Raw genomic sequence first — 56471 nt, 5'->3', positions numbered from 1 at the left:
CGTTTGGTTGAGACGCTAGTGTCGCCTAGAGTGTGGTTAGCCTGCCCTTAATTAGTCGACGCTAAGGATCATCTGATGACCGGTCTCGCCACCTCCTCGGCGACTGCACCGCAGACCATCGGTCACACCTCCGCGCGGACGCTGCGCCTCAAACGCGGCATCGGCCTCGTCGTCTCGCTCATCGTCCTCGTCGGCGTGGTCCTGGCGTCGCTGGCGATCGGTGCGCGCGATATGCCCCTGTCGGAGGTCCTCGGAGCGTTCTTCGACCCCAGCGGCAGCGACGACCAGCTCGTCGTCCTCGAACTCCGCCTGCCCCGCACCATCCTCGGCGTCCTCGTCGGGATGGGGCTGGGGCTGGCCGGCGGACTCATCCAGGCACTGACACGCAACCCCCTTGCCGATCCCGGCATCCTCGGCGTCAACGCGGGTGCCTCATTCGCCGTGACCGTCGGAATCGGCTTCTTCGGAGTCTCGTCGATCAACGGCTACATCTGGTTCGCCTTCGCCGGCGCATTGCTGGCGACCACAGGCGTCTACATCATCGGCTCCTCGGGCCGCACCCGCAGCGTCGACCCGATTCGCCTGACCCTGGCCGGCGTCGCCGTGGCAGCAGTGCTGACCGGCCTGACCAAGGGAATCCTGCTCTCGAACGAGCGGGCCTTCGACGCCTTCCGCGCCTGGGACGTCGGCGCGATCGCCGGGCGCGGATTCGACACGATCACTGCAGTTGTTCCGTTCATCGTCATCGGCATCATCATGGCGCTGCTGCTCTCGCACTCGCTCAACGCGGTCGCGCTCGGCGACGATCTGGCGGCCAGCCTCGGCACCTCTGTCAACCGGACTCGGATCCTGTCCATCCTCGCGGTCACACTGCTGGCCGGCGGAGCCACGGCGGCGGCCGGTCCGATCGGATTCGTCGGCCTGATGATCCCGCATATCGCGCGTTGGATGGTCGGCCCCGACCAGCGCTGGATCCTCGCGTATTCGGTGCTGCTCTCACCGATCCTGCTGCTGGCCTCAGACGTACTCGGCCGTGTCGTGATGAAACCGGGTGAGCTGCAGGTCGGAGTCGTCACCGCCTTCGTCGGTGCGCCCGTTCTCATCGCCCTCGTTCGTCGGAAGAAGGCCAGCGGCCTATGAGATCAGTCAACAGCGCACTGCCGACCTCCGAACCGGTTCCGGACCGACGTGTCCTGCCGGGGGAGAAGGTCGACTTCGGTCGCCCCATGCTGCGTCTCCTGGGCTTCCGCGTCGACGTCCGCGTCGTCGTCACGGCCGGCATCGTCGCTCTGCTCGCCCTGGCGTGCGGGTTCGTGGCACTGCTCCTCGGCGAGTTCTCCCTGACTCCCGTCGAGGTTTTCCAAGGTCTGTTCGGCCAAGCGGAGAAGCGCATCGTCAACACCGTCGTCGGAGAGTGGCGGGCACCGCGCGTCATCGGTGGCATCGTCCTCGGCGCCGGGCTCGGCATCTCGGGAGCTGTGTTCCAATCCCTGACACGCAATCCTCTCGGCAGCCCTGACATCATCGGGTTCTCCACCGGTGCCTACACCGGCGGCATCATCACGATCATCTTCTTCGGCACGAGCTTCGTGTCCACGGCCTTCGGTGCGATCATCGGCGGCATCCTCACCGCTGCCATCGTGTACCTGCTGACGTGGAAGGGCGGCGTCCAGGGGTTCCGCCTCATCATCGTCGGCATTGCGCTGACGGCGATGCTCAATGCCTTCAACACCTGGCTGATCATGCGCGCGGACCTCGATTTGGCCATGGCCGCGGCCACCTGGGGCGCCGGTTCCCTCAACGGCATGAGCTGGTCGACGATCCTCCCCGCCGCCATCGGCACGATCTTGCTGGGACTGGGATGCGGCCTCTTCTCCCGCGACCTCGGCACCCTTGAGCTCGGAGACGACACTGCCAAGGCGCTCGGTGTGCGCAACGAGTCGGTGCGCGCTGCGCTGATCCTCGTTGCCGTTGCCCTCGTCGCGGTCGTCACTGCGGCCGCCGGCCCGATCGCGTTCGTCGCCCTGGCCGCCCCGCAGATCGGGCGCCGAATCGCGAAAGCGCAGGGCACCAGCCTCCTGACATCCGCCGCAGTCGGTGCGCTGCTGCTCGTCGGGGCCGACCTCATCGCCCAGCACGCCTTCGGCGACATTCAGCTGCCCGTCGGCGTCGTCACCGTGTGCATCGGCGGAATCTACTTGATCTGGCTCCTCATCCAAGAAGCTCGGAAGGCACAATGAGCACTTCATCTCCACTGGCAGCCCGCGGCCTCGATCTCGCCTACGATCAGCGGCAGATCGTCGCCGACCTCGACGTCGACATCGCCGAGGGCAAGTTCACGGTCATCGTCGGGCCCAACGCATGCGGCAAGTCGACTTTGCTGCGGGCTCTGGCGCGGCTGATGGCACCGGCCAAGGGCACGGTCCTCCTCGACGGGGGCAATATTGCGAAGCTCAAGACGAAGCAGATCGCCCGGCGACTGGGTCTGCTGCCGCAGAGCTCGATCGCACCCGAGGGCATCACCGTCGGTGAACTCGTGGCCCGTGGCCGGCACCCGCACCAGTCGTTCCTCAAGCAGTGGACCGATACGGATGAGGCTGCTGTGCTTTCGGCATTGCGGGCGACCAACACCGAGGAGCTCTCCTCCCGGCTGGTCGACGAGCTCTCAGGCGGTCAGCGCCAGCGGGTGTGGGTGGCCATGGTGCTGGCCCAGGAGACGCCGCTGCTCTTGCTCGACGAGCCGACGACGTTTCTCGACGTGGCGTTCCAGATCGAGTTGCTGGACTTGTTCTCGCAGCTCAACAACGAGCATGGACACACCCTCGTCGCAGTCCTCCACGACCTCAACCAGGCCTGTCGCTATGCCGATGAGATCATCGCCATGAAGAACGGTGCGATCGTCGCTCAGGGAGCTCCCTCCGACATTGTGACCTCCGAACTGGTCCGTGAGGTGTTCGGAATCGACTGCACGATCATCGATGATCCGGTCACCGGTGCGCCGATGATCGTGGCAGGAATGCCGAAGAAGACGTTCGCCGCTCGCTGAGGCTTAAGCAGCAGCGGTGTCGACGCTGTCATCCTTGACTGTGCGGCCCGGCTTCATCAGCGCCGTGATGCCGATGGCGATGCCAGCCACGATGCTTCCCCAGATCGCTCCGAGGATGAGTGAGAAGAAAGTGTTGACCAGCCAGCCGAGGAAACCGCCCACGCCGGGGATGGCAGCCACAGGCACTTCGAGGTGGTGGATGAATCCGTAGAGAGCGTGGAGACCGAGTTCATCGGTGCCGACGAGAATGATGTGACCACCCACCCACAGCATTGCGAAGGTGCCGATGACCGACAGCGCACCAAGGAGTTTGGGCATCGCCTGGACGAGGAAGCGGCCGAACTTCTGCGTGCTCGGTTTGTCCTTCTGTGCCATGTGGAGGCCGATGTCGTCCATCTTGACGATGAGGGCGACGACACCGTAGACGCCGACAGTGATGGCCAAGGCGACGATGGCGAGGATGATCGCACGGGAGAGCAGTGCCTCACTGGCCACCTCGTTGAGGGCGATGACCATGATCTCGCAGCTGAGCACGAAGTCGGTCGTAATCGCCGAGCGGACGATCTTCTTCTCAGCATCGCCGTCGTTCTTCTTGCCGTGCTTGGATTCCTTCTTCGGTTCCTCGTGGTGTTCGATCCACCCGAACTTCTCGAAGATCTTCTCGGCACCTTCGAAGCACAGATAGGTGCCGCCGACCATGAGCAGGGGAGTCAGCAGCCAGGGGAGGAACTGGCTGAGCAGAAGGATGATCGGCAGGATGATGACAAGCTTGTTGACCAGCGATCCCAGCGCGATCCGTTTGATGATGGGCAGCTCTCGCTTGGGGTTGACGCCCTCGACGAACTTCGGGGTCACTGCCGCATCGTCGACGACGACTCCGACGGCCTTGGCCCCGGCCTTCGAAGCGCCGGCGGCTACGTCGTCGAGGCTGGCCGCGGAGAGCTTGACGAGTGCTGCGACGTCGTCGAGCAGGGCGAAGAGGCCGCCGGCCATCTACTGTCCTTCTTCGCCGGTGTCACGGGCCAGGGCGCCGAGGCTGTTCCCGCCGTGATCGAAGACGTTGAGTCGGTCGCCGTCCACCTCGACACGGTGGGCGCGCCCTACCCAGGCCTCCATGCCCATCACCGCACGCTGCGTGGTGGCGAAAGGTTTGATGACCGTTCCCGATTCGTCGGTGCCCCACGTGGTGGAGATGCGATTGCCCCCGTCGCTGCCGGTCAGGGTGCCATCCTCACCGAACTGGAGGAACGCTGAGGATCCTTCTTTGGTGCTGATCCATTTGCCGTTGAGCTGCTGTGTCATTTGTCCTCTTTCTCCAAACCGCCGATGACTTTGCCTTGGCCGTCCATGACCTTCATGACGTTGCCGTCGATCGTTGCTGAACTGGCCTTCGACAGCCACTGGTTGCCTGGGCAGGCTTTCTGAGTCGTGGTGAATGAGTCGATGGTGACTTTGTCCTTGCCAGCCGTCCACGTGGTCTCGATCCGGTTGCAGCCGTCGGAGCCTGTGACATTTCCATCGTCGGTGAACTCGAGGAACGGGTCGCCGGTCTCCGGCGATGTCCATTTGCCCGTCGGATCCAGAGTCGCGCCCGCGTCGTCGGTCGGCGAGGCTGTGTCGCTTGATTCGGAGGGGGCGGAGCTTGAGGGCTCGCTGGGCTGCGGTGCGGTTTCGCAGGCGGCTAAGGGCAGTGCCAGAGCGAGCGCGGCGATGCCGAGGGCCCGAGTCAGCGGAGCTGGTGGTCTGAGCTGAGTGTGGATTGCCATGCCCTGATCATAACGGGCAGGTTTGGAAGCTTCCCGAAGAATACTGGCAACCCCCGGATATTCAGCTTTTGTAAGTTGTGTTCACCGGCAACACGCATTGTGGTTGCAAGTCATCGTTGCCAAACCGTAACCTTTCAAGGGTTGAAAGACTGGTTCGAGCGAGGCAGATGTGTCCTACGACATGTTGGTCGGCGTCGAGGCAGGCAATCACGACAGTGAATCCGATCAAGGGAATCTAACAGTATGCAGAAGAAACTCGTGCAGAGTTCGCTGGCCCTGAGCGCCGTTGCGGCTCTCAGCCTGGGCAGCGCTTTCGTTGCATCCCCTGCGATGGCCGACAACGGCCCGCAGAAGCTGGATGTGCAGAACGAAAAGCAGGTCCAGAAGGCGCTCTCCGATGTCGACGGCGTCAATGCCTACGGATCCGAAGGTGGAAAGCTCCACCTCGGCGTGGCTAAGAAGACCTCTGAGGTCAAGAATCTTGAGAAGAAGTACGACAACATCAAGGTCACCGAAGGCGTCAAGGAACTTGACCCCTATGCGAAGAATGACCTCGTCGGCGGTGCCGGCTACCTCGTCGGTGCCGGTGAGGGTGCCGGAGCCTGCTCGACCGGGTTCTCAGGCTGGGACGGCGACGGCAACCCGATCGTTCTGACCGCAGGTCACTGCTCGAAGATCATCAACGAAGACACGAACAAGTTCGAAGGCGACTCCACGGTCAATGAGACCGAACAGCCGTCGACTGCTCCTGCCAATGGCGGAGAAGGCTTCAAGAAGTCGGGCAACGGCGTCATCGGCAAGTGGGGCTTCCACAACTTCGGTGGAGATCTGCTCGAGGGAAATGACCAGGACAAGTGGGCTGAGCCGAAGGCCAGCGACATCGACTTCGCTGTCATCAACGTCGACAAGGACAAGTACCAGTCCAAGAACGGCGTGACCGATTGGAAGAGCGCGGACTCCGAGGATCTCTCGACGTCCACCTCTGACATCAAGGAAGTCGGAGCGCACAAGTCCGGTTCCATCGAGAAGTCCGGTCGCACGACCGGTCTGACCGAGGGTGAGGTTCTGCCTCGCTCGGAGTACGACTTCGACTACCAGAACGTCGGCGGACGCTGGGTCCACGGCTTCGGTGTCACTGCTCCTATCGACAAGCCCTTCTCGCAGCCCGGTGACTCGGGCGGCGGCGTCTTCCAGGGCTCGACCGCAGTCGGTGTCATCTCCGGTGGTGGAGATCTGGACGCGAACACTTCGTTCACCTGGGTCGCTGACCTGGATCACTCGCTCGAAGAGTCGGGCACGGACTTCCATGTAACCGACCCGGCCGACGAGACCCCGGAGGCTCCTGCCGCTCCGAAGGTCGAAGACCAGACCGTCGAGCCCAAGGGTGACATCACCGGTAAGGCCGAGGCTGGCGCCAAGGTCGAGGTCAAGTGGGAAGCCGCTAAGGGCGCGCAGGCCGCGAAAGACGGATCTGAGACTGTAGATGCCGACAAGAACGGCAAGTTCACGGTTGAGGGCCCGAAGGCTGAAGGCGACTACACCTTCTCGGCTACAGCCACGGTCGACGGTCAGAAGTCGAAGACGGCCAAGTTCGACGTGACCGTCGAGAAGGACGAGTCCGAGACTCCTGCTCCTGTCAAGCGTTCGATCAACGTCGACCCCAAGGAGATCGCCTCCTCTGACTTCGTCAAGAAGGACAAGGGCGTGACGATCACGGTCAAGGGCTTCGACGAGGGCGAGAAGGTTTCGCTCAAGGTTGCTTCGGGTCCAAAGAACGTCAAGGGCATCACCCTGGACGAGACCGCCAACAAAGACGGTGTCGCAGCGTTCTCGATCTACGGCACGAGCGATTCAGATCCTTCGGTCTACCTCGGAAACTACGACGTGAATGTCACCGGAGACAACGACACCGATGATGAGAAGGCTCTGACCGGCTCGTTCAAGGTTGTTGCTGACGAAGACGGCAACGGCGGCGGAAGCGATGATGGCGACAACGGCAAGGATGACGGCGACAATGGTGACGGTGGATCTGATCTGCCTCGTACCGGTGCTGAGCTGACCGGCCTTGCTGCCGGTGGCGGTCTGCTGCTTGTCGGTGGAGCTGCAGTCGTTCTGACGCTGCGTCGCAACAAGAACAACTGAACTTAGCTCACGCGCTCATGATGTGATCGTCTGAGAGGTTTCAACGAGTGCCCCTGGCCTGATGGCCAGGGGCACTCGTGTGTTCTGGCGCGTTCGACTGCAGGAAGGGCCCTTGTCTGATTAGGCAAGGGCTCGTGTAGTTTCGTTCATTCAGTTCACAGTTTTGGCGATACTTTCTTGGTAGTCGCTGAGTGCAGCCCGTAACCTTATCGTGACCAACGACACCAACTTGTGATTTTGCAAGTTCTCGAAGAGAGACATTGACGTATGAAGAGGAAACTCCTCCAGAGCTCGCTGGCTCTGACCGCAGCTGCGGCACTGGGCCTCGGCGGCGCATTCGCTGCCTCGCCGGCCATGGCGGCCGACCAGGCGCCCGCTGAAACCAAGCAGGCTGCCGAAACTGAGCAGGCTCCCAAGGCTCTGAACGTGCAGAGCGACGCGCAGGTTCAGAAAGCACTGTCCGACGTCGGCGGCGTGAATGCCTACGGCGAAGAGGGCGGAAAGCTTTACCTCGGTGTCGAGAAGAAGACCTCGGAAATCAAGGACCTTGAGAAGAAGTACGACAACGTCGTTGTCGAAACAGGCGTTGACGAAGTCAAGGCGCAGGCGAGCAACGACCTCGTCGGGGGCGCCGGCTATTTGGTGGGCGCAGGCAAGAGCGGCGGAGCATGCTCGACCGGTTTCTCCGGTTGGGATGGCGATGGCAACCCAATCGTCCTCACCGCGGGTCACTGCGCCAAGATCATCAACATGAAGACCAATAAGTTCGAAGGCAGCACGAAGGTTTCTCAGACTGAGCAGCCGTCGACCGCTCCGGCAGTGGGTGGCGAGGGCTTCAAGCCTTCTGGCGATGGCGTGATCGGCAAATGGGGCTTCAATAACTTCGGTGGAACACTTGTTCCTAAGGGTGACAAGACCTCTCAGCCGAAGTCAACCGACATTGATTTCGCTGTCATCAAGGTCAACGCCGATAACTACACGAATAAGAAGGGTGTGACCGACTGGAAGACTGCTAAAGGCAACGATCTTGCAGCTTCCACTTCGAAGATCACATCAGTCGGCAAAGAGAAGGTCGGCAGCACAATCCACAAGTCGGGACGCACGACAGGTGTGACGAGTGGAACGGTGTCGAAGAAATACGCGAAATACAAGTGGCAGGTTGTCAGCGGTCGCTGGGTACACGGCTTCGCTGTTACCGCACCGATCGCCAAGCCGTTCTCCGCTCCGGGTGACTCCGGCGGTGGCGTGTACCAGGGTACAACCGCAGTCGGCGTGATTTCCGGTGGTGGAGATCTGGATAAGAAGACGTCGTTCACCTGGGTCGCCGACCTCGACTACTCTCTCCAGAAGTCGGGTATCGATTTCAATATCAATGAGCCGAGTGACGAGACCCCTAAGGCTCCTAAGGCGCCCGGTGTTGATGACCAGACCATCAAACCGAATGGTGATGTGAAGGGCACGGCCGCACCAGGTTCTGACGTCAAGGTCAAGTGGGAGCCCGCCTCGGGTGCTCAGGCAGCCAAGGCCGATTCCAAGACAGTCAAGGCCGACAAAAACGGCGATTTCAAGCTCGAAGGCCCCAAAGCTGAGGGTAAGTACGATTACTCCGCAGTGGCAGTTGTCGATGGTCAGGAATCTAGGGACACCGACTTCACGGTGACGGTCAAGAAGGAGAAGACCGAGACTCCTGCCCCGGTCAAGCGCGAAATCTCGATTGATCCCAAGGAGATCGTTGCCTCTGACTTCGTCAAGAAGGACAAGGCTGTGACGATCACGGTCAAGGGCTTCGACGAGGGCGAGAAAGTCACCCTCAAGATTGCTTCGGGACCGAAGAACGTTGAGGGCATCACCCTTAAGCAGACCGCGAAGAAGGACGGCGTTGCCGCGTTCGCGATCTACGGCACCAGTGCGTCGAACCCCGAGGCCTACCTCGGAAACTACGACGTGAGCGTCACCGGCGCCAACGATACCGATGACGAGAAGGCTCTGACCGGCTCGTTCAAGGTTGTTGCTGACGAAGACGGTAACGGTGGCGGCGACAACGGCGACGGTGGTGACGGCGGATCTGATCTGCCTCGCACCGGTACCGAACTGACCGGCCTCGCAGCCGGAGCAGGTCTGCTCGTCATCGGCGGAGCAGCAGTTGTTCTGACCATGCGTCGCAAGAAGAACTGAATATAGCTCGCACGATCACTTACTGATCGTCTGAGAGTTCGCAAGAGCACCCCCGGTCTTCTGACCGGGGGTGCTCTTGTCAGTTCTGCATGAACGCTCGCACATCGGATTGCAGTGACCCGGAAACCTCATGGAATCCCAACGACACATAGAACGCCGTCAGCGCAGGATCGGCATCCGTGAGCAGAACAGTCTGGCGAACCTCGGAGAACGGGCAAAGGACACGTTCCACGAGGAGCCGGCCGATACCTCGGCGCTGGTGGTCAGGGTGGACGAGGACATCTTGGAGATAGACGATCGAACCGAAATCGCTGATCACGCGCGCCAAGCCGACCACTTCGCCATCGTGAAGAGCGGTGACGACATGCGCTGAGGCCATCACGCTGACGTGCAGGGATGCCGGGTCTCGCGTGTAGGCGGACCACCCCACCGATTGATACAGCGCTGTGAGTTCGTCGACTGTCGGCACTGCGTTCGACTCGAACGCCACGTCGCTGGAGTTTTCAGGCGCGAACTGCGGTCGGTCGTGCCACTGCAGGCCTCGAACCTTTCCCGACTCCCACTCTTCGCGCAATATCGCGTAGACGACTGTGTCCTGAGGTTCCCTGCCCTCCACTGGCCAGGCTCTGCGATAGTGGGCTTCCTTGGTCCAGCCTGTGCGGACGAAGATCGACCGCATGGCCAGATTGTCGGCACGGGTCTGACCCTCGAACCGATCCGCCTCGAGAGTTGTGAACAGGTGGTCAGTGGCAGCACGCAGGCATTCGGCACCCAATCCGCGACCACGAGACGACTCCGCCAGGCGCAGGTCGAACATCGGAGTGTCGTCACAGAGATCCTCGAGGCGGATGAGGCCGATTCGCCCCAGTCCGTCATGGTCAAGCCAATAGGAGCGGCGGTCCTCACCGTCGAAGGCGCCCGAGTCGATGAGCTCGGAGACCTCCGCCGCCGTTCTCCGTCGCGCATAGGCGTGGAAGGGGAACTCGTTGTGAGTGAAGAACTCGATGAGTGCACGGCGATCGTTCGCCTCGGGATCGACTCGGATCAGAGATATGCTCATGTGGTCAACAGTAATGGCGTACCTACAGGGGAGTGGCGACGTTGAGCATCGACGAGGATCCGTTCGACTACCGCATCACCAAGTCCGGAATGCTCATCATCGGCCGCGGCGGCCGCACAGTGATGGAGCTCGGCGGGAAGAAGGCTGCAGCGCTGATACCGAAGCTCGGTCGCAGCGATGAAGCCGATCAGCAGCTGCTCGCGCGAGCGACGGGGAACTATCGTCGGGGCAATGAGCGGCAGACGAATCACCAGCACTGATCGTACGACCGTTCAGTAGTTGGTAATGTGAGCCACATGAGCCCATCGAACCTGAGCGAATTCGACATCGCTACCGCCGTCAAGCGCCAATCAGACACGTCTTTCACCGCCGAACTCGGCGCCGAGTGGAAAGTGGCAGGTGCCATCAACGGCGGCTATCTGCTCGGCGTCGCGGCGCAGGCTCTGCGGGCTAACAGCCCGAAGGCCCCAGACCCGCTGGTGGTCTCGACGTACTATCTCGGACCCGGCGAAGCAGGTCCTGCAGATATCACCACGAGGCTGATCCGTGCAGGCAAATCCAGCGCGACCTTCGCCCTTGACTTGACCCAGAACGGCTCGCCCAAGACCACATCGCTGGCAACGATGGGCAACCTCGGCGCGCTTCCCGACGATGTCGCTACCTCAGCAACACCACCTGAGCTTCCGGATCCCGAACACTGCGTGGACGTCGCCGAGGCGCCCGGAGGCTTTGTGGAGTCCGCGCCGATCGTGAAGCGCTACGACATGCGCATCGACCCCGACACTGCGGGTTTCGCCATGGGCAAACCCAGCGGCCGCGGACTCCTGCAGGGATGGATCCGTCTGGCCGACGGTGCTGAGCCGGATCCGATCTCGCTGCTCGCGTTTCTCGACGCCTTGCCGCCGGTGATGTTCGATGTGGGCCGGTTCGGCTGGGCACCGACGATGGAGCTCACGACTCACCTCCGGGCGATTCCCGCACCGGGCTGGATCGCGGTGAAGCTGTACACCCGCAACATCGCCGGCGGCATGTTCGAAGAGGACTGCGAACTGTGGGACTCGAGCGGTCGCCTCGTCGCGCAGTCCCGACAGCTGGCACGTCAGCCGCGAGGCTGAGCCGTCATCGTGTGACGTCGTGCGCGGGGTCGTGTCCGCGGCAGCGGCTAGGGTGTGAAGTCACGACAGTCCCTCCGACTTCACGGTCACGGCGAAAGGATCAGCGCCCATGGTGTCCCTCTCCTCTCTGAGCATCACATTCGACTGCAAAGACGTCGCAGTGCAGTCGATCTTCTGGGCCGATCTGCTCGGTGCCGAACTCGATGAGGGTGCGAACGAATTCGTCGCCAGTATCGGGGGAGTGCACAATGCTGACTCACCGACCCCGGGGATGCTCTTTCTCAAAGTAGATGACCGCGCCGACAGCAAGAATCCGCTGCACATCGACCTCGACGATCCCGGCTATCCCGGGGATGTCGAGCGGGCTGTGTCGTTGGGAGCGGAGAAAGTCGCGTCGTTCGACGAATTCGGCGTCGAATGGACGACGCTGAAAGATCCTGAGGGAAATGTCTTCGACATCGGCCGCCGAAAGCTAGGCGATGAGGCAGAATCATCGTCATGAGGCTTCCATTGACGGATCCACGCGACGAACCCACCGAGCGCCAAGGGCTCGAGGACTTCCTCGAGTACTACCGGCAGGTCATGCGCCGAAAGGTCCACGGGCTGACGAACGCCGAACTTAACCGCACAGTCGCCGCATCGACGCTGACGCTGGGCGGGATCATCAAGCACCTGAGCTTGGTCGAGGACACATGGTTCGTCGAGGACCTCCTGGGCCGCGAACTGCCGACGCCGTGGTCGTCCGTGGACTGGAAGGCCGAACCGGATTGGGACTTCGACAGCGCGGCCGAAGACACACCCGAATACCTCCTCGAGCTCCACGAGGAGGCGTGTGATCGATCGCGGCGCATCCTCGCCGGCGTCGACGACCTTGACCAGAAGACTGTTCGTGAGCACAGAGACGGCGAGCATTTCAATGTTCGCTGGATCCTCATCCATATGATCGAAGAATATGCCCGGCATGTGGGCCACGCCGACCTCATCCGTGAGAGCATCGACGGTTCGATCGGCGACTGACCAGTCGCCGGGTTCCGGCCGGGGTCGAAATAGTGACAACAGAGTTTGTGAAAGTTTTGCCCAGGATTTGCTCAGACTTCGGGGTTTTCGCATTAGAGTGATTGTTCTACGTCCGCATCACACTGGAGTCTCATGCGTTTACGAACCGTCGCTTCGTCCACTTTGGCACTGACCCTCATCGTCGCCGGCCCGGTTTCGGCTTCGGCCGCACCGACCGCAGAATCGGGGGAGCTCACCCTTCTCGCCACCACCGACGTGCACGGGCACGTCCTCAACTGGGACTACTTCGCCAATGCGCCGTACCCGAAGGGCGAGGAGCTCGGGATGTCTCGCGCCTCCACGCTGATCAAAGGCGTGCGCAAGGAGAAAGCGGCGGATTCGGTGCTCCTCGTCGACAACGGCGACACGATTCAAGGCAATCCGCTGACGTACTACTACGCGAAGCAGGAGCCCATCACCGACACCGGCGAAACGCACCCGCTGGCCAAGACGTACAACGCATTGGGCTATGACGCGCAGGTTGTGGGGAACCACGAATTCAACTACGGGCTTGATCTGCTCGCCGAGTACAAGGATCAGGTCGATTTTCCTCTCCTCGGCGCCAACGTCATCGATGACGATGGAGGTCAGAGCCATCTCGATCCCTACACCATGGTCAAGAAGACAGTCTCCGGTCAGCAGATCACCATCGGCGTGCTGGCCGTGACCACACCGGGCAGCCGTATCTGGGATAAGAACAACCTCTCCGGCAAGGTCCACTTCGATGACCCCGTCGAAACTGCGAAGAAATATGTGCCCAAGATGAAGGCAGAAGGCGCCGACGTCGTCGTCGTGCTCTCCCACTCCGGCAAGGACCCCGCCGGTCAGACCTGGGATCCGTCGAAGCTGCAGGAGAACGTGAGCACGTCCGTGGCGAAGGTGCCCGGTGTCGACGTCCTCGTCGCCGGTCACACGCACCAGAACGAACCGAGCCAGGTCGTGACCCGCGACGACGGGACGAAGGCACTCATCACCCAGCCCAACTACTGGGCGCGTTCGGTCTCCGAGGTCGACCTGCCGATCAACCTCGACACGATGAACATCGACTGGGGCAGCGCCGACCCGACTGCGACGCCGTTGGCCACTCAGGGCGATGTCGCTGAGGACCCGGAGATCACCGACCTCGTCGATTCTCAGCATAAGAAGACCATCGACTATGTGAATACGAAGATCGGGTCGGTGACCGAGACGCTGAGCGCATCGACCTCGTACTACGAGGACACTCCGATCCTCGACTTCATCTCGAAGGTCCAGACTCAGACGGTCGAATCCGCATTGGACGACACCGAATACAAGGATCTTCCCGTCCTGTCGCAGGCCTCTCCTTTCAGCCGCACGGCCGAATTCCCGGCTGGCGACATCACGATCCGCGACGTCGCCGGACTCTACGTCTTCGATAACACCTTGGGCGGTGTCGCAATCAACGGCTCTCAGCTGCGTGACTACCTTGAGTACTCGGCACGCTACTTCAAGCAGACCGAGGAAGGAGCGGACTTCGACCCCGCGACGGGCACCAACGCCATCGATGAGGCCCTCGACCGTCCGATCCCTGACTACAACTTCGACGCTCTGTCCGGGGTCGACTACGACATCAACGTCTCCAAGCCCGTGGGCGAGCGGATCGAGAATCTCAAGGGCGCCGATGGGAAGAAGGTCGCTGACGACGACAAGTTCGTCCTCGCGATCAACAACTATCGTCAGTCCGGCGGAGGCGACTATCCGGTCGGAGATCTCAAAGAGGTCTACAACGAGCAGGTCGAGGTCCGTCAGGCACTCATCGATTGGGTTCAGGACAACAAAGTCGTCGACCCGAAGGACTTCTCCGACGAGAACTGGCAGGTCGTGACGAGTACGCAGGACTCGGGCGACGACGATGCGGAAGGAACCGCCGACTCAGATGGCGCCGAGGCGAACGCTGACGGTGGAGACGACACCGCCAACGCCGAGGCGAACGCCACGTCCGGCGCAGACGACGGAACCACCTCGGCGAACGGTTCGGACAGTGCGAGCGGTTCCAACGGTGGAGACCAAGCCAACGGTGGAGACCAGGCCAACGGCAGTTCAGCCTCGGCAGATGGCGCAGGCGACGACGACAACGCCTCAGGCGGTGGCGATCTCCCGCGCACAGGAGTGGAACTGGCGACGACGATCGTTGCGGCTGCAGCGATCATCGCTCTCGGAGCAGGCCTCGTGTATTTCGCGCGACGCCGTCGCAGCTGAACAGACGAACCCGTGTCAGATGTCTCACGTAGAGTGGGAGACGACAGCAGCATTGACTGACGAAGGAGAAGGCTAAACATGGCGACAACAGCATTTCAGGGCACCCCGGTCAAGACTGTCGGAGACCTCCCCGCCAAGGGCGAGCAGGCACCGGCATTCACCCTCGTCGGCACCGACCTGGGCGAGGTGACCTCGCAGGACGCGTCCGGCAAGCGGGTCGTCCTCAACATCTTCCCAAGCGTCGACACGGGAATCTGCGCCGCCTCGGTGCGCAAGTTCAACGAGCTCGCTGCGAGCCTCGACAACACCACGGTCCTGTGCGTGTCCAACGACCTGCCGTTCGCGCAGGGACGTTTCTGCGGTGCCGAGGGCATCGAGAACGTCGTCGCCGCATCCGGGTTCCGCAGTGCCTTCGGCAAGGAATTCGGAGTCACCATGATCGACGGACCTTTGGCCGGCCTGCTGGCCCGCTCGGTCGTCGTCCTCGATGAGAAGGGCAGCGTCATCCACTCGCAGCTCGTCGACGAGATCGGCACCGAACCGAACTATGACGCAGCGGTGGCAGCGCTCAGCAGCTGATTCTGCGCTACATGTCGAACACCTGCACGGGCAGCGCGTAATCTACGCCTGCCCGTGTTCCGGCTTCCGAGGTGATTCCGGGGATCATGTCCGAGGGCGCCGGATGGTCAGACAGCGCCTCGAGGTACACGGTGTGTGCTTCGAGTGAGGCCACAGCCCGGTCCACATGAGCTCTCTCCAGCTCCACAGCATGTGTGGCGTCTGCGCCGGTGATCAGAAGTCGGTCAGCCTTCCACGCCTCCAAACCGTCGTCTGCAAGGTCGGTGAAGAGCCACGGGTTGTCAGCATCTCTGATGGCATCGACCGTGGCGATTCCGGCGGCGCGGTGATCGATGTGGTTGAGTCCCCACGGCGACTTGAGCTCCCAGTTCGAGACCATCACCGCATCCGGCTTGAACTCACGGATTTTCTTCGCGATCGCATGTCGCAGCTCGATGCCCGGTTCGAGGAGCCCGTCGGGAAATCCGAGGATCTCCAAGTCGTCGACACCGACGATCGTGCATGCCTTTCGCTGTTCGCCCTCGCGCAGGGGAGCGACCTCGTCGGGGTGCATGTCCCGGATCCCCGCTTCACCGCGGGTGAGCAGAAGATACGACACCTCCTTTCCCTGATCGGTCCATTTGGCTACGGCCGCAGAGGCGCCGTATTCCATGTCGTCGGGGTGGGCGACGATGCACAGGAGGCGGGTGACGTCAGCGTCATCGAAGAGCGGGAGCTCAGTCATGACCCCAGGCTATGCTCCTCTCGACGCTGGGGCCAGAGCAGAAATGGGTACGATGTGAATGATCCGCCGCACAGGCACGGTACTTCCACTGAAAGCAGACCCATGGACCGCAGAGCATTGTCGGCTGGTGTGCTGATGCTCAGTCTTGCGCTGGGCGGATGCTCGGCTCTGAAGCTGAGCACCTCAGACGGCGACGCCGCACCGGTCAAGATTGGAGTCGGCGAAGGTTCGAGTGCCGCGCCGACCTCCACGGGCTCGAGCATTCCCGAGGGGATATCGACGGTGTCCGTGAACCTCGGTGCGGAGTGTCCGGTCGCAGTGGAACTGGCGATGGACCCTGAATGGAACGACGAGACTGCCTTCGACGGATACCAGCTCTTCACCCGCGATGACGACGCCATCATAACCGTCAACTGCAATGAGAGCCGGGACGACACTGCGCAGGAGATCGTGGACAAGTCGCGAAAGTACACCTTCGCCGAGCCAGGTTCGACGAATCAGGCTGAGCACATGGGCACCCTGTCCGGTGGAACCTACTGGACGTTCCACGGCACCCTGGCGCCGACCGAGATGCGCGCGATCGAGCACAGCGAGACCGTGATCTACGGCGCCGTCGTGGGAATCAAGGACAACGGGCGACTGTACAAGGCGACTGTCGAGATGAGCACGAAGTCCGGCGACGAAGCGACTGCAGACAGATACGAACAGATGCTGCCGACCGTGCATATCGCAGATCAGGAGCTCGAGCCACCCGCCTTCTCGTAGGTCGACTAGCGTTGCCCCCGGCCGTCGATGCGTTTGAGCAGCTCCCGGGCTGCGATCCGACCTGCGCGAGTGGCACCGACCGTCGAGCTCGCTGAACCGTATCCGACCAGGAAGACTCGGTGATCGTCCTTGACCGAGACCTCGGTCTCCATCGCGATACCGCCGTCTGGGGTGCGCAGATGCAGGGGAGCGAGATGGTTGAGTGCTGCACGGAAGCCGGTGTTCCAGAAGATCACGTCGACCTCTTCAACGCGTTCTGCTGCGAAGGGTTGCCACGATTCCGGTACGGCCAGGTGGTCGCTCGCCGACGGGCCGAGACCTTCTGACGTGGCAACCGCCTCGGCGTCATGGCCGGGGAAGTGGACACCATTGGGCACGATCTCATCGAACATGCCACGCGAGACCAGGACCCCGTCATCGACGCCGTCACGGAATTCCCTGCGGATCGGCAGCCCCGTCGTGCGCACGACGCTGGCCGGCGCGAGTCCGGCTAGGGTGCGGGAGCGCACGGCCCGTTCGACTTCGAGGCCCCACTTGCCGTCGAACTCTCGGGACGTGAAGTTCGGAGGACGGCGAGTGGCCCACACAGTGTCGGTCACCTCGGCGAGCTGGAGGAGAAACTGCGTTGCCGAGATGCCGCCGCCGACGACCACCGTGCGCAGGTCGCGGAAGTCCTCGACATCACGGAAGTTCGCCGTGTGCAGCTGTCGTCCCTCGAACTCGGCGATTCCCGGCACGAACGGCACGTACGGGTGGGTCCACGTCCCGGTGGCGTTGATGAGGTATCCGGCCGTGAAGTGAACACGCTCGTCGTCGACATCGGCGATGAACTGCAGGGCACCGGTACCCGGCGTTTCAGATCTCACCCGGACAACCTCGGCGGGGCGGACGACGCAGAGTTCGAGTTCGCGTTCGAAGCGGGAATAGTAGTCGGAGACCACCGCCGAGGCGGGGGTGGTGGGATCCGGTGTGCCCAGTGGGAAACCGGGCAGGTCGGCGACATGGTTCGTCGTCCCCAGCGTCAGGGAGTCCCAGCGTTCGCGCCATGCCCCTCCGGGACCACGCCCAGCGTCGAGGACGATGAAGTCCTTGCCCGCCACCAGGCCATCACGCCACAGATAATGTGCCGCCGACAGACCGGCCTGACCTGCGCCGATAATGACGATCGGCCAATGAGAGCCGGCTAGCAGCTCGGGAATTCGGCACACCATGAGGCCATTGTTCCAGGTTCTTTGTGGAGGCGCGCGATCGTCGGTCTGCGCTGTCGGCGTAGAAGTTGACCATGGTGGGTGATGGGGCAAAGATAGGTCGGTGACTTCTCAAACCCAACTTCCGGCCAATCCCTGGCGCGCGCTCTGGGCGCTGTGCATCGGCTTCTTCATGATCCTCGTCGACTCGACCATCGTCACGGTGGCGATGCCCGACATCATGACCTCGCTGAATGCCGATATCAACGCGGTCGTCTGGGTCACCTCGGCGTATCTGCTCGCCTATGTCGTGCCGCTGCTCATCACGGGTCGGCTCGGCGATAAATTTGGGCCCAAGCGCGTCTATATGGTCGGGCTCGTCATCTTCACCCTCGCCTCATTGTGGTGCGGTCTGACGATGACAGTGGAAGCGCTCATCATTGCCCGCGTCGTCCAGGGTCTCGGTGCGGCAGCGATGACGCCGCAGACGATGGCTGTGATCACTCGGATCTTCCCGTCGGATCGGCGCGGTGCGGCGATGGGAATGTGGGGAGCCGTGGCGGGTATCGCAACCCTCGTCGGACCCATTGCCGGAGGCCTCCTCGTTGACGGCTTCGGGTGGGAGTGGATCTTCTTCGTCAACGTTCCCGTCGGCATCGTCGCACTGTTCATGGCGTGGTGGCTGGTGCCGAGGTTGGAGACGCACAGCCACAGCTTCGACTGGTTGGGTGTTGTGCTGTCGGCGTGCGGTATGTTCCTCGTCGTCTACGGAATCCAGCAGGCGCATGGGGTCAAATGGGGAGCGCTGATCGGGCCGGTCACGGTGCCGTTCGTCATCGGTGCCGGTGTCCTCTTCCTGATCGCGTTCGTGCTGTGGCAGCGGTTCACCCGCGCCGAGGTGCTGGTTCCGCTCTCGATCTTCCGCGACCGCAATTTCTCGTTGGCGTCCATCGCGATGACGACGGTCGGCTTTGCGATCACCGCGATGATGTTCCCACTGATGTTGTGGGCGCAGAATGTGCTGGGCTATTCGCCCACCCAGTCCGCGCTGCTGCTGGCTCCGATGGCGGTGCTGTCCGGAGTCCTGGCGCCTTTCGTCGGCAAATTGGTGGACAGCGGCAACCCGCGTGTGCTGGCCGGAATCGGCCTGGGCGCGTTCTCAATCGCGCTGTTCTGGCTGGGTTCGCTGCTCGAGGCCGACACCTCGCCGTGGCTGGTGATGCCCCCTGTCCTGCTGCTCGGTGTGGCCAACGGGTTCATGTGGGCGCCGATCAGTTCGACCGCGACCCGCAACCTCCCTCTCCACTACGCCGGAGCCGGCTCCGGGGTCTACAACACGGTTCGCCAGGTCGGTGCGGTGCTCGGCAGTGCGGCGATCGCCGTGGCGATGGAGTCGCGTCTGGCTGCGAACATCGGTGATTCCAGCGGGATGTCCGGCGCCGAGGCGGGAGCTGGTTCCGCTGCGACTGGGCAGATGCCCGAAGCGATCGCGACCGGATTCGCGCATGCCATGGGGCAGTCGTTGTGGGTGCCTGCGGCGCTCGTGCTGATCGGGTTCGTCGCTGTGCTGTTCTTTGAGAGGCCGAAGCCGAAGGTGGCGAGCTGACCTCGAGGTTTGGTCTGATTGACGCTGAGAGAATTCTCGTGTCAGTGCCTGCAGGTACCGTGATTACATGGACACGCAGCCAGCTGCGAACCCAACGGAGGGTTCGGATCTAGGAGCCGAGATCGATCGGCTCGCAGTGATGCTACGCAGTTTCTCCCCAGCTGGCAGCGAGATTGAGAGTCTCGACCGGATCACTGCTTTCGAAGAGCTCAAAGGCGCTCTTGCCGCTGCTCAGGCTCGAGAAGCTGTGAACTTTGCGTCGAAGCGGATGAGCCGTGACCTGCGCAACCGTGTTCCGGTGCGCAAACGTGGTCTTCGCGTCGGTGATGAGATCGGTTTTGCGAAGAAGGTGTCGCCAGCGTCGGGAAGAACGTTCCTGCGGACCGCCAAGGCGCTGACTACGGCGTTGCCGGACACGTTCTCTGCCCTGTCGAGGGGCGTGATCTCTGAGGACAAGGCGCGCGTCGTCGTCGATGAGACCGAAGGCCTTCCTGATCGTGACAGAACTCGTGTCGATACTCGCATCAGTGAGAGCCTGCCTTCTGCCGGGATGAGGAGTCTGCGCTCGGAGGCACGGGCACTGGCCATCGAACTCAGCGGCAACGATGCTGACGAGCGAGTGAAGAAGGCGACAGCCGGCCGTCGTGTGACTTAGACCCCGCTGCGCGATGGCATGGGGCGTCTGACTGCGAAGGTCCCGATCCAACAGGCTGTCGCTGCGTTCGAAGGGCTCAAAGCCTGTGTTGAGGCGACTGTCGCCGGCGGTCAGTCGGAGAGCCGCAGCCCGAATCAGATCATGGCGGATACGTTGGTCGTGCGACTGACGGGACAGAAGTCTGCCGAGGCGGTGCCGACGCAGCTGCACGTGCTCATTGATGCCAACTCTCTGTTCTCGGACGGAAAGGTTCCGGCGTGGATTCCGGGTATGGGGCCCATGCCGTCGAAGACGACCCGCAATTTCGTGGCGGCCAACAATGCGGATGTGTTCATCCGGCGCATGTTCACTGCTGCGAAGAACGGGCAGCTCGTGGCGACGGAGACGCGAGGGCGGAAGTTCACCGGGAATCTGCGTCGCATGGTGGTGTTTCGTGACGATGTCTGTCGGACTCCATGGTGTGATGCGCCGATCAAGCATGTGGATCATGTCAATGCGCATGCCGATGGGGGAGCGACGACGTGGGAGAACGGTTCGGGGCTGTGTGCGTCCTGCAACTTCGCAAAGGAGCATCCCGGGTGGAAGCACGAGGTCAGTGCTCATGGGTTGACGGTGACGACTCCCAGTGGAAAGACCTATACGGATGTCACCCCACCGCTTCTAAAACGGATGCGTCACCGGCGATGGGGTCCGAACCCGCCGGATTGGAAGAAGATCTTCAGCAAGAAGGTATCTGAGCCCATATCTCGATACTCGAACTTCGATTTCGGAGTGCCCAACGATTACGGTCCTTGCGCGCCAGGTCCTGATCCCGATGATGATCCGCTGATCGGGACGGCAAAGGAGTGGCCGCCCGACCGTGATGTGGTGTCGATGGAAGAGAAGCTGGCGAGCTTCGGTCCGCCGCGTCGAATGGCGACGGCCTCGGATGAGGAGGTCGCGGAGATGATGCGAAAGCTGTATCCGCTGAGCGCTGACGATGACGAGAATGTCGATGGGGATTCTGGCCAGGACACAAGCTGAGGCTCAGTTGCAGTCCGGACCGTTCGGGTTCATATAGCAGTCCTCGTCGACGAGATATCGATGGAATCGGTAGACGTCGATCGAGATTTCGTTGCTCGCAACGTGTGCGAATCCATCAATCGGCAGCCAGGGTCCACCATCTACGGAGAATTGCCCGCTGAAGGTTGCGGTCATGCCAACTGTTTTGGCCCCGGTCTTCTGGTAGTCGTGGCCGACCTGGGGTGTGTCGCCGGGGCGTGGTTTGGAGCCCGGCTTCTCAGTGGTCCCGCCGGTGTTGTCGCCGAAGTCCCAATTGAATTTCTCAGGCGTGACTTTCACGGTGACGGCGTAGGTCAGGAGGGTCATGTCGATGTAGCTAACTTCTGCGTCGGTCCAAAAGGCTGCAGGTTTGCCGATGACTGCCCAGTCTTTGGGCCAGGCATGAATGGTTGGTGCCGGTATGTCGAAGGTCTGGAATTGGGATTCGGGAATGTGGGTAGGCGGTTGAGGGCGTGCGGGTGCACCGCCACCGCCTCCTCCGCCACCACCACCGGGGCCAGGCCCGGGTAGGTCGGCACAGATGTGGCCGACTTCTTCCAATACACAATCAGGCTGGCCGCCACCACCGGAGCCTCCGCCGGATCCGCCGCCGGAGCCGCCCCCAGAACCGCCTGTGCCACCGCCGCCTGAGCCACCACCACCACCGCCGCCATCAGAACCGCCACTGCCGCCTCCCGGCGCAGGCGCAGGCGGGCGGGGTGGGGCTGGTGGTTTTACCACACTGCAATTACGTTCTTGCAGCGAGTCGCAGCCAGGACTATTTGTCGCAAGGACCGGCATCGGCCCGAAAATCAGACCAGATATAACGGCCAAGGCGATAGCGAAAAGGCCCTTAGCTATTCGCACTCTTTACTCCACAGCTCCTGATTCGATATCTTCCAGTCGTCACCTTGCTTGGTTGCGGTGTGTTTCATCGTCAAACTTCGCGGTGTTTGAGATGGAAGCGGAGCGCCGAGTTCAACTACTGCTCGGTCTGAATCGTGAGTGCAATATATGACTATGACTGAGTCCCCAACTGTGTTGTCGGAATTCAAATTGATCGCTTGGACTCGGACTTGGTAGTAGTCATATGTGCCAGCCATATACTGACCGCTCTCTTCTAAATCTTCCGCACTCTTTTTGAGCGATTCAAGAGAGCTCTCGCTGGCGTAGGCGGTAACGCCTTCGACGTCCTTACCCCCGGACGAAAGGACTCTATTAATCGTCGCGATATACCCGTCGAACGCTGTCAACGCCCCCTCGACTGCTTTCTTGTCCTCAGCGCTGAGGTCCAAATCAGTCTTGTATTCAGGCACCGAGGGCGTTGACTGGTCGCCAGACGGGTCTGTAGAAGAGTCCTTGGCAGGAAGCGTCGAAGTCGGGGCAGCGACAGGGGAATGATCATCGCATCCAGACAGCAGAAGCGGAAATACTAGCGTCCCAGCAAATATGGCAGCTAAAACAACAGGGTGCCTGCAAGGTCTTCCGGTTCCAGTCTTCATTCCACGCCTCTGTGGTCCAAAAGTCCGGCGCCAACGCTCGTCTGGCGCCCGGAACCTCTACACTATGCGAGAACTACTACTTTGAGAACAGGCGAAGTTGAATCTGTGGATAACCCGTCCGCGAGTGACTGCGGCTATTTTTTAGCTGCCTTCGCAGCCGCCTTCTGCTGCTTCTTGAAGGCCCGGACCTCCAAGAGGGTGTCCGCATCGACCACATCCGCGATCGACCGACGACTGCCGTCTGCGCCGTAGTCACCAGCGGATTCGCGCCATCCATCAGCCTCAAGATCGAACTGCTTGCCCAGCAGCGCCAAGAAGATCTTTGCCTTCTGCTCTCCGAATCCTGGAAGCTTCTTCAAGCGCTTGAGCACCTCTGGGCCAGACGGATTTCCCGAGGTCCAAATTGCGGCAGTATCACCGTCATATTCGTCAACAATCTCTGCCGCCAGCTTCTGCACCCGAGTCGCCATCGACTTCGGGAAACGATGAACAGCTGGCTTGATGGAGAACTTCTCAAGGAAGTCATCCGGGTTCATCTCAGCGATCTCGACAACGTCGAGCTTGCCCAAACGCTCGGCGAGCTTCGCCGGACCCGCAAACGCCACCTCCATCGGGACCTGCTGATCGAGAAGCATTCCCATAAGCAGAGCGAACGGGTCATCGGCGAGGAGGGCGTCGGATTTCGGATCACCAGACAAGAAGACAGAACTCATAATTCCCATACTGGCACGTAATCACCCGCCCAGCACCCCGCGAGATATCATCGCCACATGATCTGCCCCTGCTCCGGTATGCCCGCTGGCACCGACTACGACCGCTGCTGCCGTCCCGCTCTCGACGGCGAAATCTGGCCCACCACCGCCGAGGCCCTCATGCGCTCCCGCTACACCGCCTTCGTCCGCGGCGACGAGAACCACCTCTTCCGCACCTGGCACGCCAAGACCAGACCTGCCGACATCGGCCTCGACCACGACACTGAATGGCTCAGCCTCCAGATCCTCGACACAACCGGCGGCACCGAATCGGACGAGACCGGAACTGTGCATTTCACAGCGAAATTCAGGGACCACCTCGGCGACCAGATTCTCGAAGAGAACTCTTCGTTCGTTCGCCGAGCCGGCCGATGGATGTACCTCGAAGCCCTCGACAGCTGACTGACGCGCCACAACCGCGCGAAATCTGCCTATACTGGTAGCCTCGGCGCGTCCAACGCCCAGCCTCGGTCGTGATCCCAGCTCACTGACCACACGGCGAAGGGGAGAGAATCCTCGGACGGACCTGGCGCGGTGAACTCCTGACCAGGTTTCGCGCTGGGGGAGACTTGGTCGAACAGGAACGAACACCATGACCAAGAACAAAAACTTCAAGAACCTCGTCCGTGCACGCATGGACGCAACCGGAGAGAACTTCACCTCCGCGCGATCCGCGCTGATGGCCAACCGCGATCAACGGCCCGACCAGAAGACACAGGCCTTCAGAGCCAAAACCCTCCGCGCCTTCATGCCGCACGGAACCCTGACTGCGATCCCCACCAAGCGCAAAGCCGTAGTCGTCATCCTCCTTGAGATCCTTCCCTCCTTCGACGCCGAGAAGACCTACAGCGAAAAGGAAGTCAACGTGATTCTCGAAGGCTTCCACCCCGACTTCGCCCGCCTGCGACGCGAACTGATCGACTACCGCTACCTCGACCGCAACTCCCACACCGGGCAGTATTGGGTGAACCCGTCCCTTCCCGAGCGCACAGGGACGGTGGCACAGGAGACGCAAGTCCTCGAAGCGTTTCTGCGCTGACGAGACGACCGCGTATCCTTGAAGCTCGGGCCACTACCGGGCAATCTAAAGGAGTCTTCAATGGGCCAGGCATACCACGCCGATTCGACCGATCTCAGCGACAAAGAGATTCTCACCTGGGACACGTTCGGCCAGTCGGCTCGGGACATGGCACAGACCATCGCGGACTCCGACTACGACCCGGAGATCGTCATCGCCATCGCCCGCGGCGGCCTGCTCCCTGCCGGAGCCCTTGCCTACGCACTCGGCCTCAAGCTCTCCGACGCCATCAACGTCGAGTTCTACACCGACGTCCACGAGACCCTGCCCGACCCGATCCTGCTGGCGCCGATGCTCGACATCGATGCGATCAAGGGCAAGAAACTTCTCGTCGTCGACGACGTCGCTGACTCCGGACGGACGCTGGCCCTCGTCCTCGAACTGCTGCGCGAGCACGGTGCCGAAGCTCGGTCCGCCGTAATCTACGCGAAGTCCGCATCGATCATCGATCCGGACTTCGTGTGGAAGCGCACCGATCAGTGGATCGTCTTCCCCTGGTCGGCCGAACCCCCGGTCGAACCCAGCAAATAAACCCCATCGCATGAACGCCTGGCGGGACATCGACGCCCCGTGCGGACGGATCAGGGCCTACGAGAACGGCCAAGTGATCCGTGCACGGGGCATCCGCTACGCCCGGGCAGAGCGCTTCGCACTACCCGTCGACGAACAAGCGGTCGACTTCATCGACGCCGCCGAGGCGGGTCCTGCGAGTCCGCAGATTCGACGTGACCCGAACGCCGGCATGACCTTCGATCAGCTCGGTGGACTTCCCACCAGCGAAGACTGCCTGCGCGTGAGCGTGACGATGCCGCGTGACTCCACCAAGGCTGACGGCGAGCTTCCGGTCCTCGTCTGGATCCACGGCGGTGCCTACGTCGCCGGTGCCGGCGACGCCGAGATCTACAATCCGCACACCCTCGTTGAGGAACAGGGCATCATCGTCGTCAACGTCACGTACCGCCTCGGCGTGCTGGGCTACCTGGGGACAGGCAAACCCGAACATTCGAACCTCGGGCTCCTCGATCAGATCTCCGCGTTGCGATGGGTCCAACGCAACATCGCATCGTTCGGGGGAGACCCCGACAACGTCACGATCGCCGGCCAGAGTGCCGGTGCCGATGCGTGCGCCCACCTCATGATCGCCGAGGCGACCGATGGCCTCTTTCACCGCGTGATCCTGGCATCACCACCCTTGGGGTTGGCCGGTGGCACCGAAGCGATGAACTGGGCCATGGCGAAGGTCGCCCGGAAGATCGACCCCGACGCATCCATCGACGACATCCTCGAAGCTCAAGAGGAAGTCCACAAGGCGGCACTCGTCGGTGGGCTCCACGCAGGCATGTGCTTCGGCATCCACTATGGCGCCTACCCGCTGCCGGGGAAGTCCGACGCGGATGGAGCGTGGCGAGAGGCCGCACGGAAATACGACGTCCTCATGACCCGCACCGAACGCGAGATCGCCTTCTTCGCCGGCTTCGTCCCTGCCTTCAGACGGCTCCACGACCGGCACCTGACCTCGCCGATGCTCGAATCATTGATCTCCGGAATCACCTCGACGGTCTATACCCGTGCCGCCAAGGAGTTCTACGACCGTCACCGCATGGCAGGAGGACAGGGAACTCGACTCCTCATCGTCTCCCGTGGAGACGGCAGCTTCTTCGACGCCGCACACTCCGGTGACCTGCCTCTGCTGTTTCCCGGCAGCGTCTGGCACGACAGCTTCCTCGACTACGGCGACAAGACCGCGATCGCCGGCCCCGAGCTGCGCAACATCTGGGGACGGTTCACCCGGACCGGTGCCCTGCCACGAGTGCGAGTGCCGGGGCTCATCGACATCCTCGGCTGAGGACGTCGTGTCAGTGCCCTGCACTATCGTTGCATCATGGACTCGCGACAGATCTCCGCAGCTCGCCTGATTGCCCAAGGGCTCGTCGGGCCTGCGCCCGAACCGTCGTCGCTGTCTCCGGCCGCCCGAGTCGTGGAGCATCTGGGCTGCGTACAGGCACAAGCACTCGGTGGTGCCCTGGTCTCGATCGCTCTGCGCCTGCGCCACGACCAACCCGAGGCTGACCTCGATGCTGTCCGATCTGCGATCGACTCCGGAGAGATCGTGCGGACCTGGACCCAGCGGGGGACCATCCACCTGACGACAGCCAAGGACCTCGGCTGGATCCTCGGACTCACCGGACAGCGCACCTTGAAGGCGGTGGCCAAGCGACGCGAATTCTTCGGCATCACCGACGCCATCGTCGACTCCGCTGCGCAGCTGGCAGAGGACGCGATCCGGTCGCGAGGCGCGCTGACCAGACAAGAGCTTCTCGACGCCTTCGCCCCTTTGGACGCCGGCGACGAGTACGGCCACGAACGCTACCTCATCACGACGCTTGCCCTCCACGGCATCATCGTCCAGGCACCGATGATCGAAGACAAGGACGACATGCGCTACGTTCTCACCGCCGACTGGGTCAAGGAGCCGGTCCACCACGACACCGAGGCCGGCCTGCGCGAATGGATGCTCCGGTTCGTGATCAGCCACGGGCCGGTCACCATCGATGACGCCGCACGGTGGACTGCGCTGCCCAAAACTGGGATCCGAAAGGCGATTCTGAGCCTCGTCGACGCTGGCGATGTCGCCGGCGTGACCATCGATGATCGAGAGTTCTTTCAGGCCCCCGACCTCGAAGATCGCCTTGCCGAATGGGAGTCGAGCGCACAGGAGATCCTCCTGCTCCCAGGGTTCGACGAGATCATCCTCGGCTACAAGGATCGCAGCCCCACCCTTGACCCTGCTCACGAGAAAGCGGTCGTTCCCGGCGGCAACGGCATGTTCAAGAACACGGTCATCGATGGCACCCGCGCCCGTGGAACGTGGAAGCGCTCCCCGCGCAAGACCGGCCCCCGACTGATCGTCGAGCCCTTCGCAGGGCAGAGCATCGACTTCGACCTCGCCGAGGCGGCCGCGAGCACCCATCCGGCGTTCACCTGAGGACGTGATCAGGTGAGAGACAGTCAGTTGAGAGTCGGGATCGTCGTCAATCCGAAGCATGCCCGAAGCCGCCGTGCGTATTCATGGCTCGTTCCAACCCTGAGGCGTGAGCACATCAGGTACCGCAGCATCTCGACCACTCGTGCATCGGCCGGCGCTGAGCAGGCCCGTGCACTGGTCGCCTGGGGTGCTGACCTCGTGATCGTCCTCGGCGGGGATGGCACTCTGCGCGCAATCGCTCCGGTGCTCGCCGCCGCCGACATCCCGACGATGGTGATTCCGACCGGCACCGCCAATGTGCTGGCGCGGCATGTCGGCGCCGGATCGGTGCGGCACGCAGTGGAGGCTTGCATCGGTGCTGTCAGCACATTCGACGAACTTCGCACCGTCGACGTGGCCGTCAACGAAGTAGACGTCCTGAACGCCGACGGGCACCGACAGCGCTGCCATTTCCTGTCCATGTCAGGCATCGGAGGAGACGCCCGGGCCGTCGGCGGCCACGGCAGCGGACCCGGACTGCTCGGCTATGTCCGGGGCGGGGCGAGAGCCCTTCTCGCCCCCACCATCACCCTGACCATTGACGGGCAGACCTCGGAGGTGTGGTCGGTGATGGCATCGAAGGTGTCTCATCCCGCCGGGCCGATCTCGGTCTTCCCCTCCGCCGAGGTGGTGCGAGACGACTTCGAATTCCTCACCGTGGACGTGGGCGAACCGGGCAGCCGCCTCGGCGATTGGGCTCGGATTGCGATTGACGGACTCAGCCGTCGTCACGCGGACAATCCGGCTCTGCACTACTGGACGGCGCCCGAAGCCACGATCAGGCTCGAGGTCCCGGCACCCGCACACCTCGACGGTGACCTCATCGGCGACTGTCGGGAGATGCGGATCCGAGCGGGAACTCTGCGGCTGACGATACTGCTGGCTACCTCCGGCGCCGCGAGGTGCCGAAGAGCCCGCGGGTGATCTCGCGGACAGCGGTACGGGTGAACTGCTTGAACGCCGAGGACTTCACGACCTGCGAGATCATGCTCTCATCCTCAGGCTCCTTCTTCGACGATTCCGAGCGCGGTGCTGGAGCGTCCTGCTCCTCCTCGTGTGCGGCTGCACCGGACTCGAGGCGCTTCGTAAGGATCTCTCGGGCCGACTCATTGTCGATCGCCGTGCCGTACTTCGCCTGCTGCGGGGACGCGGCCACTGCGGCCTTGATCTCGTCCTCGGCCATCGGTCCCATCTTCGACTCCGGCGCACGCATCCGCGTCGGCGCCACCGGGGTGGGCGCACCATCAGGATCCATGACGGTCACAACTGCCTCGCCGATTCCCAGCGACGTCAGCAGCTCCTCGAGGTCGTAGCCGGACTTCGGGAACGTCTGCACCGTGGCCTTGAGCGCCTTCGCATCATTGGGTGTATGCGCCCGCAGCTGATGCTGGATCCGCGAGCCCAACTGCGCGAGGACATCCTCGGGGACGTCCTTCGGGGTCTGCGTGACGAAGAAGACGCCCACGCCCTTCGAGCGGATGAGCCTCACGGTCTGCGTCACAGACTGCAGGAATGCCTTCGACGCATCGGCGAAGAGCAGGTGAGCCTCGTCGAAGAAGAACACGAGCGATGGCTTGTCCGCATCGCCGACCTCAGGCAGGTCCTGGAACAGGTCGGCCAGCAGCCACATGAGGAACGTCGAGAACAGTGCAGGGGACTGGCCCAGCTTCTGCAGCTCGAGAACCGAGACGATGCCCGCGCCATTGTCGTCGAGACGCAGAAGATCAGAAGTGTCGAACTCCGGTTCGCCGAAGAAGACGTCCCCGCCCTGGGCGGAGAGCTCGGCGATCTTGCGGAGGATGACTCCGACAGTCGCCTTCGAGGCGCCGCCGATGCCATCGAGGTCTGACTTGCCCTCATCGGAGGTGAGGAAGTTGAGCACGGCCTTGAGATCGGAGAGGTCGAGCAGTGCCAAGCCCGCAGTGTCCGCGTAGTGGAAGACCAAGGAGAGCACGGACTCCTGCGTGTCATTGAGTTCGAGGACCTTCGACAGCAGGATCGGTCCGAACGACGTCACGGTCGCCCGCAGCGGAGTGCCCAGCCCCGACTCGCCGAGCGTGTAGAACTCAGTGGGATTCGCCGACGCCGACCACTCCTGGCCGGCAGCCTCGAGCCTCTTGCCCAGCTTGTCCGATGCAACACCCTCAGCGCCGATTCCCGACAGGTCGCCCTTGATGTCAGAGGCGAAGACCGGCACGCCGGCGCGCGAGAGCTGCTCGGCCAGCACCTGCAGGGTCACGGTCTTGCCCGTGCCGGTGGCGCCGGCGACGAGGCCGTGGCGATTGAGCATGGACAGTGGGATCGAGATCGGAGTGTCCTTGGAGGGTTCGCCCTCGTTGAGGGCCACCCCCAACTCCAAGGTCGGAGCATCGAACGAATAGCCGGACTTGAGTATCTGCAATGCCTCAGTTGTCATGTGCCAATCTTTACACAGCAGATGCGAGGCTGTGCAGGAATTCTTCGTGGATCCGCATGTCCTGACCGAGCTCGGGGTGGAAGCTCGCACCCCAGATGCCGCCCTGTCTCACCAGCACAGGCCGGCCCTGGTCACTGGCGAGGATCTCGATACCATCCCCGACCTCCATGATCTGCGGGGCCCGGATGAACGTCCCGGGGAACGGCTCATCGAAGCCGGAGATCTCAAGCTCTGCGACGAACGACTCGCGCTGCCTGCCGTAGGCATTGCGCTCGACCAGAACATCAAGGCCGCCGAGGCGGTCGAACCCATCCAGCGAATCGTCCGTGAGTCGATCCGCTAAGAGAATGAGGCCCGCGCACGTGCCGAACACGGGAAGTCCTGCACTGATCCGGTTCCGGAGGAGCGGGAAGAGTCCCGTCCCCGCGGCGATGCGCACCATGGCCGGCGATTCCCCGCCCGGCAAAATGATGGCATCCAAGCCGTCGAGATGCTCGGGCGTGGTGACCTTGCGGGTCTCAACCCCCAGGGAGTCGAGAGCACCGAGGTGCTCCCGGAAGGCCCCCTGGAGGCTGAGGACGCCGACTCTCACCATCCGCGTTCGGCCAGACGGTGGGGTGCCGGCACATCGGCGACATTGATGCCGACCATCGCCTCACCGAGGCCGCGGGAGGCCTTGGCCACAACGGCCGAATCATCGAAATGCGTCGTAGCCTCGACGATGGCCTTGGCGCGGGCCTCAGGATTGCCGGACTTGAAGATGCCCGATCCGACGAAGACGCCGTCGGCGCCGAGCTGCATCATCATGGCCGCGTCGGCAGGGGTCGCGATGCCGCCGGCGACGAAGGTCACGACAGGGAGCCGGCCGAGGCTCGCCACCTGCTTGATCAGCTGGTACGGAGCCGCATGTTCCTTGGCCGCGACGTAGAGTTCGTCCTCGCTCTTAACACTCAGCGCCCGGATCTCCGAGTTGATCGTGCGCAGATGGCGCATCGCCTCGGACACATCCCCGGTGCCGGCCTCGCCCTTCGAACGAATCATCGACGCGCCTTCCGTGATGCGGCGCAGCGCCTCGCCGAGGTTCGTCGCCCCACAGACGAACGGAACGGTGAAGACGGACTTGTCGATGTGGTTGACGAAGTCAGCGGGGGAGAGCACCTCGGACTCGTCGATGTAGTCGACGCCGAGGGTCTCGAGGATCTGCGCCTCGACGAAGTGCCCGATGCGGGCCTTGGCCATGACCGGGATCGATACCGATTCGATGATCGAGTCGATGAGATCAGGATCGCTCATCCGTGCCACGCCGCCCTGGGAACGGATGTCGGCCGGGACGCGTTCGAGGGCCATAACCGCGGACGCTCCGGCTTCCTCGGCGATCTTCGCCTGCTCCGCGTTGACGACGTCCATGATGACGCCGCCCTTGAGCATCTGTGCCAGGCCGGTGTTGAGAAGAGTCTGTGTCTGAGTCATTGTCGTGCTTTCCGTAGAGCGTGAGTGCCGTGTCACTTCAGATTAGATCGGCATGTGGCTCATTCGCAGTGCCAGAAAACATGAAAAGTTTTGGGCCAGTATGATCGATTCATGTCATCGTCCCCTCCCACAGAACCGGCACTGCCACGCGCCGACGGGATCGCCCTGCCGATTCACATCGACAGGGACGCCTCGGCTCCGCTGCCTGACCAGCTGGTGGCGGAGATCCGGCGCCTCATCGCGGCCGGGGCAGTGCGGCCCGACGAGCCGGTGCCCTCAAGCAGACGTCTGGCCTCGCACCTCCAAGTGTCCCGCGGAACCGTGGAGACTGCCTACGCCCAACTGGTCGTGGAAGGCTTCCTCGTAAGCGCCGAACGATCGGCCACCCGAGTCAATCCCGACCTGCCGAGCACCCCGCGCACGCGCAATCCGGGGATGCGCACACCGGCTGCACCGAGGCGGCGCCTGCGCAGCTTCATCGACCTGCGTCCCGGCTTCGGCGGTGACGATCCGCTGCGCGAACCGGCCTTCCGCAGAGCCTGGCGCGATTCCCTCGACACGGACACAGGTGCCATCGACCCGCTCGGCCAGCCGGGTGCCAGATGGGCCATCGCCGACCATCTGCGCCTGACCCGCGGAATGACCGTCGACCCCGACGACATCATCCTCACCAGCGGCTCCCGTGACGGACTGAGACTGCTGCTGACGACTGGGATAGCGGGTGCCATCGGCGTGGAGAACCCCGGGTTCCCGGGTCTGCGCCAAGCCATGACCGACCGTGAGCTCGTCCCCCTCGATGCCTCCGCCGACCCTGCTCGAGGCAGCGTCGGAGCCGTCGTCGTGACACCCAACCACCAGTTCCCGCACGGGACGACGATGCCCATCGACCGGCGGGTCAGACTCCTCGAATGGGCGGCGCGCAACGACGTCATCGTCATTGAGGACGACTACGACACCGAAGCCCGCTATACCCGCACGGTCGTTCCGACGCTCTTCGACCTCGCCGTGTCCACGGATTCCGCGGCCCAGGTCGTCCACATCGGCACGTTCTCGACCCTACTGACCTCGGCAGTGTCGACCGGCTACATCATCGCCCACGGCGAGATCGGCCCCCGTCTGGCACAGATGCGCACAGCGTTGGGTCCCGCATTCTCGCCGGTCATGCAGACCGCGATCGCGTCCTACCTGAGTTCCGGGGGACTGCGCCGCAGGATCTCGCGCGGGCGCCGCAGGCTCCGGGCCGCCGAGGCGGTCGTGGCCGATGTCGGTCCGATTCCGGGGCTCGTCCACGAAGGCCGCACGCTCGTCATCGAGCTGGAGGAGGGTCGGGCAGGCAGTCTGCGCCACGAGCTCGCCGAGCAGGGGATCCTCGTCGCTTCGCTGGCCGCCGGGTGGGCGGGGGACGGCGACGTCAGACACGGCCTGGTCATCGCCCACTCGAATGTGGAGACACAGGTGCTGCGGCGGGCGCTGGGAACCCTGCAGCGGCTGCTGGGTAGGATCGAATCATGATGAAGTCCCGATTCGTCGCCGATGGCGTCATCAAAATGCTCATTGCCGTCGCAGTCTGTGCGACGGTGCCCGCTCTGGAGGCATTCTTCCTCGCTCCGAGGTGGCTGGTCATCGGCGTTGCTGTGATGCTCTTCCTCAGCTCCGCCACAGAGATCTCCTATGGGGTCAGCCGTGGGGAGAAGAGATTCCTGAAGTATCCGATGGCCTTCGACGGGCTGTGGGTGCTCGTGACGATCGCCGCGATCATCCTCGCAATCGCGAACAACCCGGCAGCGGGCTATGTGTGGTTCGGCTACGTCGGCCTGGGCTCACTGGCCATCGCCATCGTGTTCACGACGGGCGCGAACGGCCCGGATTTCGGCGACGAGCAGTGAAGTGCCGTCAGCGATTGAACGCGATCGCGGCCCGATAGCCTTCAGGGATTCCTGACTCGACATCATGGATGTCGACATCTGGATGCGGTGAGGCAGGGGAGACCGCTGCGCCGATGTAGTCCATTCCCGGGTCGCGGGCCAGCCCAGTGCTCAGCGCCTTGAGGAAGGCTTCTTTACGGGCCCAGACACGCACGAAGTCCTCGGCCAGTCGGGAGTCGTCGACCTCTGCGAGATCCGACTGCTCCTTCGGGTGCAGCAGTGCCATCGCCTCGGCGGCCACGTCGTGTGAGGGAACGGCCTCGAGATCGACGCCGACGGGATCCTCGGACACCGCCACGAGCACGAGTCGTCGGGCCCGCGTGACGGAGAATTCGCACTCTGCGATGCGCGGCTTGCCTGCCGAATCAAGACGGATCTCGATGCCTGCCGGATCCTGGTCGAGATGCGCGCCGAGCACGTGGCGCAGGATCACTCGACCGGCAACCCAGATGGCGCCGGCATCGGGCTCGAACTCGGCGGCATGGTTCTTCTCCTGCTCGGTGAGTGTGGAGAGATCTGTGCGCGCCCACTCAGCATCAGCCGCAGTGTCGGCGAGGATCAGATCGGCGTCCAGCGACGTGGGCAGAACAGTGAAACTGGGGTGATGCGCCATTGATCAGCGGCCCAGAGCCTTGTTGATCTTCTTGAGTTTGCGGCTGAGGACGAAGATGCGCACCGAGCCGATGATTCCGGCGATGAGGATGCCGCCGATGGCGGCGAAGAGCATGGCTACTCCGAGCGGCAGCTCGAACTGCCAGCCGAAGTACTCGAAGCTCGCGGGGACATTGTTCTGCACGATGAAGATGAGGAGCAGGACGACGATGACGGCGCCGAGGATGAGGGAGGCCCACATCCCGGCCGACATTCCCGAACCGCCCTTGGTTGCAGGCAGATCGGTGCCTCTGCCGGTGGGAGTCGGCTCGACCTCGCGGGTGCTCCCGGTATTCGGGGCGTCGTCGTCGAGCGCGGTCTGGGTTTCGGCCAACAGCTCTTCGGGCGTCTGGGATTCGCCCCGGGGGTCATGAGTGCTCATGCGCCCATCATAGTCGCTGATGGGCGCATGAGTCAGGTGATCAGTCGCGTGTGATGGGGGAGAAGGTCAGACCTTCTCGCTCAGGGTCGCGATGATCTCGTTGAGCGTCGACGACGGACGCATCGCAGCCGAGAGCTTGTCCTCGTCCGGGTAGTAGTAGCCACCCAGATCGACGGGCTGTCCCTGCACCTCGAGGAGTTCTGCCGAGATCTTCTCAGCGTTCTTCTCGAGCAGTTCGGCAACAGGGGAGATGGCGGCGGCCAGACGCTCGTCAGAGGTCTGCTTCGCCAGCTCCTGCGCCCAGTAGAGGGTCAGGTAGAAGTGGCTGCCGCGGTTGTCGATCTCGCCGACCTTGCGCGAAGGCGACTTGTTCTCCTCGAGGAACTTGCCGGTCGCCGCGTCAAGTGTGTCTGCGAGGACTCCGGCACGGTCGTTTCCGTGGACGTTGAACTCGTGGCGGAACGACTCGGCCAGGGCGAGGAACTCACCGAGGGAGTCCCAGCGCAGGTGGTTCTCCTCGACGAGCTGCTGGACGTGCTTCGGTGCGGAGCCGCCGGCACCGGTCTCGAACAGTCCGCCGCCCGCGATGAGCGGAACGACGGAGAGCATCTTCGCCGAGGTGCCCAGTTCGAGGATCGGGAACAGGTCCGTGTTGTAGTCGCGCAGGACGTTACCGGTCACCGAGATGGTGTCCTTGCCTTCGCGGATGCGCTCGATCGAGAACTTCGTCGCGTCGACCGGGTTCATGATGCGGATGTCGAGGCCCTCGGTGTCGTGTTCGACGAGGTACTCCTCGACCTTGGCACGCAGCTGGTTGTCGTGAGCGCGGGTCTCGTCGAGCCAGAACACAGCCGGGGTGTCGGAGAGGCGGGCGCGGGTGACGGCGAGCTTGACCCAGTCGCGGACCGGGATGTCCTTGGTCTGGCAGGCGCGCCAGATGTCACCGGCGGTGACGTCGTGGGACAGCAGAACCTCGCCGGCCGAGTTGACGACCTCGACGACGCCGTCCTGGGCGATCTCGAAGGTCTTGTCGTGGCTGCCGTACTCTTCGGCCTTCTGCGCCATGAGGCCGACGTTGGGAACGGTGCCCATCGTGGTCGGGTCGAAGGCGCCGTTGACGCGGCAGTCCTCGATCACGGCCTGGTAGATACCGGCGTAGGAGGAGTCGGGGATGACCGCCAGGGTGTCCTGGGTCTTGTCGTCCTTGTTCCACATCTTGCCGCCGACGCGGATCATCGCGGGCATCGAGGCATCGACGATGACGTCGGAGGGCACGTGGAGGTTCGTGATGCCCTTGTCGGAGTTGACCATGGCCAGGGATGGCCCCTCGGCCAGACCCTTCTCGATTCCCTTCCGCACGCCCTCGGCGTCGGCGGAGTCAAGGGCGTCGAGGCCGCCGAGGATGGCGGCCAGTCCGTTGTCAGAGGTCAGACCCGCCTCGGCGAGCTTTGCGCCGTACTCGGCGTAGACCTCGGGGAAGAACGCCTCGATGACGTGACCAAAGAGGATGGGGTCGGAGACCTTCATCATCGTGGCCTTGAGGTGGACGGAGAAGAGGATGCCCTCTTCCTTGGCCCGAACGATCTGAGTCTTGAGGAACTTGTGGAGTTCGGCCACATCCATCTTCGTCGCGTCGATGACTTCGCCGGCGAGGACGGGCAGCGATTCCTTGAGGACGACGGTCTCGCCCGAAGCCGGACGCAGACGGATCTGCAGATCGTCATCGGCGGGCAGGACGACGGACTTCTCGTTGTCGCGGAAGTCACCGGAGGCCATGGTCGCGACGTTGGTCTTCGACTCCGAGGACCAATCGCCCATCGAATGGGGGTGAGCCTTCGCGAAGTTCTTCACAGCCAGCGGGGCGCGGCGATCCGAGTTGCCCTCACGCAGGACAGGGTTGACGGCCGAGCCCTTGACGCGGTCGTACCGGGTCTTGACGTCCTTCTCCTCGTCGGTGGCAGGCTCTTCCGGGTAGTCAGGAAGCTCGAAGCCCTGGGCCTGCAGCTCAGCGATCGTGGCCTTGAGCTGCGGCACCGATGCGGAGATGTTGGGGAGCTTGATGATGTTCGCAGCAGGGGTCTGAGCCAGAGCGCCCAGTTCCGACAGGGAGTCGGCGACCTGCTGGTTCTCCGGCAGGCGGTCGTTGAACTGCGCAAGCACGCGCGCGGCCAGCGAGATGTCGCGGGTCTCGACCTCAACGCCTGCCGAGGTCGCAAAGGCCTCGATGATCGGCTTGAGTGAGTACGTCGCCAGAAGCGGCGCTTCGTCCGTGCGCGTGTAAATGATTTTAGCCATAGTGATGGACTGCTCCACATCGTCTTGGGGTTTGTCCCTCTCATCTTAGCGGTGGTCCGCCCCGGCTCAGCTTCCCGGTAGGGTTCTGTTTCGTCACAGTCAACACAGAGAGGACGCAGGTGGCCAAGCTCTACTTCCGCTACGGAGCGATGAATTCCGGAAAGTCGACGGCCCTCCTGCAGGCCGCGTTCAACTATGAGGAGCGCGGACAGCGTGTGCTCCTGGCCAAACCGGACACCGATACGAAGGGCGCGAGCGAGATCGTCTCACGCCTCGGTGTGACGAGGGAGGTCGACTTCCTCATTCCCGCAGGCAGCGACGTCGAGACGGTCTACGCCGAGCACGCCGACTACGTCGACCACGATGCCCTGCTCGAATCCATCGACACCCCGAAGGCACCCGTGGCCTGCCTGCTCATCGACGAGGCGCAGTTCCTCGAGCCGACCCAGGTCGATTCGCTCATGCGCATCGCCACCGCTACCTCGGTGCCGGTGATGTGCTACGGCATCCGCACGGACTTCCGGACGAAGGCATTCCCCGGTTCTGCGCGTCTGCTTGAGATCGCTCACACCCTCGAGGAGCTCAAGACAATCTGCCGGTGCGGCCGGAAGGCGATGTTCAACGGCCGACTCGTCGACGCAGAGTTCATCTTCGACGGCGACCAGGTCGCGATCGACGGCAATGCGGTCACCTACGAGTCCCTGTGCCCGCGCTGTTATCTCGAGTTCTCCGGCGGTAGGCTGGGCGTGGTTGACTCCTGACCGTCCCACCACGTCTTCTGCTAGGAGCTCTCATGTGCATCCGCATCCAACCTCTCAATGACAATCCCGGCTCACCGGTCATCGTCTTCGGCAACGCCCTCGGAACCAGGATGTCCCTGTGGTCGGCCGTGGCCGGACGCCTGGCCGACGACTATCAGATCTACCTCTCAGACCTGCCCGGGCACACGCTCCCGGCAGCCGATGACAGCGGCGCGAACGACTTCACGGTCTCCGATCTCGCCTCCGGCCTCGTCGCATCCCTGGCCGACATCGGGGTCGAGAAGTTCACCTACGCCGGTGTCTCGATCTCCGGTGCGATCGGCCTGACCCTGGCCCTCGAGCATCCCGAGGCTCTGACCGGCCTCGTGGCCTGTGCGACCTCGGCGAAGTTCGGCACTGCCGAGTCCTGGGCCGAGCGCATCAAGGACGTCGAGGAGGACGGCACCCGCGGACTGCTCGACGACACGGCTGACCGCTGGTTCGCGGCCGGATTCCTCACCGAGGACATCGCCGCCGGGCACCTGATCCTCACCGATCTCGCCCTCGTCGACGACGCCGCGTACATCGCCTGCGCCCGCGCCCTGACCAGCTACGACCTCAGCGAGGGACTGCAGGCTATCTCGACGCCGACTCTGTTCCTCGCAGGCGCCCAGGATCCGGGCTGCACGCCCGAGGCCATGGCCGAACTCGCCGACCAGGTGCACGAATCGCGGCTCGCCGTCGTCCCTGACGCCGCCCATCTGCCCATGGCCGAACACCCCGAGATCGTCTTCGATCACATCCACGACTTCCTGGGAGCACTATGACCCGCCTCTTCACCCCGCTGACCCTGCGCGGCACCGAGATCCCTAACCGCATCTGGCTCGCCCCGATGTGCCAGTATTCCTGCGATGCCGAGGACGGCATGCCCGGCACCTGGCATCTCGTCCATCTCGGTGCCCGCGCCCAGGGCGGATTCGGGCTCATCCTCACCGAAGCCTCGGCGGTTGTGCCCGAAGGTCGGATCTCCCCGCAGGACGCGGGCATCTGGAACGACGATCAGGCCGAGTCGTGGTCCGCGGTCACCGAATTCGTCCACTCGCAGGGGTCTAAGATCGGCATGCAGCTGGCCCACGCGGGTCGCAAGGCGAGCACCTATAGTCCCTTCGAGGGAAACCCCCGCGGCAGTGTTCCCGAGTCCGAAGGCGGTTGGCCGACGCTGGGCGCCAGTGCCATCGCCTACCCCGGCTACGCGGAGCCTGCGGAGATGACGAAGGACGATATCGCCGAGGTTGTCGAGGCCTTCGCAGCTGCCGCGAAGAGGGCCATCGGGGCTGGGTTCGATGTCGTCGAACTCCACGCCGCCCACGGCTACCTCCTCCATTCCTTCCTCTCGCCGCTGTCGAACCAGCGCTCCGACGAATACGGCGGTGACCTTGCCGGACGTTCACGCATGCTGGTTGAGACCTACCAGGCCGTGCGCGAGGCCGTGGGGGAGCAGGTGCCCGTCTTCGTCCGGCTCTCGGCCAGCGAATGGCTTGACGGCGGCTTCGACATCGCCGAGGCGGTCGAGGTCTCCCGTGATCTCGACGCCCGTGGGGTCGACCTCATCGACGTGTCCTCGGGTGGAAACTTCCCTGTCAAGGTTCCCGTCGGCCCCGGCTACCAGGTGCCGCTGTCGGCTGCGATCCACGCCGAAGGTGTGAGCACCGGAACCGTCGGGCTCATCACAGACCCGGAACAGGCGGAGACGATCCTCGCTTCGGACCAGGCTGACGCGATCTTCCTCGCCAGAGTCGCTCTGCGCGAACCGTCCTGGCCGCAGCGCGCGGCCCACGATCTCGGCGTCGAGCCGGGACCGTACCCAGCTCAGTACACAAGGGGTGCATGGTGAACACCATCGAGACAGAGCATGTCGTCATCCGCAGCATCGCGGTCTCCGAGATGTCCAACAACGTCTACCTGATCACGGCCAAGGAAACCGGGGCCCAGGTCCTCATCGACGCGGCCGATGATATCGACGCGATCACAGGCCTCGTGTCAGCGGGAGCCGCGGACACCTCGGCCGAGCCCGTGCTCCACGCGATCATCACGACTCACCGCCATTGGGATCATATTCGGGCACTGCCGGGTGCCTCGGCGGCATTTCCCGATGCGATGACCATCGCCGGGGTCGACGACGCCGCAGCGATCACCGAAGCCGAAGGCGTGGAGATCGCGCGTACGGTCGACCACCTCGACGTCGGTGACTTCGGCGGATTCGCGCTGCAGGCGATCAGCCTGCGAGGGCACACTCCGGGATCGGTCGCGCTGCTCCTGCGTGACGGGGGAGGAACGATCCTGTTCTCAGGGGACTCGCTGTTCCCAGGCGGACCCGGCAAGACCGCGAACAGTGCGGACTTCACATCGCTGATGGACGATCTCGAAGAGCGCGTCTTCGGCGAACTGCCCGACGAGACCCAGGTGCTGCCCGGACATGGCGATGGCACAACGCTGGGTGCCGAGCGCCCGAAGCTGGCCGAATGGCGCGAACGCGGCTGGTGACCTCAGCTGGGCACGGCAGCGAAGCCGATGATCGCCCAGATGATCGCCACCACAAGCGCCGTGATGACGCCGACGTTCCAGTTGGCGACGATTGCGCGCTCACCGCGCGGATTGGACAGCTCGGCGTCGCTCAGTGACGCATAGCGGTCGAGGACGCTGTCCACAGCAGGATTCGGATTGTCCATGAGCCTGCGGACGCCGTCCTCGCCCTTCTCCATCTTCTTTCCCCGACTGGCCAGCGGCCACGAGGAATAGGTCTTCTCAAGCGTGCGCACACCCAGGCCGAAATGCGTGTCGAACCCGTCCACGAGGTTCCACGGGATGTGCACCGACTGCAGCGGGTTGATGAGCGCGAGCTCCCCGGCATGGAGCTCGACACGCGGAAACCGGTAGAGCACATAGACGGCAGTGAGGATCGCGAACGGGATGCCCGCCACGGCAAGGCCCCGGAGCGTGAAGTCCCCGACAAGGATCGAACCCAAGCCCAGGACGCAGATCGCCGCGATGACGATGAAGAGCACAGTCGAGCCCGTCGACCGCACGATCGTCGGCTGGGAACTGACTGAATTGGGATCCATCTCACTGTTAGCCACCTGAGTATCCTATCCACTGAGACTGGAGGTTTCGTGCATGTTTCCTTGGTCTCGAAACGGTAACGATTGTGAATAATGCTCAGTATGTGGACTCCGTCACACTCGGGAGTGGATTAACTTTGAGGAATTCCATGTGAAGAACATGAACGCGGTCACACTCTCGATCCGGGAGTGCTCGAGCGCAGCGCGCCACCGAAACGGGGGCGTGTTTGACGGGGCGATACAGCCCTCAGAACAACAAGGAGAGAACGTGAATAAGCGCTTCCTCGCAGCCGGAGCCTCAGTAGCCGCAGCAGCAATGGTACTCACTGCCTGCACACCTCCCGGCGGCGGTGACGATGAAAAGAAGGCCAAGGACACGGCCATCAATATCGGTTGGAACGAATCCTTCCGCTCGATGAACACTTTGACGGCCAATGGCAATGCCACGTCGAACTCCATCATGACCTACATGATGAACGACAACTTCGGCTACTACGACGACAAGCTCGAAGTCCAGGAAGGCGCGCTCGGCAAGGTCGAACAGGTCTCCGAGGATCCGCTCAAGGTCAAGTACACGTTCAACGACGACGCCAAGTGGTCCGACGGTACGCCCGTCGACGCAGCAGACCTGGCACTGACCTGGGCCGGCACCTCGGCCAACTTCAACACGGTCGAGTCGAACAACAACGATGACGGCTCCGTCAAGGAGAACGACGCGAAGACCGTCTACTTCGACTCCTCGACTGCCGGCTCCGCTTTGGTCAAGGACTTCCCGGAGATCTCCGAGGACGGCGAGGAGATCACCCTCTCCTACTCGAAGCCCTACGCTGACTGGCAGACCGAGTTCGGCACCGGTGCCGACGGCGTCGGACTGCCCGCCCACATCGTGGCTAAGAAGGCACTCGGCATCGATGACGCGAAAGAGGGCAAGAAAGCCATCCTCGACGCGATCAAGAACAAGGACGAGAAGAAGCTGTCGAAGATCTCGAACACCTGGAACACCGGGTTCGACTTCACCTCGATGCCCGACGATCCGGATCTGCTCGTCCACAACGGCCCGTACAAGATCACGAAGTTCGAAGAAGGCCAGTACCTGACCCTCGAGCTCGACGATAAGTACACCGGACCGGTCAAGCCCAAGGTCAAGACCGTCACGGTCCGCTACAACGGCGACCCGATGGCCATGGTGCAGGCGATCGAGAACGGCGAAGTCGACATCACCCAGCCGCAGGCTACGGCCGACGTCCTCGAAGCAGCCAAGGGCATCGACGGAGTCAACGTCGACGCGGCCGACGGTGCCACCTACGAGCACGTCGACTTCACCTTCGACAACAAGGGTCCCTTTGATCCGGCTGCCAACGGCGGCGACGACGAGAAGGCCAAGAAGGTCCGTCAGGCGTTCCTCAAGACGCTTCCGCGCGAGGACATCGTCGACAAGATCATCAAACCGCTCAACGACAAAGCCGTCACCCGCGATTCCTACTCGCAGGTCCCCGGCTCGCCGATGTACGACGCGATCACCAAGGAGAACGGTGTCGCGGACGCCACGGACAACGACGTCGAGGCAGCGAAGAAACTCCTCAAGGACGCCGGTGTCGATGCGCCCAAGGTCCGCGTGATGTACGACAACACGAACTCCCGCCGTCAGCAGGAGTTCCAGCTGATCAAGGAATCGGCTGAGAAGGCCGGCTTCAAGATCGAAGACGTCGGCGACGTCAACTGGGGCACCCGCCTCGGCGACGGCACCTACGATGTCTCGCTCTTCGGCTGGCAGTCAGAGGGCACCGGCGTGACTGAGAACGATGCGAACTTCCGCACCGGCGCTCAGAACAACTACGGCGGCTACTCGAACGAGAAGATGAATAAGATCCTCGACAAACTGCTCGTCTCCAAGGAAGACGAGCAGCAGGATCTGCTCATCGACATGGAGAAGCAGCTGAGCGAAGATGCCTTCGGTGCACCGATCTTCCAGTTCCCCGAGCTGACGATCTACCGTGACAAGGTCAAGAACGTCAAGTCGACCGCTGTGTCGCCGACCATGTTCTGGAACTACTGGGAGTGGGAGACCAACTGATCCGCGACTGACGCGGTCGGTTCTCCTCCACCCCCATCTGCTGTGGGGATCACTGTGTGGTCCCCACAGCGGCGTTTTCGGAAGTTTGAAACGGACACACTATGACACGATTCATCCTCAGGCGACTCCTCTCGACAGCACTCGTGCTCCTCGTCGTGACCTTCGTCCTCTACATGCTGCTCAACGTCGCCCTCGACTTCTTCTGGGACCTGCGTTCGAGCACCTCACCGAACATCGCGGCGCTCTACGAATCCCGCCGCAGACTCCTCGACCTCGACACCCCTGCGATCGTGCGCTACTTCAAGTGGCTCGCCGGCGTCGGCGGCTGTGTCGTCGGCCAATGCGACTTCGGCATCGCCTGGAAGTCAGGCCAAGAGGTCACCTCGCAGCTCCAGGGAGCCATTGCCAATACGGTCAAGCTCATCACGGCGTCGACACTCGTCGCCATCGTCCTCGGCATCGCCGTCGGCATGGTCTCGGCGATCCGCCAGTACTCGGGCTTCGACTACTTCATCACCTTCGTCTCGTTCCTGCTGTACTCGCTGCCCGTGTTCTGGGTGGCAGTCCTGCTCAAGCAGTACGGCGCGATCGACATCAACAACTTCATCAATGATCCGACCGTCACCAGCTGGGTGCCGATCATCATCGTCTGCCTGGCGATGGGCCTGTTCTGGATGGGCGCTCTGGGCGGCGGCGGAAAACGCCGGCTCATCACCTTCGTCGCAGCCAGCGTCATCACCTTCGCGACGATCTACTACATCCTCGCGAGCGGTTGGATGCAGCAGCCGAGCATCGGCATCATCGGCGTCATCGTCATCGGTGCAGGCGCCGCCGTCGTCATGACCTTCCTGTCGACCGGGCTGAAGAACAAACGCGTCCTCTACGCCACACTCACGATGGCTGTCATCGGCGCGCTGCTCTACATGCCGCTGCAGTACCTCTTCTACTACCAGGACATGAGCTGGCTGTGGATGCTCGGACTCCTCATCGTCACGGTCCTCGTGGCGATCGGGGTCGGATTCGCATTCCGCGGCCCCGATCCGTGGGACACCGTGCGCACGACGTTCTTCACCGGGCTGATCATCGCCGTCCTCATCTTCGCGGACAGGGTGCTGCAGGGGTGGACCGAGTACTCCGAAGATCCTGCGATCAACAACCGTCCGATCGCGACGATCGGCGCCTCGGCTCCGAACATCGACGGTGACTTCTGGATCACGAACCTCGACACGTTCACCCACCTCCTGCTGCCGTCGATCGCCCTGATCCTCATCTCCTTCGCCTCGTACACCCGCTACACGCGCGGTTCGATGCTCGAGGTCATGGGCCAGGACTACATCCGGACGGCCCGGGCCAAGGGACTCAACGAGCGGACGGTCGTCATGCGCCACGCACTGCGCAATGCGCTGCTGCCTCTGGCCTCGATCATCCCGGTCGACATCATCACGATGATCGGCGGTGCCGTGATCACGGAGACGATCTTCGGCTGGAACGGAATGGGCAAGCTCTTCATCGATTCGATGCGCCAGTCCGAGCTCGATCCGATCATGGCCTACATCCTCATCACAGGACTGCTCGCCATCATCGCCAACCTCGTCGCGGACTTCCTCTACGCAGTCCTCGACCCCAGAATCCGAGTGAACGCATGAGTACCAACAACGACAATCAGAAGCTTCTCGCCCTCGATGAGACCGGGGACAATGCGATCGAAGCCAAAGAGACCGAAGGCCTGTCACAGGGGCGCATCGTCTTCCGCAAATTCCTGCGGCACAAGGGCGCGATGATCTCGATCGTCGTCTTCGCCCTTGTGGCGATCTTCGCCTTCTCAGCGCAGGGAGTCGGACCGATTCCCGGATGGTGGATCTACAGCCATACGGCTTCTGGGCCGGTGACCAACCCCGGGGGCTCCCCGACGTGGTCATTCTCGAACTTCTTCTCGCTGGGGGAGCACCCCTTCGGGCAGGACGAGATCGGCCGCGACAACTTCGCCCGAGTGATGAAGGGCACGCAGATCTCGATCATCGTCATGCTCATCATCGGCGGCGTCTCACTCGTCATCGGCACACTCGTCGGTGCTCTGGCCGGCTACTACCGCGGCTGGTTGGACTCGGCTCTGATGCGCGTGACCGACGGATTCATCATCCTGCCTGTCATCGTCGTCGGTTCGATCCTCGGCAAGCTCGTCGGCGGAAGCAACGGGCCGATGCTCGGCCTTGTCCTCGGCGGCATCCTCTGGACCGGACTCGCCCGTCTGGTCCGCGGTGACTTCATGTCGCTGCGCGAACGCGAATTCGTCGACTCGGCACGTGTGGCCGGTGCCGGTGACTTCCGCATCATGTTCAAACACATGCTGCCCAACGCCATGGGCGTCATCATCGTCAACACGACGCTGCTGATGAGCCAGGCGATCGTGCTCGAGGCCTCACTGAGCTACCTCGGGTTCGGCATCCAGGCCCCGGGAATCTCCCTGGGCCAGCTCATCAGCGAGTACCAGACCTCCTTCGCCACGCGTCCGTGGCTGTTCTGGTGGCCCGGTCTGTTCATCATCATCATCGCTCTGTGCGTGAACTTCATCGGCGACGGTCTGCGCGACGCGTTCGACCCGCGGATGAAGACCATCCCGAGCTGGAGGAAGATGAAGAAGGCCGAGCGTATGACGCAGAAAGAGGCGAAGTGATGACTGATACGACGACCACAGCCAAATCACCGATCCTCGAGGTCACCGACCTGGGCGTGAAGTTCTGGGTCAACGACGAGTGGTGGATGGCCGCCGAAGACCTCAATTACACGGTCAACGCGGGCGAAGTGCTCGCGATCGTCGGCGAGTCCGGTTCGGGCAAATCCCAGTCGAGTATGTCTCTGCTCGGTCTGCTGCCCAGCAACGGCCGTGCCACCGGTTCGGCCAAGATGGCGGGCACCGAGCTCATCGGGATGGCGTCGGAGCGGATGCAGCGCATCCGCGGCAACGAGATCTCCGTGATCTTCCAGGAGCCGATGACCGCCCTGAACCCGGTCTACACCGCGGGATTCCAGATCGTGGAGACGCTGCGCGTCCACCTCGACATCGGTCCGACCGAAGCCAAGGAACGCGCACTCGAGCTCATGCGCCTCGTGGAGATCCCGGATCCGGAGGAGCGCTTCCACTCGTTCCCGCACCAGCTCTCGGGCGGGCAGCGCCAGCGCATCATGATCGCTCAGGCTCTGGCCTGCCAGCCCAAACTGCTCATCGCCGATGAGCCGACCACGGCGCTTGACGTCACCGTCCAGGCTGAGATCCTCAAGCTCATGCGCGAACTCAAGCACAAACTCGATGCGGGCATCATCCTCATCACCCACGACATGGGTGTGGTCGCCGATATGGCGGATCGGATGATTGTGATGAAGGCCGGTCGCGTCGTCGAAGCGGGCACCGCGGACGAGATCTTCTACAACCCACAGCATCCCTACACTAGGCAGCTGCTCGAGGCTGTGCCGCACCTGGGCACAGCGATCGAGGGGGAGGCCTTCGGCGCCGATGTCGCGGACATCGCTGACTCAGCGGCCGTTCACGAAGCGCATGAGGGCGACGCAGCCGCGGACTCGCGAGCACGGGAGGCTGTCGAAGCCGCACAGCCAGCCAGCCTGCCGCAGGCTCCGGGCATCACCATGGATTCGACCGAGACCTACTACCACCCAGGATCTCAGGCCGATTTCTCGCAGCCCGCTGCACTGCAGCTCAGGGACGCGGCGATCGAGTACCCCTCGATCGGTCGGAAGAAGGCCTTCCGGGCGGCCCACCACATCAACCTCATGGTGGCTCCCGGAGAGGTCGTGGGGCTGGTCGGCGAGTCCGGCTCGGGTAAGACGACGATCGGTCGTGCCGCGCTCGGGCTGCTGCCCACTGTCGAAGGCGACATGGTCGTCAACGGCAAGAGCATCAAGGGCCTGAGCAATAAGCAAATGAGGCCGCTGCGCAAGGAGGTCGGGATCGTGTTCCAGGACCCCGGCTCCTCGCTCAATCCGCGTCTGCCCGTCGGTGAGTCCATCGGCGAGCCCCTCTACCTGCACGAGAAGATGAAGGGGCCGGAGCTGAGCAAACGGGTCGAAGACCTGCTCACCGCGGTCGAACTTCCGACCTCGATGCGCAACCGATACCCGCACGAGCTCTCGGGCGGACAGCGGCAGAGGATCGGCATCGCCCGAGCCCTGACGCTGCGGCCTAAGCTGCTCATCGCCGACGAGCCGACATCGGCACTCGACGTGTCGGTCCAGGCGAAGGTCCTCGACCTGTTCGAGGGCCTGCAGCACGAGTACGGTTTCGCGTGCCTGTTCATCAGCCACGACCTCGCGGTCATCGAACGGATCGCCTCCAGGATCGCCGTGATGCGTCATGGCTACCTGGTCGAGATCGGCAAGAGCTCGCAGGTTGTGTCGAACCCTGTCCACCCGTATACGAAGCGTCTGCTCTCAGCAGTTCCGGTCCCGGATCCGCGTGAGCAGCGCAAGCGCCGCGAGGCCAGGGACGCGGTCCTGGAGGCCACGGCCAACGCCTGAGACACCCTGATGCGCACCGCCTGTACACGAACGTGTGCGGGCGGTGCGTATAATGGTCTGTTGGGTCCGCACCGGACCAATCTCTCTATCTCATAAGGTTTTTGATGACTGAAGCCATCACGCGTCGGGAAAACCGCCGCAACGTAGCAATCGTCGCCCACGTCGACCATGGCAAGACCACTCTGGTCGACGCCATGCTCCGGCAGACCGGTGTGTTCAGCGAACACGGTGATTTTGCTGAACGCGTCATGGACTCCGGAGACCTCGAACGCGAGAAGGGCATCACCATTCTCGCGAAGAACACCTCGGTCCTCTACAACGGACCGTCGTCCAATGGCGAACCCATCGTCATCAACGTCATCGACACCCCGGGACACGCTGACTTCGGCGGAGAGGTCGAACGCGGCCTGTCCATGGTCGACGGCGTCGTTCTCCTCGTCGACGCGTCGGAAGGCCCTCTGCCTCAGACCCGCTTCGTGCTGCGCAAGGCGCTGGCTGCGAAGCTGCCGGTCATCCTGCTCATCAACAAGACCGACCGCGCCGATGCCCGCATCGACGGGGTCGTCGAAGAGTCCCAGGACCTGCTCCTGGGGCTGGCCTCCGACCTCGCGGACGAAGTGCCTGACCTCGATGTCGACTCCGTGCTCGACGTGCCGACGGTCTTCGCCGCGGCAAAGGTCGGAGCCGCATCGCTCGAGCAGCCCGCCGACGGTGAAGCACCGTCGAACCCGGACCTCGAGCCGCTGTTCAAGACGATCCTCGAGACCATTCCGGCTCCTGAGATCAACGATGACGACATCCTCCAGGCTCACGTCACGAACCTCGACGCTTCGCCGTTCCTCGGCCGTCTGGCACTGCTGCGCATCTTCGGCGGCACCCTGCGCAAGGGCCAGCAGGTCGCATGGGCCCGCGGTGACGACATCAGCTCGGTCAAGATCACCGAGCTCCTCGAGACGCAGGGCCTCGACCGGGTTCCTGCCACCGAGGCCTCAGCCGGTGACATCGTCGCCGTCGCCGGTATCCCCGACATCATGATCGGTGACACGCTCACCGACTTGAACAACCCGAAGCCGATGCCTGCGATCGTCATCGACGATCCTGCGATCTCGATGACCATCGGCATCAACACCTCGCCGCTGGCAGGTCGCGAAAAGGGCACGAAGGTGACCGCTCGCATGGTCAAGGACCGTCTCGATGCGGAACTCGTCGGCAACGTCTCGCTCAAGGTTCTTCCCACCGAGCGCCCCGACGCTTGGGAAGTTCAGGGACGCGGCGAGCTCGCGCTGGCCATCCTCGTCGAGCAGATGCGTCGTGAGGGCTTCGAGCTCACCGTCGGCAAGCCGCAGGTTGTGACCAAGAAGGTCGACGGCAAGGTCCAGGAGCCCTTCGAAGAGCTCACGATCGACGTCCCGGAGGACTACCTCGGCGCCGTCACGCAGCTCATGGCCGCCCGCAAGGGCGTCATGTCGACCATGACGAACCACGGCACCGGTTGGGTCCGGATGGAGTTCACCGTCCCCGCACGTGGTCTCATCGGCTTCCGCACCCGCTTCCTGACCGAGACCCGCGGCACCGGCATCGCGAACTCGTTCTCTGCCGGATACGGTCCTTGGGCCGGCAACATCGAGTTCCGCGTCAACGGATCGCTCGTGGCCGACCGTCCCGGTGCTGTGACTCCATTCGCGATGATCAACCTGCAGGAACGCGGCACCTTCTTCGTGCAGCCGACCTCGGAGGTCTACACGGGCCAGATCGTCGGCGAGAACTCTCGCGCCGATGACATGGACGTCAACATCACGAAGGAGAAGAAGCTGACGAACATGCGTTCGGCAGCAGCCGACACCTTCGAGCACCTGACGCCGCCACGCAAGCTGACACTCGAGGAAAGCCTCGAATTCGCCCGCGAGGACGAATGCGTCGAGGTCACCCCGGGTGCAGTACGCATCCGCAAGCTCGAACTCGACCCGAAGGAACGCGCGAAGACCTACGCCAAGCTGCGTAAGCAGAACGCGTGATTCTGACCGTCAACGCATGACCTCGAGCACTCAGGACTCCATGACCGTGACTCCCCGCGTCCTCTTCGTGCACGCTCATCCCGACGATGAGACGATCACGACAGGCGGCACCATCGCCGCTCTGGCCGCGGAGGGTGCACAGGTCACGGTCCTGAGTGCGACGAGGGGCGAAGGCGGCGAGGTCATCCCCACCGACCTCAAAGACCTCGAGGGCAACCGCACCGGGCTCGCCCGGGTGCGGGAATCCGAGATCGCCGAGGCGATGGCCGCCCTGGGCGTGCGCGAGCACCTGTTCCTGGGCGGAACGACCCGAACCTTCGAGGATTCGGGGATGGAATGGGGCCCCGACGGCCATGCCGTCGCAGCCTCGACCATGCCGGACAACGCCCTGTGCGCAGCCGAGCTGTCCACGGTGGCCGACCACATCGCCGCTGTCATCGACGCTGTGCGCCCGCACGCGGTGATCACCTATGCCGCGAACGGCGGATACGGCCACCCGGATCATGTCCGCGTCCACGAGGCCACCGTCGCTGCGCTCGATCGGGCCACGTGGCGGACCGGTCGGCTGCTCTTCGTCGACGTCCCCGCCGAGGTGGCGCGCGAGACCTTCGACCCCAACCAGCCGGGATTCGCCGAGACCGGATTCGCCCCGGCCCAGTCGATCCCCACGAAACCCCCTGTCGGCGAGATCGTGGTCGCGCAGGACATCACGTCCGTGCTCAGCGCGAAGCGGGCAGCACTCGCGGCCCATCGGACCCAGGTGGCAGTCTCCGGTGGTTTCTTCGCCCTGTCCAACGGCATCGGCATGAAGATCGTCGACCATGAATTCTTCTCCATCGGCGCCGGTGCGCCCCTTGCAGCTGAGACCCTGCGATCAGGTCTGGCCCCGCACGTGCTCACCGACCTCGACCTATCAGAGTGCGAATCTCAGAACTCCGCTGGTGCTATCTTGGGATCCACCCGGCGCAGCAGACGGCAGCCGAAGAAGCCCGGCGCCCTGGCCTACGCACACGCAGTCCTGCTCGGCCTCCTGATCGGTTTCCTCGGAGGGATGCAGCACCTCAACGCGGCAGTCGTCCACCTCGGGGCCACACCGGTCATCATTCCCTGGGGATTGGCTCTCGCCCTGCTCCTGGCAGCCTGCGGCCTGTGGCACCTCAAGACGATGTACCGCAGTTCCTCGCCGATGCTCGTCGCCGCATTCACCATCGCCATCCTGTCCTACATCCTCGGCCAACCGCAGTGGCTGCCCGGCGCGGACATCATCGTCACCGGCACTCTGCGGTCCGTGGCCTGGCTGATCGGACCGATGCTCATCGCCGCGATCTTCGCCTTCATCAGAGTCCAGCGCCCCGAGCCCACTCGATAGGCCCACTCGATAGGCCAGCGTCGACTCGTTAGAATTGGGCGAATGATGTCCACTCCCACTGACTCAGATCGGCCCGCCACGCGCAGGCCGTGGCTGATCGTCCTCCTCATCGTCCTGGCCCTGGCCGTCGTCTATCTGGTGATCGGCTTCCTCAGCGGACGCATCCTGACTCCCGGTACAACGGTCGCCGGCGTCGACATCGGCGGAAAATCCAGCACGGACGCCGAGGCGACGCTGCGGTCGGAATTGGAACCGAAGGCGAAGGACGACATCGAGCTCAAAGCCGGAGATCCGAGTGCGAAACTCAACCCCGAGTCGGCCGGAATCTCCTTCGACGCCTCCGAAACCGTCTCCCGGGCCACCGGCTTCACACTCAATCCGGTGACGATCTGGGATCGGCTTGTCGGCGATGACGAACTCGATCCGGTCATCACCGTCGATGAGAAGAAGTTCGACTCCGCCACCGCGAAGGTGACGAAGTCCCTCGAGGTCGAACCCGTCGATGCTGAACTCAGCTATGACAAGACCAAGCCCGCCGTCAAGGACGGCGTGACCGGGCAGACGGTCGCTGCGGAGCAGGTCCGCGAATCCATCGACCGCTCCTGGCTGCGGACCTCCGGTCCGCTGACTGTCAAGGCCACCGAGGCGGAGCCGGACATCACGACCGACGATGCGAAGAAGGTCGCCGACGGGTTCGCGAAAGACGCTGTGAGCAAGGACTTGACCATCCGCGCCGTGCCAGGCAAGGATGCGGATTCCGAGGTCAAAGGGGGAGATCTGACGATCAGCCCCGCCGTCATCGCGAAGACCCTGACGTTCGAGAAGAAGAATGCGAAGCTCGAACCCGTCTTCGATTCCGAGGAGCTGCAGAAGCGGACCCTCGACGCGAACAAGACGATCGGCCGTCCCGCGAAGGACGCGAGCTTCACCATTAAGGACGGGAAGCCGAGCGTCGTCGACGCGAAGTCGGGAATCGGCATCAAACAGAAGGAACTGACGAAGGCCGTCACCTCCGCCATCGAAGGCGGGGGAAAGACCCCAGAGGTCACACTGGCCTCGGTCAAGCCCGACTTCACGACGAAGGATGCGAAGAAGGCCGACGTCTCGGACGTCGTGTCCGAATTCTCCACCGGCTACCATTCCGAGCCGAACCGCGACACGAACCTCAAGGTCGCGACGAAGAAGGTCTCGGGCACCGTCGTCCAGCCCGGTGAGCAGTTCTCGCTCAACCAAGCACTGGGTCAGCGGACCGCAGCCAACGGGTACAAGAAGGCCGGGGTCATCTCCGAGGGCCAGATGTCGGAGGACTTCGGCGGGGGAGTCTCACAGGTCTCGACCACACTGTTCAACGCGGCCTTCTTCGCCGGCTTCGACCTCGACGAGCACCGCGCTCACTCACGGTACATCTCCCGCTACCCGGAGGGCCGCGAGTCCACTCTCGACTGGTCGTCGATCGACCTGAAGTTCACGAACAACTCGAAGACGCCTGTGGTCCTCGACATGTACCTCTCCGGCGGGAAGGTCCACGCGAAGATGTTCGGCGTCAAGACCCTCGACGTCGACTCCGATTCCTCTGACCGCTTCAACGTCAGCTCGCCGGGATCTGTCACCGAGTCCGGACCCAAGTGCACGCCTCAGTCCCCGAAGGAGGGCTGGTCCATCAAGATCTCGAGGACGATGAAGAACATCGAGTCGGGCGCGACGAAGAAGGACTCCTTCGTCACGGTCTACCGGCCGGTGAACAAGGTGGAGTGCAAGGACTGATTCAGCGCCGTGCCGCGTACCACGAGCGGTGACGGACCGCGGCACCCAACGAGGCGAAGAGGCCCAGCGAGGCTTCGTTGCTCGCTTCGACATCGACGAGGTAGGACCGGACGCCTCGCTGAGCCAGAAGGGCCGCCGCCGCTCGCACGACCGAACGTCCAGCACCGCGTCGGCGCAGGTCCGGACGGGTGATGAGATTGGTGATGACGCCCCACTTGTTGCGTTCGACGACTCGGACACCAGCGACCATCGACCGACTGCCGTCCGGGTGATCGGCATACGCGGTGACGAACTCGCACGGATCGGCGGCCTCGATGAGCTCGCGGAAGGCCTCGACGGAACCGGGTTCGCGCTGACTGGTCCACGCGCTGTAGTGCTCGGGCGTCGGCTCTTCGCTGACGTCGATTGAGAGCCCCGGGGCGGCTGCGTCACCGGGATGCGCGGCCCCGCCAGCCGCCTCGGCGGTCGAACCCGTGAGCAGGTAGACGGCTTCGGAGGGGGAATACCCTCGCGCCGAGAGCAGAGGCGCCAGGCCCGCGCATTCGGGAGCCAGAGTCGCTGAATCAGCGGCGGAGAAGATCTGAATCTGACTGGGCTCGGACCGGGCGTCGTACCAGGCCTCGACCGCGTCGAGGCTCTGCTCCCACCCCAATCCGGTGTCGGTCACCGGCAGGGCGCTGTTGGCGCGCCTGGTCACGGAGTCTGAGCTGCGCAGCAGCCAACCCTTCTGCAGGAGGTCGAGGTCCGCCTCGGTCTCGGCGCCTTCGTTGCGCAGATTCTCCACATGCAGCCAAGAGATGTCGTGCGGCAGCCACGCGGCCGCCGAGATCCGCCGCAGGTCGAGCGTCGAGACGATCTCGTGGGTGCGCCCGGACCTAGTCGGAGCCGGCGGCACCTCGTGGATGAGGAGGATCTGGTCGCGGCGAATGCCGATTGGTCCGCGTTTGGTCGAGATCTCGACCGACTCCGCATCGGCACCGCTGACGACGCCCAGGGCATCAGACGTGGAATGGGTGTCTCCTGGTTCCAGCGAATACCGCACGACGACTCGTTTGCCGGGCTGCAGATCGTCCACTTCTCGCCTTCCGCTCAATTGCTGTTCTCGCCCCACCTTAATCCAGGCGGTGCGATGGGCGGCGGAGGCGTGAGTGAGGACACAGTTGCGGACCTCGCCCTGGTGCTCCCCACGCAGGGGGCGAAGGCGTAGGCTTAAGGAACATACGTGCAAGCTCGTTGAGTCTTTATAGGAGTCATTACCGTGACGTACATCATTGCCCAGCCCTGTGTCGATCTGAAGGACAAGGCCTGCGTCGACGAATGTCCGGTCGACTGCATCTATGAGGGTGAGCGCAGCCTCTACATCCACCCCGACGAATGCGTCGATTGCGGTGCGTGCGAGCCGGTGTGCCCCGTCGAGGCGATCTTCTACGAGGACGACACTCCTGAGGAGTGGGAAGAGTACTACAAGGCCAACGTCGAGTTCTTCGACGACCTCGGCTCCCCGGGTGGTGCTGCGAAGCTCGGCAACACCGGCAAGGACCACCCCATCATCGCGGCCCTGCCCCTGCAGCAGCACGACTGACTCATGACTGAACGATTCGGCCTCAACCTGCCCGACTACCCCTGGGACCGGCTCACCGAGTACCGGAACCGCGCCGCTGCCCATCCCGACGGGGTCTGCGATCTCTCGATCGGCACGCCGGTCGATCCCACGCCGCCATTCATCCGCGAGGCCCTCGCCGCCGCCGGAGACGCCCACGGCTATCCGACGACGGCCGGCACCATCGAACTTCGCGAGTCCATCGCCTGGTGGTACGAGACCTGGCATTCTGTCACCCTGGACCCCGCCACCGAGGTTCTGCCGACGGTGGGTTCGAAGGAACTCGTTGCGTGGCTGCCCACCCTTCTGGGTCTGCGGGCGCTGGGCCTGGCCGTCGCCTGCCCCTCCGCCGCCTACCCGACCTATGAGATGGGTGCGACCATCGCCGGCGTCGCCTGTCGTCGCCTCGATGCGGCCGAGGTCGCTGCCGGGGCTTCGCTCGAAGGCATCGGTCTGCTGTGGATCAACACCCCTGGCAATCCCACGGGCGAAGTCCTCGACGCGGACACCCTCGGCGAGGTGGTCCGCCGTGCCCGCGCCGCCGGCGTCATCGTCGCCTCCGACGAATGCTACGGCCTGCTCAACTGGGAGTCCGATTCGCCCGCGCCAAGCGTGCTGAGCGCGGTCGGAACCGATCTCACAGGCGTGCTCAGCGTCTACTCGATGTCGAAGCAGTCGAACCTCGCAGGATACCGTGCGGCCTTCGTCGCCGGTGATGCCGATCTCATCGCCGACCTCACCCGCTCACGCAAACACGCGGGCATGATCGTGCCGTTCCCCATCCAGGCCGCGATGACCGCGGGGCTGCGGAACACCGAACATATCCTCGAGCAGAAGGAGCGGTACCGCAAGCGCCGCGAGCTGCTGCGGTCCGGTCTGACAAGCAACGGATTCCGCATCGACCACTCGAGTGCCGGCCTCTATCTGTGGGCCAGCGCAGGGGTCGACTGCTGGGAGTCACTGTCCGCTCTCGCCGATCTCGGCATCGTGGCCGGGCCTGGAGAATTCTACGGCGATGCGGCTGCGAATCACGTGCGTGTGGCGCTGACAGCCACGGACGAGCGCATCTCCGCAGCTGCCCGACGTCTTCAGGACGCCGCGGGCTGAAGGATTCGCACACTCTCTGCTCAGGGATCACAAAAGGCCAGTCTGCCCAGATCAGCATGGTTACCTGTGGGTACAAGGAGGAGAGAGTGATTTTCTGATTGCCGCAGTTGTCGGTAGTCTTTGATGGAACTGTGCAAGAGACCTCAGGAAGTGCTTGAGGTGGGTCGACGGTGAGGAGAACATATGCCAACGGATGCGAACCTGAGGATCGCGGACACGGAGCTGACGCTGCCCGAGGTGTCATCGTCGGCAGGCAACAACGGATATCGCATCGGTTCTCTGCTGAAGGAGACCGGGGCTGTCACGTATGACCCGGGCTTCGCCAACACCGCATCCACCTCGTCGTCCATCACCTACATCGACGGCGACGCCGGTGTGCTGCAGTACCGCGGTTACCCGATCGAGCAGCTGGCTGAGCACTCGAATTTCGTTGAGGTCTCCTACCTCCTCATCCACGGTGAGCTGCCGACGCAGGAACAGTACGACGCGTTCGACGCCCGTCTGCGCGGACACACCATCGTCCACGAGGACCTGCGCCGCTTCTTCCGTGCCTTCCCGTACGACGCCCACCCGATGCCTATGGTGGCAGCCGCTGTGGCCGCTTTGTCGACTTTCTACCAAGATGACCTCGATGTCTTTGACGAAGGCCAGGTCGATACCTCGACGTTCCGCCTGCTCGCGAAGATGCCGACGATCGCCGCTCTTGCGCATCGCAAGAATATGGGTCTGCCGGTCATCCACCCGGACAACTCCCTGAGCCTGGTAGAGAACTTCCTCCGCGTGAACTTCGGCGTTCCGGCCGAGGAGTACGAGCCGGACCCGCTGGCCGTCAAGGCCATGGACCAGCTCTTCATCCTCCACGCCGACCATGAGCAGAACTGCTCGACCTCGACGGTCCGCCTCGTCGGCTCCTCGCAGGCCAACCTGTTCCAGTCGATCTCCGCAGGCGTCAATGCGCTGGCCGGTCCGCTGCACGGCGGCGCGAACTCCGCAGTCCTGACGATGCTCGAGGAGATCTCGGCCTCGGACGACGGTCCTGAGAAGTTCATGGAGCGGGTGAAGAACAAGGAAGACGGCGTCCGCCTGATGGGCTTCGGCCACCGCGTGTACAAGAACTACGATCCGCGCGCGAAGATCATCAAGAAGACCGCCGACGAGGTTCTTGCACGCTCCGGCGGCGACCCGCTGCTCGAGGTCGCACAGAAGCTCGAAGAGATTGCGCTGGCCGACGACTACTTCGTCGAGCGCAAGCTGTACCCGAACGTCGACTTCTACACGGGCCTCATCTACAAGGCCCTCGGATTCCCGACGAACATGTTCACGGTCCTCTTCGCCGTCGGACGCCTGCCGGGCTGGATCGCCCAGTGGCGCGAGATGATCCAGGATCCCGAGACGAAGATCGGCCGCCCGCGCCAGATCTACACGGGTGCCTACTCACGTGACTACAAGGACATCGCAGGCCGCTGAGCGACTGAGGCGCTGTCCCTACGACTGAGGCGCCGGCAGTGCGTGGATCACCA

The 56471-nt window shown here is 63.2% G+C and carries 54 protein-coding genes; 37 read left to right on the top strand and 17 right to left on the bottom strand.

The annotated features are described in order from the left end of the window. Positions 1-75 precede the first annotated feature (75 nt). From MPN20_RS09120 to MPN20_RS09110, 3 genes are read left to right on the top strand one after another with little or no spacing between them, the layout of a single operon-like run. Positions 76-1140, top strand: a complete 1065-nt coding sequence (locus MPN20_RS09120) for an iron chelate uptake ABC transporter family permease subunit (protein ID WP_242781370.1) — start codon at positions 76-78, stop codon at positions 1138-1140. Then, on the top strand, positions 1137-2240 hold the full coding sequence (locus MPN20_RS09115) for an iron chelate uptake ABC transporter family permease subunit (protein ID WP_242781368.1): 1104 nt from the start codon (positions 1137-1139) through the stop codon (positions 2238-2240). The genes MPN20_RS09120 and MPN20_RS09115 overlap by 4 nt, the downstream gene beginning before the upstream one ends. Continuing rightward, the gene (locus MPN20_RS09110; protein WP_242781366.1) at positions 2237-3046 is read left to right on the top strand and encodes an ABC transporter ATP-binding protein; all 810 of its coding nucleotides are present in this window, start codon (positions 2237-2239) and stop codon (positions 3044-3046) included. Before MPN20_RS09115 ends, MPN20_RS09110 begins: the two co-directional genes overlap by 4 nt. 3 nt (positions 3047-3049) lie before the next feature. Here MPN20_RS09110 and MPN20_RS09105 read toward each other — a convergent pair whose 3' ends face one another. Genes MPN20_RS09105 through MPN20_RS09095 form a run of 3 tightly spaced genes read right to left on the bottom strand, consistent with a single transcriptional unit; the run spans position 3050 to position 4812 of the window. Next, entirely contained in the window at positions 3050-4039 is a 990-nt protein-coding gene (locus MPN20_RS09105; protein WP_242781364.1) for a DUF808 domain-containing protein, read from the bottom strand. Continuing rightward, positions 4040-4348 (bottom strand): META domain-containing protein, encoded by a 309-nt coding sequence (locus MPN20_RS09100; RefSeq protein ID WP_242781363.1) that lies wholly within the window; start codon positions 4346-4348, stop codon positions 4040-4042. Beyond that, positions 4345-4812 (bottom strand): META domain-containing protein, encoded by a 468-nt coding sequence (locus MPN20_RS09095; protein WP_242781361.1) that lies wholly within the window; start codon positions 4810-4812, stop codon positions 4345-4347. The genes MPN20_RS09100 and MPN20_RS09095 overlap by 4 nt, the downstream gene beginning before the upstream one ends. 243 nt (positions 4813-5055) lie before the next feature. Between MPN20_RS09095 and MPN20_RS09090 the strand changes: the two genes are divergently transcribed. Both MPN20_RS09090 and MPN20_RS09085 read left to right on the top strand, forming a co-directional pair. Next, on the top strand, positions 5056-6954 hold the full coding sequence (locus MPN20_RS09090; RefSeq protein WP_242781360.1) for an LPXTG cell wall anchor domain-containing protein: 1899 nt from the start codon (positions 5056-5058) through the stop codon (positions 6952-6954). A 267-nt stretch (positions 6955-7221) separates the two neighbouring features. Continuing rightward, the gene (locus MPN20_RS09085; protein WP_242781359.1) at positions 7222-9129 is read left to right on the top strand and encodes an LPXTG cell wall anchor domain-containing protein; all 1908 of its coding nucleotides are present in this window, start codon (positions 7222-7224) and stop codon (positions 9127-9129) included. Positions 9130-9208: 79 nt separating this feature from the next. On the opposite strand, the gene MPN20_RS17515 is transcribed toward MPN20_RS09085, so the two are convergent. Continuing rightward, a complete protein-coding gene (locus MPN20_RS17515; RefSeq protein ID WP_347566814.1) occupies positions 9209-10189 on the bottom strand; it encodes a GNAT family N-acetyltransferase in 981 nt (326 codons plus the stop codon). 41 nt (positions 10190-10230) lie between these two features. Between MPN20_RS17515 and MPN20_RS09070 the strand changes: the two genes are divergently transcribed. The 6 genes from MPN20_RS09070 to tpx all read left to right on the top strand — a co-directional run bounded on the left by MPN20_RS09070 (position 10231) and on the right by tpx (position 15159). After that, complete coding sequence (locus MPN20_RS09070) at positions 10231-10449, top strand: hypothetical protein (protein ID WP_242781358.1); 219 nt, start codon at positions 10231-10233, stop codon at positions 10447-10449. 36 nt (positions 10450-10485) lie between these two features. Continuing rightward, positions 10486-11304 (top strand): thioesterase family protein, encoded by an 819-nt coding sequence (locus tag MPN20_RS09065; protein ID WP_242781354.1) that lies wholly within the window; start codon positions 10486-10488, stop codon positions 11302-11304. 109 nt (positions 11305-11413) lie between these two features. Beyond that, the gene (locus MPN20_RS09060; protein WP_242781352.1) at positions 11414-11806 is read left to right on the top strand and encodes a VOC family protein; all 393 of its coding nucleotides are present in this window, start codon (positions 11414-11416) and stop codon (positions 11804-11806) included. Then, on the top strand, positions 11803-12321 hold the full coding sequence (locus MPN20_RS09055; protein ID WP_242781350.1) for a DinB family protein: 519 nt from the start codon (positions 11803-11805) through the stop codon (positions 12319-12321). The genes MPN20_RS09060 and MPN20_RS09055 overlap by 4 nt, the downstream gene beginning before the upstream one ends. Before the next feature lie 132 nt (positions 12322-12453). Next, positions 12454-14580 carry a 5'-nucleotidase C-terminal domain-containing protein gene (locus MPN20_RS09050; protein WP_242781348.1) on the top strand — a complete coding sequence of 709 codons (2127 nt, stop codon included), beginning with the start codon at positions 12454-12456 and terminating at the stop codon, positions 14578-14580. A gap of 78 nt (positions 14581-14658) precedes the next feature. Next, complete coding sequence (gene tpx / locus MPN20_RS09045; RefSeq protein ID WP_242781346.1) at positions 14659-15159, top strand: thiol peroxidase; 501 nt, start codon at positions 14659-14661, stop codon at positions 15157-15159. A 7-nt stretch (positions 15160-15166) separates the two neighbouring features. On the opposite strand, the gene MPN20_RS09040 is transcribed toward tpx, so the two are convergent. Continuing rightward, the gene (locus tag MPN20_RS09040) at positions 15167-15883 is read right to left on the bottom strand and encodes a PIG-L deacetylase family protein (RefSeq protein WP_242781344.1); all 717 of its coding nucleotides are present in this window, start codon (positions 15881-15883) and stop codon (positions 15167-15169) included. A gap of 102 nt (positions 15884-15985) precedes the next feature. Here MPN20_RS09040 and MPN20_RS09035 point away from each other — a divergent pair, with 102 nt between their 5' ends. After that, positions 15986-16648 (top strand): hypothetical protein, encoded by a 663-nt coding sequence (locus MPN20_RS09035; protein ID WP_242781342.1) that lies wholly within the window; start codon positions 15986-15988, stop codon positions 16646-16648. Positions 16649-16653: 5 nt separating this feature from the next. On the opposite strand, the gene MPN20_RS09030 is transcribed toward MPN20_RS09035, so the two are convergent. Then, a complete protein-coding gene (locus tag MPN20_RS09030; RefSeq protein WP_242781340.1) occupies positions 16654-17859 on the bottom strand; it encodes an FAD-dependent oxidoreductase in 1206 nt (401 codons plus the stop codon). A gap of 100 nt (positions 17860-17959) precedes the next feature. Between MPN20_RS09030 and MPN20_RS09025 the strand changes: the two genes are divergently transcribed. From MPN20_RS09025 to MPN20_RS09015, 3 genes are all read left to right on the top strand, one after another. Continuing rightward, a complete protein-coding gene (locus tag MPN20_RS09025; protein WP_347566813.1) occupies positions 17960-19441 on the top strand; it encodes a DHA2 family efflux MFS transporter permease subunit in 1482 nt (493 codons plus the stop codon). Between the two features lie 67 nt (positions 19442-19508). After that, positions 19509-20096, top strand: a complete 588-nt coding sequence (locus MPN20_RS09020) for a DUF222 domain-containing protein (protein ID WP_242781338.1) — start codon at positions 19509-19511, stop codon at positions 20094-20096. Between the two features lie 141 nt (positions 20097-20237). Beyond that, the gene (locus MPN20_RS09015; RefSeq protein ID WP_242781335.1) at positions 20238-21119 is read left to right on the top strand and encodes an HNH endonuclease; all 882 of its coding nucleotides are present in this window, start codon (positions 20238-20240) and stop codon (positions 21117-21119) included. Positions 21120-21122: 3 nt separating this feature from the next. Here MPN20_RS09015 and MPN20_RS09010 read toward each other — a convergent pair whose 3' ends face one another. From MPN20_RS09010 to MPN20_RS08995, 3 genes are all read right to left on the bottom strand, one after another. Beyond that, entirely contained in the window at positions 21123-21464 is a 342-nt protein-coding gene (locus MPN20_RS09010) for a hypothetical protein (RefSeq protein WP_242781334.1), read from the bottom strand. Positions 21465-21994: 530 nt separating this feature from the next. Then, a complete protein-coding gene (locus MPN20_RS09000) occupies positions 21995-22639 on the bottom strand; it encodes a hypothetical protein (protein WP_242781332.1) in 645 nt (214 codons plus the stop codon). A 134-nt stretch (positions 22640-22773) separates the two neighbouring features. Then, positions 22774-23352, bottom strand: coding sequence for an HhH-GPD-type base excision DNA repair protein (locus MPN20_RS08995; protein WP_242781331.1), 579 nt, complete (start codon positions 23350-23352; stop codon positions 22774-22776). 57 nt (positions 23353-23409) lie between these two features. On the opposite strand from MPN20_RS08995, the gene MPN20_RS08990 reads away from it, so the two are divergent. The 6 genes from MPN20_RS08990 to MPN20_RS08965 all read left to right on the top strand — a co-directional run bounded on the left by MPN20_RS08990 (position 23410) and on the right by MPN20_RS08965 (position 28418). Next, complete coding sequence (locus tag MPN20_RS08990) at positions 23410-23793, top strand: YchJ family metal-binding protein (RefSeq protein ID WP_242781328.1); 384 nt, start codon at positions 23410-23412, stop codon at positions 23791-23793. Between the two features lie 190 nt (positions 23794-23983). After that, positions 23984-24430 carry a DUF2087 domain-containing protein gene (locus MPN20_RS08985; protein WP_242781326.1) on the top strand — a complete coding sequence of 149 codons (447 nt, stop codon included), beginning with the start codon at positions 23984-23986 and terminating at the stop codon, positions 24428-24430. A gap of 60 nt (positions 24431-24490) precedes the next feature. Next, the gene (locus tag MPN20_RS08980; protein WP_242781324.1) at positions 24491-25000 is read left to right on the top strand and encodes a phosphoribosyltransferase; all 510 of its coding nucleotides are present in this window, start codon (positions 24491-24493) and stop codon (positions 24998-25000) included. A gap of 10 nt (positions 25001-25010) precedes the next feature. Further along, positions 25011-26315 carry a carboxylesterase family protein gene (locus MPN20_RS08975; protein WP_242781322.1) on the top strand — a complete coding sequence of 435 codons (1305 nt, stop codon included), beginning with the start codon at positions 25011-25013 and terminating at the stop codon, positions 26313-26315. Positions 26316-26351: 36 nt separating this feature from the next. Next, on the top strand, positions 26352-27455 hold the full coding sequence (locus tag MPN20_RS08970) for a winged helix DNA-binding domain-containing protein (protein WP_242781321.1): 1104 nt from the start codon (positions 26352-26354) through the stop codon (positions 27453-27455). A gap of 12 nt (positions 27456-27467) precedes the next feature. Beyond that, positions 27468-28418, top strand: coding sequence for a diacylglycerol kinase family protein (locus tag MPN20_RS08965; RefSeq protein WP_242781319.1), 951 nt, complete (start codon positions 27468-27470; stop codon positions 28416-28418). Here MPN20_RS08965 and MPN20_RS08960 read toward each other — a convergent pair. Genes MPN20_RS08960 through pdxS form a run of 3 tightly spaced genes read right to left on the bottom strand, consistent with a single transcriptional unit; the run spans position 28378 to position 31380 of the window. Beyond that, positions 28378-29910 carry a helicase HerA-like domain-containing protein gene (locus tag MPN20_RS08960; protein WP_242781317.1) on the bottom strand — a complete coding sequence of 511 codons (1533 nt, stop codon included), beginning with the start codon at positions 29908-29910 and terminating at the stop codon, positions 28378-28380. The two genes, MPN20_RS08965 and MPN20_RS08960, sit on opposite strands and share 41 nt — an antisense overlap. A 10-nt stretch (positions 29911-29920) precedes the next feature. Further along, on the bottom strand, positions 29921-30505 hold the full coding sequence (gene pdxT, locus MPN20_RS08955) for a pyridoxal 5'-phosphate synthase glutaminase subunit PdxT (protein WP_242781315.1): 585 nt from the start codon (positions 30503-30505) through the stop codon (positions 29921-29923). Further along, on the bottom strand, positions 30499-31380 hold the full coding sequence (pdxS, locus tag MPN20_RS08950; protein WP_242781313.1) for a pyridoxal 5'-phosphate synthase lyase subunit PdxS: 882 nt from the start codon (positions 31378-31380) through the stop codon (positions 30499-30501). The genes pdxT and pdxS overlap by 7 nt, the downstream gene beginning before the upstream one ends. 111 nt (positions 31381-31491) lie before the next feature. Here pdxS and MPN20_RS08945 point away from each other — a divergent pair, with 111 nt between their 5' ends. Then, complete coding sequence (locus MPN20_RS08945) at positions 31492-32892, top strand: PLP-dependent aminotransferase family protein (RefSeq protein ID WP_242781311.1); 1401 nt, start codon at positions 31492-31494, stop codon at positions 32890-32892. Continuing rightward, positions 32889-33266: a hypothetical protein gene (locus MPN20_RS08940; RefSeq protein WP_242781309.1), complete on the top strand. Its 378-nt coding sequence runs from the start codon at positions 32889-32891 to the stop codon at positions 33264-33266. The genes MPN20_RS08945 and MPN20_RS08940 overlap by 4 nt, the downstream gene beginning before the upstream one ends. A 7-nt stretch (positions 33267-33273) precedes the next feature. Here MPN20_RS08940 and MPN20_RS08935 read toward each other — a convergent pair whose 3' ends face one another. From MPN20_RS08935 to MPN20_RS08925, 3 genes are all read right to left on the bottom strand, one after another. After that, positions 33274-33918: a 4'-phosphopantetheinyl transferase superfamily protein gene (locus tag MPN20_RS08935; protein ID WP_242781307.1), complete on the bottom strand. Its 645-nt coding sequence runs from the start codon at positions 33916-33918 to the stop codon at positions 33274-33276. Positions 33919-33921: 3 nt separating this feature from the next. Next, a complete protein-coding gene (locus MPN20_RS08930) occupies positions 33922-34338 on the bottom strand; it encodes a lipopolysaccharide assembly protein LapA domain-containing protein (RefSeq protein ID WP_242781300.1) in 417 nt (138 codons plus the stop codon). 66 nt (positions 34339-34404) lie between these two features. Further along, positions 34405-36633 (bottom strand): NADP-dependent isocitrate dehydrogenase, encoded by a 2229-nt coding sequence (locus MPN20_RS08925; protein ID WP_242781298.1) that lies wholly within the window; start codon positions 36631-36633, stop codon positions 34405-34407. A gap of 119 nt (positions 36634-36752) precedes the next feature. On the opposite strand from MPN20_RS08925, the gene MPN20_RS08920 reads away from it, so the two are divergent. Genes MPN20_RS08920 through MPN20_RS08905 form a run of 4 tightly spaced genes read left to right on the top strand, consistent with a single transcriptional unit; the run spans position 36753 to position 39917 of the window. After that, positions 36753-37394: a thymidine kinase gene (locus MPN20_RS08920; protein ID WP_242781296.1), complete on the top strand. Its 642-nt coding sequence runs from the start codon at positions 36753-36755 to the stop codon at positions 37392-37394. A 32-nt stretch (positions 37395-37426) separates the two neighbouring features. Then, the gene (locus MPN20_RS08915) at positions 37427-38200 is read left to right on the top strand and encodes an alpha/beta fold hydrolase (protein ID WP_242781294.1); all 774 of its coding nucleotides are present in this window, start codon (positions 37427-37429) and stop codon (positions 38198-38200) included. After that, positions 38197-39267: an NADH:flavin oxidoreductase/NADH oxidase gene (locus MPN20_RS08910; RefSeq protein ID WP_242781292.1), complete on the top strand. Its 1071-nt coding sequence runs from the start codon at positions 38197-38199 to the stop codon at positions 39265-39267. Before MPN20_RS08915 ends, MPN20_RS08910 begins: the two co-directional genes overlap by 4 nt. Continuing rightward, a complete protein-coding gene (locus MPN20_RS08905; RefSeq protein ID WP_242781290.1) occupies positions 39261-39917 on the top strand; it encodes an MBL fold metallo-hydrolase in 657 nt (218 codons plus the stop codon). The genes MPN20_RS08910 and MPN20_RS08905 overlap by 7 nt, the downstream gene beginning before the upstream one ends. Positions 39918-39919: 2 nt before the next feature. Here MPN20_RS08905 and MPN20_RS08900 read toward each other — a convergent pair whose 3' ends face one another. Continuing rightward, complete coding sequence (locus tag MPN20_RS08900) at positions 39920-40510, bottom strand: hypothetical protein (RefSeq protein ID WP_242781288.1); 591 nt, start codon at positions 40508-40510, stop codon at positions 39920-39922. Between the two features lie 250 nt (positions 40511-40760). Here MPN20_RS08900 and MPN20_RS08895 point away from each other — a divergent pair, with 250 nt between their 5' ends. From MPN20_RS08895 to MPN20_RS08865, 7 genes are all read left to right on the top strand, one after another. Next, entirely contained in the window at positions 40761-42566 is a 1806-nt protein-coding gene (locus MPN20_RS08895) for an ABC transporter family substrate-binding protein (protein WP_242781286.1), read from the top strand. A gap of 101 nt (positions 42567-42667) precedes the next feature. Next, positions 42668-44212, top strand: coding sequence for an ABC transporter permease (locus MPN20_RS08890; RefSeq protein WP_242781284.1), 1545 nt, complete (start codon positions 42668-42670; stop codon positions 44210-44212). Next, entirely contained in the window at positions 44209-45240 is a 1032-nt protein-coding gene (locus MPN20_RS08885) for an ABC transporter permease (RefSeq protein WP_242781282.1), read from the top strand. Before MPN20_RS08890 ends, MPN20_RS08885 begins: the two co-directional genes overlap by 4 nt. Next, positions 45240-47096 carry an ABC transporter ATP-binding protein gene (locus MPN20_RS08880; protein ID WP_242781280.1) on the top strand — a complete coding sequence of 619 codons (1857 nt, stop codon included), beginning with the start codon at positions 45240-45242 and terminating at the stop codon, positions 47094-47096. Before MPN20_RS08885 ends, MPN20_RS08880 begins: the two co-directional genes overlap by 1 nt. A gap of 104 nt (positions 47097-47200) precedes the next feature. Then, the gene (gene typA, locus MPN20_RS08875) at positions 47201-49111 is read left to right on the top strand and encodes a translational GTPase TypA (protein WP_242781278.1); all 1911 of its coding nucleotides are present in this window, start codon (positions 47201-47203) and stop codon (positions 49109-49111) included. Between the two features lie 16 nt (positions 49112-49127). Then, on the top strand, positions 49128-50480 hold the full coding sequence (locus MPN20_RS08870; RefSeq protein ID WP_242781276.1) for a PIG-L family deacetylase: 1353 nt from the start codon (positions 49128-49130) through the stop codon (positions 50478-50480). A gap of 42 nt (positions 50481-50522) precedes the next feature. After that, entirely contained in the window at positions 50523-52244 is a 1722-nt protein-coding gene (locus tag MPN20_RS08865) for a VanW family protein (RefSeq protein WP_242781274.1), read from the top strand. Position 52245: 1 nt separating this feature from the next. On the opposite strand, the gene MPN20_RS08860 is transcribed toward MPN20_RS08865, so the two are convergent. After that, positions 52246-53319, bottom strand: a complete 1074-nt coding sequence (locus tag MPN20_RS08860) for a GNAT family N-acetyltransferase (protein WP_242781272.1) — start codon at positions 53317-53319, stop codon at positions 52246-52248. 183 nt (positions 53320-53502) lie between these two features. Between MPN20_RS08860 and fdxA the strand changes: the two genes are divergently transcribed. The 3 genes from fdxA to MPN20_RS08845 all read left to right on the top strand — a co-directional run bounded on the left by fdxA (position 53503) and on the right by MPN20_RS08845 (position 56418). Next, positions 53503-53826 carry a ferredoxin gene (gene fdxA, locus MPN20_RS08855; RefSeq protein ID WP_242781270.1) on the top strand — a complete coding sequence of 108 codons (324 nt, stop codon included), beginning with the start codon at positions 53503-53505 and terminating at the stop codon, positions 53824-53826. A 3-nt stretch (positions 53827-53829) separates the two neighbouring features. Further along, positions 53830-54951 carry a succinyldiaminopimelate transaminase gene (gene dapC / locus MPN20_RS08850; protein ID WP_242781268.1) on the top strand — a complete coding sequence of 374 codons (1122 nt, stop codon included), beginning with the start codon at positions 53830-53832 and terminating at the stop codon, positions 54949-54951. 183 nt (positions 54952-55134) lie between these two features. Beyond that, the gene (locus MPN20_RS08845) at positions 55135-56418 is read left to right on the top strand and encodes a citrate synthase (RefSeq protein ID WP_242781266.1); all 1284 of its coding nucleotides are present in this window, start codon (positions 55135-55137) and stop codon (positions 56416-56418) included. Positions 56419-56471 lie beyond the last annotated feature (53 nt).

The sequence above is a fragment of the Brevibacterium sp. ZH18 genome, assembly GCF_022748595.1.
Taxonomy (GTDB): domain Bacteria; phylum Actinomycetota; class Actinomycetes; order Actinomycetales; family Brevibacteriaceae; genus Brevibacterium.
The sequence above is the reverse complement of the archived record's forward strand: the minus strand, read 5'-3'. Positions and strand labels throughout refer to the sequence as shown.

Coding starts and splice junctions, on each gene's coding strand:
- MPN20_RS09120 (WP_242781370.1), top strand. CDS start 76: ATGACCGGTCTCGCCACCTCCTCGGCGACTGCACCGCAGACCATCGGT.
- MPN20_RS09115 (WP_242781368.1), top strand. CDS start 1,137: ATGAGATCAGTCAACAGCGCACTGCCGACCTCCGAACCGGTTCCGGAC.
- MPN20_RS09110 (WP_242781366.1), top strand. CDS start 2,237: ATGAGCACTTCATCTCCACTGGCAGCCCGCGGCCTCGATCTCGCCTAC.
- MPN20_RS09105 (WP_242781364.1), bottom strand. CDS start 4,039: ATGGCCGGCGGCCTCTTCGCCCTGCTCGACGACGTCGCAGCACTCGTC.
- MPN20_RS09100 (WP_242781363.1), bottom strand. CDS start 4,348: ATGACACAGCAGCTCAACGGCAAATGGATCAGCACCAAAGAAGGATCC.
- MPN20_RS09095 (WP_242781361.1), bottom strand. CDS start 4,812: ATGGCAATCCACACTCAGCTCAGACCACCAGCTCCGCTGACTCGGGCC.
- MPN20_RS09090 (WP_242781360.1), top strand. CDS start 5,056: ATGCAGAAGAAACTCGTGCAGAGTTCGCTGGCCCTGAGCGCCGTTGCG.
- MPN20_RS09085 (WP_242781359.1), top strand. CDS start 7,222: ATGAAGAGGAAACTCCTCCAGAGCTCGCTGGCTCTGACCGCAGCTGCG.
- MPN20_RS17515 (WP_347566814.1), bottom strand. CDS start 10,189: ATGAGCATATCTCTGATCCGAGTCGATCCCGAGGCGAACGATCGCCGT.
- MPN20_RS09065 (WP_242781354.1), top strand. CDS start 10,486: ATGAGCCCATCGAACCTGAGCGAATTCGACATCGCTACCGCCGTCAAG.
- MPN20_RS09060 (WP_242781352.1), top strand. CDS start 11,414: ATGGTGTCCCTCTCCTCTCTGAGCATCACATTCGACTGCAAAGACGTC.
- MPN20_RS09055 (WP_242781350.1), top strand. CDS start 11,803: ATGAGGCTTCCATTGACGGATCCACGCGACGAACCCACCGAGCGCCAA.
- MPN20_RS09050 (WP_242781348.1), top strand. CDS start 12,454: ATGCGTTTACGAACCGTCGCTTCGTCCACTTTGGCACTGACCCTCATC.
- tpx (WP_242781346.1), top strand. CDS start 14,659: ATGGCGACAACAGCATTTCAGGGCACCCCGGTCAAGACTGTCGGAGAC.
- MPN20_RS09040 (WP_242781344.1), bottom strand. CDS start 15,883: ATGACTGAGCTCCCGCTCTTCGATGACGCTGACGTCACCCGCCTCCTG.
- MPN20_RS09035 (WP_242781342.1), top strand. CDS start 15,986: ATGGACCGCAGAGCATTGTCGGCTGGTGTGCTGATGCTCAGTCTTGCG.
- MPN20_RS09030 (WP_242781340.1), bottom strand. CDS start 17,859: ATGGTGTGCCGAATTCCCGAGCTGCTAGCCGGCTCTCATTGGCCGATC.
- MPN20_RS09020 (WP_242781338.1), top strand. CDS start 19,509: ATGGACACGCAGCCAGCTGCGAACCCAACGGAGGGTTCGGATCTAGGA.
- MPN20_RS09015 (WP_242781335.1), top strand. CDS start 20,238: ATGGCGGATACGTTGGTCGTGCGACTGACGGGACAGAAGTCTGCCGAG.
- MPN20_RS09010 (WP_242781334.1), bottom strand. CDS start 21,464: ATGACCCTCCTGACCTACGCCGTCACCGTGAAAGTCACGCCTGAGAAA.
- MPN20_RS09000 (WP_242781332.1), bottom strand. CDS start 22,639: ATGAAGACTGGAACCGGAAGACCTTGCAGGCACCCTGTTGTTTTAGCT.
- MPN20_RS08995 (WP_242781331.1), bottom strand. CDS start 23,352: ATGAGTTCTGTCTTCTTGTCTGGTGATCCGAAATCCGACGCCCTCCTC.
- MPN20_RS08990 (WP_242781328.1), top strand. CDS start 23,410: ATGATCTGCCCCTGCTCCGGTATGCCCGCTGGCACCGACTACGACCGC.
- MPN20_RS08985 (WP_242781326.1), top strand. CDS start 23,984: ATGACCAAGAACAAAAACTTCAAGAACCTCGTCCGTGCACGCATGGAC.
- MPN20_RS08980 (WP_242781324.1), top strand. CDS start 24,491: ATGGGCCAGGCATACCACGCCGATTCGACCGATCTCAGCGACAAAGAG.
- MPN20_RS08975 (WP_242781322.1), top strand. CDS start 25,011: ATGAACGCCTGGCGGGACATCGACGCCCCGTGCGGACGGATCAGGGCC.
- MPN20_RS08970 (WP_242781321.1), top strand. CDS start 26,352: ATGGACTCGCGACAGATCTCCGCAGCTCGCCTGATTGCCCAAGGGCTC.
- MPN20_RS08960 (WP_242781317.1), bottom strand. CDS start 29,910: ATGACAACTGAGGCATTGCAGATACTCAAGTCCGGCTATTCGTTCGAT.
- pdxT (WP_242781315.1), bottom strand. CDS start 30,505: ATGGTGAGAGTCGGCGTCCTCAGCCTCCAGGGGGCCTTCCGGGAGCAC.
- pdxS (WP_242781313.1), bottom strand. CDS start 31,380: ATGACTCAGACACAGACTCTTCTCAACACCGGCCTGGCACAGATGCTC.
- MPN20_RS08945 (WP_242781311.1), top strand. CDS start 31,492: ATGTCATCGTCCCCTCCCACAGAACCGGCACTGCCACGCGCCGACGGG.
- MPN20_RS08940 (WP_242781309.1), top strand. CDS start 32,889: ATGATGAAGTCCCGATTCGTCGCCGATGGCGTCATCAAAATGCTCATT.
- MPN20_RS08935 (WP_242781307.1), bottom strand. CDS start 33,918: ATGGCGCATCACCCCAGTTTCACTGTTCTGCCCACGTCGCTGGACGCC.
- MPN20_RS08930 (WP_242781300.1), bottom strand. CDS start 34,338: ATGAGCACTCATGACCCCCGGGGCGAATCCCAGACGCCCGAAGAGCTG.
- MPN20_RS08925 (WP_242781298.1), bottom strand. CDS start 36,633: ATGGCTAAAATCATTTACACGCGCACGGACGAAGCGCCGCTTCTGGCG.
- MPN20_RS08915 (WP_242781294.1), top strand. CDS start 37,427: ATGTGCATCCGCATCCAACCTCTCAATGACAATCCCGGCTCACCGGTC.
- MPN20_RS08910 (WP_242781292.1), top strand. CDS start 38,197: ATGACCCGCCTCTTCACCCCGCTGACCCTGCGCGGCACCGAGATCCCT.
- MPN20_RS08905 (WP_242781290.1), top strand. CDS start 39,261: ATGGTGAACACCATCGAGACAGAGCATGTCGTCATCCGCAGCATCGCG.
- MPN20_RS08890 (WP_242781284.1), top strand. CDS start 42,668: ATGACACGATTCATCCTCAGGCGACTCCTCTCGACAGCACTCGTGCTC.
- MPN20_RS08885 (WP_242781282.1), top strand. CDS start 44,209: ATGAGTACCAACAACGACAATCAGAAGCTTCTCGCCCTCGATGAGACC.
- MPN20_RS08880 (WP_242781280.1), top strand. CDS start 45,240: ATGACTGATACGACGACCACAGCCAAATCACCGATCCTCGAGGTCACC.
- typA (WP_242781278.1), top strand. CDS start 47,201: ATGACTGAAGCCATCACGCGTCGGGAAAACCGCCGCAACGTAGCAATC.
- MPN20_RS08870 (WP_242781276.1), top strand. CDS start 49,128: ATGACCTCGAGCACTCAGGACTCCATGACCGTGACTCCCCGCGTCCTC.
- MPN20_RS08865 (WP_242781274.1), top strand. CDS start 50,523: ATGATGTCCACTCCCACTGACTCAGATCGGCCCGCCACGCGCAGGCCG.
- dapC (WP_242781268.1), top strand. CDS start 53,830: ATGACTGAACGATTCGGCCTCAACCTGCCCGACTACCCCTGGGACCGG.
- MPN20_RS08845 (WP_242781266.1), top strand. CDS start 55,135: ATGCCAACGGATGCGAACCTGAGGATCGCGGACACGGAGCTGACGCTG.